Below are 54,898 nucleotides of genomic sequence, written 5' to 3' on the forward strand. Positions count from 1 at the left end.
AACGGGTCCAGCGGGTTGATGCCCACGGTTGGTGCGACCATCACCGCCAGCATCGCCGGGTACAGACCGGCACAGCCATTCTGGCCAATGGTCGCGCCAAACGACGCGGCGAAACTGGCGATGGACTGTGGAATACCCAAACGGCTGGTCTGGGCTTCAATGCTCAGCGGAATGGTCGCGGCGCTGGAGCGGCTGGTGAAAGCAAACGTCAGCACCGGCCAGATCTTGCGGAAAAAGCGCAGCGGATTGATCCCGGCGGCCGACACCAGCAGGCCATGGACCACAAACATCAGGCCCAGCCCGATGTAGGAAACCACCACGAAACTGCCGAGTTTGATGATGTCCTGCAGGTTGGAGCCGGCGACCACTTTGGTCATCAGCGCCAATACGCCGTACGGGGTCAGCTTCATCACCAGACGCACCAGGCGCATCACCCAGGCTTGCAGGGTGTCGATGGCGTTGATCACTTTCTGACCTTTGTCGACATCATCTTTCAGCAGTTGCAGCGCTGCGACTCCAAGGAATGCAGCAAAAATCACCACGCTGATGATCGAGGTCGGCTTGGCGCGAGCGAAGTCGGCGAACGGGTTTTGCGGAATGAACGACAGCAACAGCTGCGGCACATTCAGGTCGGCAACCTTGCCTGCGTAGTCGGTCTGGATGGTTTGCAGACGGGCCATTTCCTGAGTGCCGGCCACCAGGCCTTCGGCGGTCAGACCGAAGAGGTTGGTCAGGCCTATGCCAATCAGCGCCGCGATGGCGGTGGTGAACAACAGCGTGCCGATGGTCAGGAAGCTGATCTTGCCCAGCGACGAAGCGTTATGCAGACGGGCCACGGCGCTGAGGATCGAGGCGAACACCAGCGGGATCACGATCATTTGCAGCAACTGCACGTAACCGTTGCCCACCAGATCGAACCAGCCGATCGAGGCTTTCAGTACCGGGTTGCCGGCACCGTAAACGGTGTGCAGAGCCACACCGAACACCACACCCAGCACCAACGCGAGCAGGACTTTTTTCGCCAGGCTCCAGGTGGTGTGACGGGTTTGCGCCAGGCCAAAGAGCAGGGCGAGGAACACCAGCAGATTGAGGATCAGCGGCAGATTCATTGGAACTCCAAAATAGACTTGTGCCAGCTACCTTCCGGGGCAGCCGCGAACCGGCAAGCCTAACAGCTTGATATCTAATGAATTAATATCAAAAACATCTTGAAACTGTCGTTTTTGGAATAAGCGCGTGTCGCTGACAGAGATGCAGCTGGCGCAATAGGGACGCAAGCGGTCGCGGGCAGATGAGGGCTGTCACACTTATTTGTTAGCGTCGATGTCTTTAATTCAGGGAGAAATGCCGATGAAACTCGCACCGAAATTTCTGGCTGCCGCACTCTGCTTGGGCCTCGCCGGCCAAGCCTTCGCTACGGATTTGAAGCATTGGCCAGCCGATCAGGCCAAGGCACTGGACGCAATGATCGCCGCCAATGCCAACAAAGGTAACTACGCGGTGTTCGACATGGACAACACCAGTTACCGCTACGATCTCGAAGAGTCGTTGTTGCCGTTCATGGAAAACAAGGGCCTGATCACCCGCGAGAAGCTCGACCCCTCCCTGAAACTGATGCCGTTCAAAGATACCGCCGACCACAAGGAAAGCCTGTTCAGCTACTACTATCGCCTCTGCGAAGTCGACGACATGGTCTGCTATCCATGGGTCGCCCAAGTGTTTTCCGGCTTCACCCTCCAGGAACTCAAAGGCTACGTCGATGAGTTGATGGCTTCCGGTAAACCGGTGCCAGCGAATTATTACGAAGGCGACGTGGTCAAGAACCTCGACGTCAACCCGCCGAAAATCTTCACCGGCCAGAAAGAGCTCTACAACAAGCTGATGGAGAACGGCATCGAGGTCTACGTGATGACCGCCGCCTCCGAAGAACTGGTGCGGATGGTCGCGGCCGATCCGAAGTATGGCTACAACGTCAAACCGCAGAACGTAATCGGCGTGACCACGCTGCTCAAGGACCGCAAGACCGGCGAACTGACCACGGCGCGCAAGCAGATCACCGCCGGCAAGTATGACGAGAACGCTAACCTTGGCCTCGAACTGACCCCGTACCTGTGGACCCCGGCGACCTGGATGGCCGGCAAGCACGCGGCGATCCTGACCTACATCGACGAGTGGAAAAAACCGGTACTGGTGGGTGGCGATACGCCGACCAGCGACGGTTACATGCTGTTCCACGATGTCGACGTGGCCAAGGGCGGCATCCACTTGTGGGTCAACCGCAAAGACAAATACATGACCCAGATTAACGGCATGATGGCCAAGCACGCCGCAGCTCAGGCCAAGGAAGGGTTGCAGGTCACGGCGGACAAGAATTGGGTGGTTGTGACGCCGGCAGAAATCCAGTAAGCGAGATCAAGCTCACTCTCACTGGCAACACGGAGCAAATGTGGGAGCGGGCTTGCTCGCGAAGAGGTCGTCACATCCGACATTGATGTCGACTGATACACCGCTTTCGCGAGCAAGCCCGCTCCCACACTTGACCGAGTTGGCCGCAAAAAAAATGCCCCGCACTTGGCGGGGCATTTTTTTGTTCAACGGTTAAGCATCATAGTCCGTCGAGCATCGCCTTGTTACGCACGGCACCCTTGTCGGCGCTGGTCGCCAGCAGGGCGTAGGCCTTCAGTGCGGTGGTCACCTTGCGTGGACGTTTTTCCACAGGCTTCCAGCCTTTTTGATCCTGCTCGGCACGACGGCCGGCCATTTCTTCGTCGCTGATCAACAGGTTGATCGAGCGGTTCGGAATGTCGATCAGCACTTTGTCGCCATCCTGCACCAGACCAATCGCGCCACCCGCCGCCGCTTCTGGGGAAGCGTGGCCGATGGACAGGCCTGAGGTGCCGCCGGAGAAACGGCCATCGGTGAGCAGGGCACAAGCTTTGCCCAGGCCTTTGGATTTCAGGTAGGACGTCGGGTACAGCATTTCCTGCATGCCCGGGCCACCTTTCGGGCCTTCGTAACGAATGATCACGATGTCGCCGGCCTTCACTTCATCCGCGAGGATGCCGCGTACGGCGCTGTCCTGGCTTTCGAAGATCTTCGCGTTGCCTTCGAAGACATGAATCGACTCGTCGACGCCGGCGGTTTTCACCACGCAGCCGTCCAGCGCGATGTTGCCGTACAGAACGGCCAGGCCGCCTTCTTTCGAGTAGGCGTGTTCGACACTGCGGATGCAGCCGTTTTCACGGTCGTCGTCCAGGGTCTCCCAACGGGTCGACTGGCTGAACGCGGTTTGCGTCGGGATGCCCCCAGGGCCGGCCTTGAAGAAGTGATGCACCGCTTCGTCGCTGGTCTGGGTGATGTCCCACTTGGCGATGCCTTCGGCCAGGGTTTTGCTGTGCACGGTCGGCAGGTCGGTGTGCAGCAGACCGCCACGGGCCAGCGAGCCGAGGATGCTGAAGATCCCGCCGGCGCGGTGCACGTCTTCCATGTGGTACTTCTGGATGTTCGGCGCAACTTTGCACAGTTGCGGCACGTGACGGGAGAGACGGTCGATGTCGCGCAGGTCGAAATCGATCTCGGCTTCCTGGGCCGCGGCCAGCAAGTGCAGGATGGTGTTGGTGGAACCGCCCATGGCGATGTCCAGGGTCATGGCGTTTTCGAACGCCTTGAAGTTGGCGATGTTGCGCGGCAATACCGATTCGTCGTTGTCGCCGTAGTAACGCTTGCACAGCTCGACGATGGTACGGCCGGCCTGCAGGAACAGCTGTTCGCGGTCGCTGTGGGTCGCGAGGGTCGAACCGTTGCCCGGCAATGCCAGACCGAGGGCTTCGACCAGGCAGTTCATCGAGTTTGCGGTGAACATGCCGGAGCACGAACCGCACGTCGGGCAGGCGCTACGCTCGTACTCAGCGACTTTCTCGTCAGAAGCGCTGGAGTCGGCGGCGATCACCATGGCGTCGACGAGGTCCAGACCGTGGCTGGCCAGTTTGGTCTTGCCGGCTTCCATCGGGCCGCCGGAAACGAAGATCACCGGGATGTTCAGGCGCAGGGCAGCCATCAGCATGCCTGGGGTGATCTTGTCGCAGTTGGAGATGCAGACGATGGCGTCGGCGCAGTGGGCGTTGACCATGTATTCGACGGAGTCGGCGATGATCTCGCGGCTCGGCAGCGAATACAGCATGCCGTCGTGGCCCATGGCGATGCCGTCATCCACGGCAATGGTGTTGAATTCTTTGGCTACACCGCCGGCGCGTTCGATTTCGCGGGCGACCAGTTGGCCCAGGTCCTTGAGGTGGACGTGGCCCGGTACGAACTGGGTGAAGGAGTTGGAAATGGCGATGATCGGCTTTTTGAAGTCGTCATCTTTCATCCCCGTGGCGCGCCACAGTGCGCGGGCGCCGGCCATGTTGCGGCCATGGGTGGATGTTTTCGAGCGGTAATCAGGCATGAAGCACTCCGGGCGGCTAATCAGGTATCAAAAGGGAAGTGAGCTTCTATTGACGTCTGGAACACTCAGAAATGGCCGTGTGTCCGGAAGTTGCCGATAACTTTGCGGGATCGCCGCGCGCTTCAGCTTGAGCTCATAAACCCGCCGGGGGATGACTGGCGATGAATGTCGCGATTCTACACGGCTGGCGTCAGGAGGGAATGCCGGAAGAGGGTGATCCAGCGCTGACGGAACGTGTGGGATGACCATCGGCAGGAATCACCCGCTATTCAGCGCGAGCTGCCGACGTGCGATCAGTGCATTGAAGGAAACGCCGACGGTGCTCAAGGCGAGGAAACTCAGTGCGAGAGTCGTTTGCAGATGGGCTCCACTCAGATTGATCAGGGCGCTGATCAGCCCGCCAGAGATGAAGACCAGCGTGTTCCCGGCCGACGCCGATGTACCGGCATTGTCCGGGAACACTTCCATGGCTTTGGAAGTGGCGACAGGGCGGGCGATGGTCGTGCCGGCGGTGCAGATGATCATCGGGATCAGCACGGTCAGGGCTGAAAGGCCCAGCAGGTTTGAGAGCAAGAGCATCACCAGTCCAGAAATGAAGATCAGGCCCAGGCCGACGACTATCTGGGTATCGGCCGTGACCCGCCCGACGAGGACTCGAGCGACAATGCCGCCGATGATGTAGGCCACGCCATACAACAGCAGTGTCAGGGAAAACTCGTAGGCCGAAAGCTGCAACTGCTCCATGAAGATCAGGGGCGAGATGACAATGAAGGAAAAGTGGCAGGTGAAGGCGATCGCGGCGATCAACCAATAGCCGAGGAAACCAGCATCTCGACAGACACGCCGGTAGGACTGAAGAATCCTTCGGCGCGGGGTTGTGGCGGTGTGCCGGTTTTCAAGAAAGAAGCAGGCCTTAAGGAACACGGCGGCGGCAAGGGCAATAAAGACAATGAAACTTGCGGGCCAGTCCAGCGCCTGTTGCAACAGGGTGCCGGCTAGTGGCGAGACGGAAATGAAGATCCCGCTGGCGGTGACCATCAGAATCCGCAGTTGATCCCGCTCCTTGCCGTCGAACAGGTCCTGGACCAGGGCCTGCGAGAGTACGAAGCAACCGCAGCCGATGGCCTGCACCACCCGGAACGTCAGGAACCAGGCGTAGTCGGTGGACAGCACGCAACCAGTCGCACCGATCATCGAGACCGCCATTCCCGCCAGCAGCAGACTTTTGCGCCCGATGACATCCGAGAGCGGCCCGACCAGTAGTTGGGAAAGTGCGATCCCGATGGCAAACAGGCTGATGGAAAACGCGATGTCGCCTGGCGTGGTCCGGAAGTGTTCAGCCAGCGCCGGGAACGATGGCAGCAGAACATCGAGAGGGAAGACCCCGAGCATCACCATGGTCATTAATAGGGTGATCGCAGAGCGGCGGTGTTTGACACTGACCGCAGATTTTCCTTCATCCATCGACAAGTCCTGCCTGTGCGAAGAGCTGCTGGTTAAAAGGCAGGTAGAAAAAACCTGCCTTTTCCATTGCCTGTAGCGTCGCGCCTGCACCTGATCGGGCGCGCTGTAGGCAGGCTTGCGGGCCGGTCAGGGCACTGAGGATTTCTGCGACGCAATTCTCCCTGAGGCCCACGCTGTTCAGGCTTTCCTTCAGCCATCGCTCATCGACCTCAAAGAACATCAGGAGGATGTCCACCAGCAGCTTCGCGGCGAACGTGCGTTGGCTGCTGTTCAGGGTCAGCCACAGATAATGGAACACTTCGCAAAAGTAACGACTGTGTCGGGCCTCGTCGGTGAGGTGGTCCCTGAGCATTTCCTGGACGCTGGACACCAGCTCGTTGCGACAAACCTCGAGCAGTTCCCTGGCGATGATGGTCTCGGACACGAAGCCGACGAGAAACCAGGCCAGCGCCTTATGCCTCTCTGGGCTGTGGTCAATCAGGGCGTTCAGTCGGGTAATGCGGCGCGGCATCACCGGGCGTTGGGTCATGCCGTAGAGGTCGGCTATCTGCTCGGCGAGGCTATTGGAGAACAGGGCGTGATAACCCTCATCGGTGTACAGCTGGAGGGCGGCCGTTTTCATCCGTCGGGGGATGGACGCGCCGAGCTCATCGTGGACGATGGTTTCCACGGAGCGGTTGACGATTCGATGTTCGAGCCGGGTGGTGTAGTCGAGGAAATACACCAGATGGTTGGCCGATAAACGATGGGTGATCGCACTGCCGGCTGCTTCGATGGCCGGGTGATTCAGGTAGGGCAGGAAGGCGGGCGGGAACCAGTGTCGTGTTTCCAGTTGCCGTTCCAGATCTGATGGCAATTGATAGGTGTGCTCGCTGGTTCGTACCGAGGCTCGGGTGTTCCAGTCGCCGAGGGTGAAGCGCTGTGCCCAGGCGTCGGGCAGTGACAGGTCGTCTGTGCGGGGCCCGGTCATTGTTGTGAGCCTCGGTTGCGCAGCAGCGCTTTCAATTCCTTGCACATCACTTGACCGTCACTCCGCCCGCAGCCCACAAAAAACAACGGCTGTTCGGCGCTGTCCTCGATCCCCAGCAACGTTTCGACCTGATCGTCCGCCAACGCACCGGTCAGCCAGGTGCTTAACCCGAGTGCGGTGGCCACCAGTTGAAAGGTCTGGGAAATATGACCCGCCTCGACGTAAGCCATTCGGTAGGCCCGCGAGTGTTCATATTTCCACCACAGTTTGTCGAAGCGAGCGGTGATGAACAGGCCGACTGGCAGGTTGTTGATGAAATGCTGCCCACACAACAACTGGCCCAAGGGTGAGTCAGGCACCGGATTGACGAAGCTTAAAGCATGTTTGTCGGGGTGGTAGGCGTAGAGCCCGGGATTCAGGCCGCTGACGTTCTGAACATGAAGAAAACCTTCGCAGGCATTCAACCCGCCACCGGATGGACTGCTGCGCCGGGCGCCGAGACCTTCAGCGATGGTTTCGTCGATGTCGTTGTCGCGCTCGCGTAGATAGCCAAGGGACAAATACAAAAGAGCGCCCACATCGTCGAGAGAAACCCCTTCACCCGTGAAGGAGCGGCAGGTCTTTCGGTCGATCAAGGTCTTTGCAAGTGCGCTTTGCGGCAGACAGGAAGGTTGGGGCAGGGCAATCCGCTCGCTTGTCGGGCGTTCTGTGAGTCTGACCTCCGGGGCAGGAGTGGCCAGTACTTCGGCGCAATGGTCCAGATAGTGTCTCGACCATTCATTAATATCTTGGGGGACATATTCACAAGGAATGTTCTTGGTGCCGATATGAAATATCTTCGACAGTTCATCCCAGCCCCATTCAATGGGGTCTTGTATTGAAGATGTGAGTATTCCTGCGTTCAGGAGTTGCGTGTCTATTATGTTGTTGTCATCAAACTTTTCAAGGTTGTCGATAAGGTGTGCGAGACGGGTTGAGTATTCAAGGTTCAATTCGAACTGTTTGTGGTTCTTGTAATCCCAGACTATTTGGTCGGGCGTGCGAGGAAGTATGAATATATAGGGGTTTATCTGCATGATTGGCGACTCACTCTGGTCTTTGCCATAGAAAACGCTGGGTAGCCGGCACTCCCCAGCGTTTCATTTACTTAGCGGGCTTTTGGCGCAACCAGAAAAGCCAGGTTAGCGATTTTGTTGGTTTCCAGAGTAATTGCTTTCATGTTTTGAACTCCTTGTAATTGATAGTGAGTGTCACTCCTTTGTGACGACTTAATCATAGTTTGTAATGAGTTCTTATCAAGGGGAGATTGGGTAGGAATGTTCCAGTAATTTTGTCGGATTGATCTGAGGGTTGGATGAATCTTGTAAGTTCTGTCCGCTAAAATAAAAGACACAGCGAAACGTCCTGCAAGTCATTAAGACCGCTGGAGTAGGAAGTTGGAGAGTTCAATAACAGATAACAGACCGGGGAGCCGGCTGGCTCCCCGTCAAACCGGCGAAATCAGCTGTTTGGCAGCAGACGGCAGGTGATGCTTTTAATGTAGCGGGTTTCGGCGATGGCTGGGTGAACCGGGTGATCCGGGCCCTGACCGCCGCGCTCCAGCATCTGGATGTTGCGGTCCAGGTGACGGGCGCTGGTCAGCAGGATGTTCTGCAGATCGTCTTCCGGCAGGTGCATCGAGCACGAAGCGCTGACCAGGATGCCGTCTTTGCTGAGCAGGCGCATGGCTTGCTCGTTCAGGCGACGGTAGGCACCTTCACCGTTTTTCATGTCTTTCTTGCGTTTGATGAACGCCGGAGGATCGGCAACGATCACGTCGAAACGCTCTTCGCTGGCTTTCAGCTCTTTCAGGGCTTCAAACACGTCGCCTTCAATGCAGGTCATCTTGTCGGCGAAACCGTTCAGCGCGGCGTTGCGCTCGACGCCGTCGAGGGCGAAGGCCGATGCGTCGACGCAGAACACTTCACTGGCGCCGAACGCAGCCGCTTGCACGCCCCAACCACCGATGTAGCTGTACAGGTCCAGCACGCGTTTGCCTTTGGCGTAAGGTGCCAGACGCGCGCGGTTCATGCGGTGGTCGTAGAACCAACCGGTTTTTTGTCCCTGGATGACGGGCGCTTCGAATTTCACGCCGTTTTCTTCCAGGGCAACCCACTCCGGCACCAGGCCGAACACGGTTTCGACGTAGCGGTTGAGGCCTTCGGCATCACGGGCAGCGGAGTCGTTCTTGAACAGAATGCCGCTAGGCTTGATCACTTGGGTCAGCGCTGCGATCACGTCTTCTTTATGGGCTTCCATGGTTGCCGAAGCGATCTGTACCACCAGGATGTCGCCGAAACGGTCGACTACCAGACCTGGAAGCAGGTCGGAATCGCCGTAGACCAGGCGATAGAACGGCTTGTCGAACAGGCGATCGCGCAGGGACAGCGCGACGTTCAGGCGATGCACCAGCAGCGACTTGTCCAGCGGCAACTTGATGTCGCGCGACAAGAGGCGGGCGCAGATCAGGTTGTTCGGGCTCATGGCAACGATGCCCAGCGGCTTGCCGCTGGCTGCTTCGAGGATCGCCTGGTCGCCGGCCTTGAAACCGTGCAAAGGAGTAGCGGCTACATCGATTTCGTTGCTATAGACCCACAAATGGCCGTTTCGCAGGCGACGGTCGGCGTTGGCTTTGAGGCGCAGGCTAGGCAGGGACATGACGTCGCTCCGGAAAAAAGAGCGGGAGTATAGCGTGCTGCGCACGGCCACGGTTTGGCGGATGGACATGCGGTGAGGAAGGGCCGGCATTTGATGAAACTTCAGACGATGGGCCGGCCAAGGTGTCGGATCCAACTTTATAAGGGTTAGAATCGCCGCCTGTCCCAGAGTGTGTACTTATGTCCCCAGAGCTGACTACCGAACAGATTCAACAGTCCCTGCAAGGCATCAGCGTGCCGGCCCAGCCGCAAATCATGGTGGATTTGCAGATGGAACAGTACATGCCCGATCCGGATCTGGAGGTGATCGCGAAGCTGATCTCTCAGGACCCGGGCCTCTCTGGCGCCTTGTTGAAAATCGTCAACTCGCCGTATTACGGCTTGAGCAACAAGATCGCCTCGATTCAGCGTGCGGTGAATCTGCTGGGCAGCCGCTCGATCATCAACCTGATCAACGCGCAGTCGATCAAGGGCGAAATGAACGACGACACCATCGTCACCTTGAATCGTTTCTGGGATACCGCTCAGGACGTGGCGATGACCTGCCTGACCCTGGCCAAGCGTATCGGCGCCCAGGCCGGCGATGAAGCGTACGCCCTGGGTCTGTTCCATGACTGCGGCGTGCCGCTGATGCTCCAGCGTTTCCCCAACTACATGACCGTTCTGGAAGAGGCCTACGCCAGTGCCAGCGCCGAATGTCGGGTGGTGGACACTGAGAATCGGGTGTTCAATACCAATCATGCGGTGGTGGGTTATTACACCGCCAAATCCTGGCGTCTGCCGGAGCATGTGACCGCCGCCATCGCCAATCACCACAATGCGTTGGCGATCTTCAGCGATGAGTCGTCGCGCAACAGTCAGGTGAAAAACCTGCTGGCGATCCTGAAAATGGCCGAACACATTTGTGCGTCCTTCCGGGTGCTGGGCAACCAGCGTGATGACCACGAGTGGAACAGCATCGCACCGCTGGTTCTCGATTACGTCGGCCTCTCGGACTACGACTTCGAGACCCTCAAACAAACGATTCGTGACCTTGGCGCTCACCGCTGAGCGTTGCACAGCCTGATTCGAGAGCACCATGCCGGAACTGCCTGAAGTCGAAACCACCCGCCGCGGGATTGCGCCGCACCTGGAAGGCCAGCGCGTCAGCCGGGTAATCGTGCGTGAGCGGCGCTTGCGCTGGCCGATTCCCGAAGACCTGGATGTGCGGCTGTCTGGCCAGCGCATCGTGCTGGTGGAAAGACGCGCGAAGTACCTGCTGATCAATGCCGAAGTCGGCACGCTGATCAGCCATTTGGGGATGTCGGGAAATCTGCGTCTGGTGGAAATCGGCACGCCGGTGGCCAAGCATGAGCATGTGGACATCGAACTGGAATCCGGTCTGGCCCTGCGTTACACCGACCCGCGACGGTTCGGCGCGATGCTCTGGAGCCTTGACCCACTCAACCATGAGTTGTTGATTCGCCTGGGGCCGGAGCCGTTGACCGACCTGTTCGACGGCGAGCGCTTGTTCCAGCAGTCCCGTGGGCGATCCATGGCGGTCAAGCCGTTCATCATGGACAACGCGGTGGTGGTCGGCGTGGGCAATATCTACGCAACCGAAGCGTTGTTCGCCGCCGGTATCGATCCGCGTCGTGAGGCCAAAAGCATCTCTCGGGCGCGTTATCTGAAACTGGCGATCGAGATCAAACGCATCCTGGCGGCCGCTATCGAGCGCGGCGGCACCACGCTGCGAGATTTTATCGGCGGTGACGGTCAGCCGGGATATTTCCAGCAGGAACTATTCGTGTACGGCCGTCGCGGTGCGCCCTGCAAGGTATGTGGCACGGAGTTGCGGGAAGTGAAGCTCGGGCAGCGCGCCAGCGTCTTTTGCCCGCGTTGTCAGAGCTGATACGCCTACGGTCTATAGTCAGTGTTCTGACTGCCTAGCCCAAGGACCGTGCCATGAACCTGTTTCGAACCCTTGTCGTCGTTTTGCTGCTGAGCGTCGGTGCGCCAGCGCTGGCAGCAAACACGGGCAGCGGCGACCCGCGTTACACCATCCAGAATCCCCCGGCGTACGCCATGCTCGGCGATTTGCTGATTGCCCGACCTTTGTTGGTCGTGGCGACGGTGATCGGTGCCGGAGCGTTTGTGGTGTCGTTGCCGTTTACCGCGTTGGGTGGCGGCGTTGGCGATGCGGGGCAGGCGTTGGTGGTCGACCCGGCGAAAGCGGCGTTCGTGCGGTGCTTGGGGTGTATCGGAGAAGGGTTTGAGCAGCGGGAGTGAAGTCGGTTAATTCTTGGGTGTGGCTGATGGACTCATCGCGAGCAAGCTCGCTCCCACATTAGACCGCGATCAACTGTGGGAGCGAGCTTGCTCGCGATGAGGCCCTTACAAACGCTACAAAAATCTCTGACTCAAGCCTTGCCAGTAATCTTCCGGTACTTCTCCATCAACTGCTCTTCAGTCTCCGGATGCGCCTCGTCCAGCGGAATGCAATCCACCGGGCAAACTTGCTGGCACTGAGGTTCGTCGTAGTGGCCGACGCACTGGGTGCACAGGTTCGGGTCGATCACGTAGATCTCTTCGCCCTGGGAGATGGCGGCGTTCGGGCACTCGGGTTCGCAGACGTCGCAGTTGATGCAATCGTCGGTGATGATCAGGGACATGCTAACTCCAGCCAGGGCGGAAGGCCCGGGCGCAATAAACCAATGCGCACAATTGTGCCGCATTGGCGCCCGCAGTGCACGCGGGCGCGATCAAGGGAAAAGATCGCAGCCTGCGGCAGCTCCTACTTTTTGAAGCGTTCGTTCAGGGCGTCCGCCACCACAGGGTGGACGAACTTGGTGATATCACCGCCCAGGGCTGCAATTTCACGGACCAGCGTCGAGGAAATGTACGAATAACGCTCGGACGGGGTAAGAAACAAACTTTCCACATCCGGTGCCAGCTGACGGTTCATGTTGGCCAGCTGGAATTCGTATTCGAAGTCCGATACCGCTCGCAAACCACGCAGGAACACGTTGGCGTTCTTCTCTTTGGCGAAATGCGCCAGCAACGTCGAGAAGCCGACGACTTCAACGTTCGGCAGATGTTTAGTGACCTCGCGGGCCAGCGCCACACGCTGTTCCAGGGGAAACAACGGGTTTTTCTTCGGGCTGGCGGCGACGGCGATGATCACATGATCGAACAGGCGCGCGGCGCGTTCGACCAGATCGCCATGGCCCTTGGTAATAGGGTCGAAGGTACCTGGGTACAACACTCGGTTCATCGCGTCGTCCTGGCGGGAGTCCGTTGGGGAGTCGGATGGTATCGCAGCCTTCCCGGTCGGCCAAGTCGCCTTTTGGGTAAGAAAGCACTATAGACCAGTGGAATATTCTCCATTTTCATGGGTTTTTCAAACGTTCGGCCAAAGAAGTTGCCAGCTGCGCCGTCAGCCCGTAGACCGACAATTGTGGGTTTGCGCCAATGCTGGTGGGGAACAGCGAGCCGTCATGAATCGACAGGTTGCCTAACTGATGATGCCGGCCGAGGCTGTCGGTCACGGCGTTTTTCGGGTCTTCACCCATGGCACAACCGCCCATCACATGGGCGCTGCCCAGGCGTGTGCGATACAGCTCAAGGCTCAGGCCGTCGATCAGCGTGCGCGCTTCGGTCAGGGTTTTCACGTAGCGAGCATCGGCGTCCATTGGCATTACCGCATGGGCACCGCCCGCGAACTGGATCTCGGCCATGCTGTGGAACGCCCGACGCAATCCGTCCCAGGCATAGGGTGAAACCTGATAGTCGAGCACCGGCGTGCCGTCACTGCGCAACTCGACGCTGCCGCCGGGGCTGTCCGGGTGAAAGCCGTCCCGCAGCAACGCCAGCATGGCGTGGGTGTGGGGCAGGTTTTCCATGTGCTGGGCGTTTTCCTTGCCGAAACCGCCGAGCAACGTCGTGGCCAGTGCCGGGTGCAGCGGCGGCACTTCGAGTTTGTAAGACATTTTTCCGGAGGTGCCATCCTGCCATTGGAAATGGTCGGAATAGATCGACTGTGGCGCGCCATAAAACGGGTTGATCACTTCGTCGAACAACCCTGCCGACATGTTCACCAGGTGTAGAAAAGTCCGTTTACCCAGCCGTTTGTGCGGATCCGGTGCCTCGGAGCGCATGAGCAACGCCGGGCTGTTGATCCCGCCCCCGGCCAGCACGTAATGCCGCGCCTTGACCGTGATCGTCTGTCCGGTAGGCGCGACGCAGCGGTCGTCCATCGCTACGCAATGCAAGCCCGTGACCTTGTCGCCGCTGATCAAGAGCTTTTCGGCACGAGCCAGATAGAGCAACTCCCCACCTTTTTCCAAGGTCGCCGGGATGGTTGTGACCAGCATCGATTGCTTGGCGTTGGTCGGGCAACCCATGCCGCAGTACCCGAGGTTCCAGCAACCACGCACGTTGCGCGGGATCACATGCCAGGCGTAGCCGAGTTTTTCGCAGCCTTTGCGGATCACGTCGTTGTTGGCGTTGGGCGGGACCATCCAGGGTGCGACGCCCAGGCGTTGTTCCATTTTCTCGAACCACGGCGCCATCTCGGCCGGCGCGTGGCCTTTGACGTCGTGTTCCTTGGCCCAGTGGTCGAGGGTCGGATCCGGCGTGCGAAAACTGGAGGTCCAGTTGATCAGCGTGGTGCCGCCCACCGCCCGGCCCTGAAGGATGGTGATTGCGCCGTCCTTGCTCATGCGGCCGATACCTTCCTGATAGAGGCTGGTGTAGGCCTGGTCTTCGAGCATCTTGAAGTCGCTGCTGGTCTTGAGCGGGCCTTCCTCGATCAGCAATACCTTGTAGCCCGCGGCGCTGAGGATTTCGGCGGTGGTGCCACCGCCCGCGCCGCTGCCGATAATCGCCACGTCCGCTTCGAGGGTCAGGTCCTGGGTCAGTTGTGAACCGTTATAGGTTTTCCAGCCACGGGCCTGGCCTTCGCGGAACGGATCGGGTACGGGCATCTTCAGGGTCTCTTTTTATTATTTGGAAGAAGTAGTGAGGCGACTGACGCCATCGCGAGCAAGCTCGGCTCCAGGGTTTACGCGGTCAATGTGGGAGCCGGGCTTGCTCGCGAAGGGGGCTCCATGGTTTCAGACCGTGGGTGGTCCGGGATACCCGCAATGCGCCCACGACTCCGCCCGGCTGTACCAAGCCATCATCACCAGTTGCAGCAGCGAGCTATGGCCCATGCGCAGCAGACTTAACGAGCTGTTTTCCCAGCGATCGAGAAAATGCCGGATCTCGTCGGCACTGGCGTTTTCCCAGCTGCCCCAGATCCCGGTCAGTGGGCCGCGGGTGATGCTCATTCCCAGCACATCGAATAACTGTCGGGTCAGCTTGAGCATTTCCGGCGACAGATGATTCAGACCGTTGTCCAGGCAGTGTAAGGTTTCACCGACGGCCGTCGGCATTTTCTCGATGGCCACAGCGCCGTCGAGCATCACCGGAATCAGTGCCCGCAGAAACAGCAAGTCACCGCTGCGCAGAATCGCGAAACCGCTGGCCGGCAGGCTCGATGAGCAACCGCTGAGGCTCGCTCCCAAACCGGCGGTGGCGAGAAAAGCGCTGGCACCCAGGCTGAATTTAAGCAAGCCGCGCCGTGACAGCGCGGGTGTATCGGACAGACTTGGGCTCATTATTGTTATTACCCGAAGGGGATGATCGTTAGCGGATAAACAGCTTCTGAATCAGCTTCTGAATGGATTTTCCGTACGGCGGGTAGATCAATTTCGCCGCATTGAACCGCTGTTTGATCAGCACACCTTTGGCTTTGCTGAAGGTCAGGAAACCTTCGTGGCCGTGGTAATGGCCCATGCCCGAGGCGCCGATCCCGCCGAATGGCATATCGTCCTGAGCGACGTGCAGCAGGGTGTCGTTCAGGCACACGCCGCCGGAATGGGTTTCGTGAAGTACGCGGTGTTGCTCACGCTTGTCGTAGCCGAAGTAATACAGGGCCAGCGGACGAGGTCGTTCATTGATGTAGGCAAAGGCCTGATCCAGATCCTTGTAGGGAACGATCGGCAACAGCGGACCGAAGATTTCGTCCTGCATCACCATCATGTCGTTGCTGACGTTGAGCAGCAGGCTGTGGCTCATGCGGCGCCCCTGGCCCTTGTCGAACAGCGGAATCAGCAGCGCGCCCTTGCTGGTGGCGTCGCTGATGTAGCCGTTGAGGCGTGCCAATTGTCGGTCATTGATGATCGCGGTGTAGTCCGGGTTGTCGGTCAAGGTCGGATAAAACCCGCGAACCGCCTGACGATAGGCTTCGACGAAAGCGCCTACGCGATCCTCCGGCACCAGCACATAGTCCGGGGCCACGCAGGTCTGCCCGGCGTTGAGCGTCTTGCCGAAGGCGATGCGTTCGGCAGCGTCCTTGAGCGGCACGTCGCGGGACACAATGGCCGGGGATTTGCCGCCGAGTTCGAGGGTCACCGGGGTCAGGTTTTCGGCCGCCGCACGCATCACGTGTTTGCCGATACTGGTGGCGCCAGTGAACAGCAGGTGATCGAAACGCAATCTGGAGAACGCTACGCCGATATCGGCTTCGCCCAGTACCACGCAGACCAGGTCTTGCGGGAAGATTCGGCCCAGCAGTTCCTTGAGCAACAAACCGGTGGCGGGGGTCGATTCGCTGAGCTTGAGCATCACCCGATTGCCTGCCGACAACGCGCCTACCAACGGGCCGATGGCCAGATACAGCGGGTAGTTCCACGGCACGATCACCCCGACCACACCCAAAGGTTGATAAACGACTTTGGCCGCCGCGGGTTGAAAGGCAATCCCGACCTTGCGTTTCGACGCCTTCATCCAGCCTTTGAGGTGCTGACTGGCGTAGTGAATGCCGTGCAGGCTGGGCATCAGTTCGGCGAGCAGGGTTTCATCGGCGCTGCGGTGGCTGAAATCCTGGCTGATGGCATCGATCAGAGCCTGGCGCTCATTGCTCAACAGATCGCGCAGGGCTTTGAGCCATTGCTGGCGCTGGGCGGCGGGTGGCATTGGGTTGGCGGCATACGCCGCGCGTTGGGCGTCGAACAGGGTCTGGAGCTCTTCCAGGGGCTGCTGCAGGTTCTGCAAGTAGGCGATGTCAGCAGTCATGGTAGGCTCCGGATTTATTGTAATAAGGGACTTTTTAGAGTCTATGCTCTAGAAAGTCAAATGACATCCTGGCGCAGCTTTGTTTTATCCACCTGCGGATAGGTCGTAAGATGCCGGTCAACGCACTTTGAATTAAAGCCCAAGCCATGGCCCCTCGGATCAAAACCAGCGAGCGCATCGTGCAGAACAGCCTGGAGCTGTTCAATCAGCAGGGTGAGCGCAGCATCAGCACCAACCACATTGCTGCCCACATGGAAATTTCCCCGGGCAACCTGTACTACCACTTCCCCAACAAGCAGGCGATCATCGCCGTGCTGTTCAGTGAGTACGAAAGCCTGGTGGACAGCTTCCTGCGCCCGCCCCAGGGCCGTGCCGCCACGGTCGAAGACAAGCGCTTCTACCTCCAGGAATTGCTGGCCGCCATGTGGCGCTACCGGTTTTTGCACCGCGATCTGGAGCACTTGCTCGACAGTGATCCGGAGTTGGCCGCCCGCTATCGGCGCTTTTCCCAACGCTGTCTGATCCATGGCACGCACATCTACGCGGGCTTCGTCGAGGCCGGCATCCTGCAAATGGACAAGGTTCAGATCGAATCCCTGACGCTCAATGCCTGGATCATCCTGACGTCCTGGGTGCGTTTTCTCTGCACCACCCGTGAAAACTCCAATCACCTGAGCGAACAGGCCATTAAACGTGGGGTGTATCAGGTGCTGGTGCTTGAGGCCGGTTTTGTCACGGATCAGTCTCGCGATTCGGTGAATGCGCTGTTCGAGGAGTTTTACGTGCCGCTGGCCCAAGCACTGGAAGAAGTGGGATAGAAAGTGCAGTAGGATCAACCATCGCCAAAATCGCAGGAGCCCGTTATGCCCATTGCGCAACTGATCAGCCCGCAAGCGTTGGACCTGAAAAAGGAGCAGCCGGGGCTGGTGATTCTGGATTGTCGTTTTGCCCTCGAAGACCCGGATTACGGTCAGCGCAGCTATGCCGAAGGGCATATTGCCGGGTCGAGCTTTGCCGATCTTGAGCGTGATTTGAGCGGGACATTGATCAAGGGTGTGACCGGGCGTCATCCGCTGCCTGAACCTGAAGACTTGATCGAACGTCTGCAAGCCTGGGGCGTCAACGCCGACAGCGATGTGATTTTGTACGACGACGGTCCGGGTGCCTACGCGGCGCGGGCCTGGTGGTTGCTGGCCTGGCTGGGCAAACGTGACGGCGTGTTCATTCTGGATGGCGGACTCAAGGCCTGGCACGCGGCCGGTTTGCCCCTGAGTCTTGATGCGCCGCAGATTGAACGGGGCACCTTCACGGGGTCGCCGGACAACGCGCTGATCTTGAGCGCCGAACAGCTCCAACAACGTCTCGGCCAGCCTGCGCTGACCTTGCTCGATGCCCGCGGCTTGCCGCGTTTCAAGGGCGAAGTAGAGCCGATCGACCCGATTGCCGGGCACATCCCCGGCGCGCAATGTGCGGCGTTCACCGACAACCTGGGCAGCGACGGGCGTTTTCTGCCGGCCGATCAGCTCAAACAGCGTTTTGCCGAGAAGCTCGGTGATCGTTCGCCGACCGATCTGGTGGCGTACTGCGGTTCTGGCGTGACGGCCTGTCACAACCTGTTTGCGTTGTGTCTGGCGGGTTATCCGTTGGGATCGTTGTATGCCGGTTCATGGAGCGAGTGGATCAACGATCCTGCACACGGCATCGCCAAAGGCGATTAAACACAGATCCAATGTGGGAGCGAGCTTGCTCGCGATAGCGGACTGTCAGTCAACATCATTGTTGAATTTGATTGCCACATCGCGAGCAAGCTCGCTCCCACATGGGTATTAGGTGCTTTGAGATATCACCGTAGGCGGGCGTTGCGATACGCGCCCGGCCCCACGCCGTAAACCTGCTTGAACTGCCGACTCAGATGACTCTGGTCAGCAAACCCCAACTGCGTCGCCACTTCCAACGGTAAGCAACCATTCTGTAACAGCGCTCGCGCCCGGGCGATGCGCTGCTGCATCAGCCAGGTGTGTGGCGGCATGCCAGTGGCGCGGCGGAACACCCGGGCGAAGTGGAAGGGCGAAAGGTTGACCGCCGCTGCCAGTTCTTCCAGCGAAGGCGGCGTCGCCAATTGTGCTTGCAGCAGATCCTTGGCCAGCGTCACCGCCCGATGTTCCTTGCCCGGCTTGCCTGCAATCGGTACCGCTGCGTGCCGTTGCAGCAGCAACAGCATCATTTCCCGCCAGACCGTTTGTTGTTGCAAGGCCGTGGACGGACTCTCCAGCAGACGATGCAGTTGGCAGAAACCCTTCACCAGATCCGGATCGCGATACAGCGTCGCGGCGAACGCCGGCAAGTTGTTGGTCGGCAGTTCCAGCTCCGCCAACAGCGACAGAATCTGACCGCTGTCCGGATAGAACGCCCGATACAACCAGCCATCCTCCGTGCCTTTATGGCCGGTGTGCAGTTCATCCGGATTGATCAGCACCAGCGTGCCGCTGCCCGCCAGGTGTTCGGCGCCGCGATAGCGATAGCGTTGGGCACCCGCCATGATCATGCCAATCACATAACCGTCATGCACATGAGGCGCGAAACGGTGTTCGATGTAGCGCGCGGACAATAACTCGACGCCGGCCAACGGTGCTGTTTGCCAGAATCGGATCGACTCGCCCTGGTCGACGTCCATGGCCTTACTGGCGCCCCACGGCGGTCAGCCATTGCGGGATGCGGCGTTCCAGGTAGTAACCCGGTTGCTTGAACGAACCATCGACGAAGCCGACATGCCCACCCTTGGTATGTAACTCGAATTGAGTGCAGGCGGACAATTCGTCGGCTTGCGGCAGGCTATGAGGAAAGACAAATGGGTCATCGGCCGCTTGAATGATCAGGGTCGGCGTACGAATCTCGCCAAGGAAATAGCGACTCGAAGCGCGGCGATAGTAATCCTCGGCATCGGCAAAACCATTCAGCGGCGCGGTGACCCGCCCATCGAAATCCCAGAACGTGCGCATGTTCTCCAGTGAGCCCAACGCGGCCAGCGCCGCCAGACCATCCTCGCGCCCGTCATGCTGGAACTGGCGTTGTTTGTTCTTGATATAGGCCACCATCTCCCGCATGAAATGCGCCTGATAGACCTTGGAGAAACCCTGGCCGATACGGTCGGCGCATTGATCGAGACGAAACGGTACCGACACCGCCACCGCACCGGCCACGCCACTATTACTGCCGGATTCGCCCAAGTGCTTGAGCAACACATTGCCACCCAGGGAATAGCCGACCGCATACAACGGCGCGAGCGGTCGTTGGGCCTTCAGGTGTTTGATGGTTTCGGCCAGGTCTTCACTGGCACCGGAATGGTAGCTGCGTGCCAGCAGATTCGGCTCACCCGAACAGCCGCGCCAGTTCAATGCGACGCTGGCCCAGCCTTGGGCACCCAGTGCTTTCTGCACCCCGGCCACGTAAGGCGAATTTGAAGACCCGGTCAGGCCGTGCAACACCAGCACCAGTGGCGCATCGGCGCTGTGCGGGCCGTGCCAGTCGAGGTCGAGAAAGTCGCCATCCTCAAGCCATAAGCGTTCGCGCTGGCGTTCGATGTGCGTGGTTTTGCGCCACAGCGGTCCCCACAAGGTTTGCAAGTGCGGATTACCAAGGCCGGTGGCCGGGGTGAAGCGTTCGCTGGGCTGGAGCACGATGTTTCTCTAAAAGGTCAAACAGTCGGCGGCAGGGCTGAAAAGCGTGGCCCTGGCGCCTATGTCCAAAGAAACTAACTTGCCACAATCCCCGTTTCGGCGCGACACATGCTCTGCGGTACCTCGTTGGTCGGGAGAGGCAGAGGCTGTTGTTCTACGGTCGGGCCTATGGTCACCACCGACCATTGGTCCGCGTCAAAGTGCTTGTTCAGGGCTGTTTTGACTTGCGCAACGGTCAGTTTCTGAGCCTGTTCGATTGAAAAATCCAGATTGAGCGGCAAGTCGTATTGGTTGATATTGACCAGTCGGGCAAGAATCTGTGAATTGGTGGCGCTGTTCAACGCGCTGCTGCTGCGCAGTTGGCGCAGGGTGTCGTCGAGTTCCTGTTGTGTCGGACCCGTTTGCAAGTAGTCGCGATACATCGCCTGCACCAGCTTCACCGCACCTTCGCTGAACTGTGGGCTGGTATTCAGGCTGATGACGGCAGTACCGCCTTCCTCCCAGAGGGTGTTCTTCAGTTGCACGTCATAGGTCAAACCGCGTTTTTCTCTCAGCTCCGTCATCAGTCGCGAAGAGATTTTCTGCTCACCGAAAATCATATGGGCCACTCTCAGCGCCATGTAATCGGGGTGCTGCGGTGTCACGCCAGGTTGCCCCAGCATGATCTGCGTCTGGTTCAGGGGGCGCTCGATATGCCGTGACGTTGCATCGACCTGTCGGCGCGGGACCGGAATTACGGGGGGCATTTTGGAACCTGCTGGCAGCGCGTTGATAACCTGCAGGCTCATCGCCTGGGCTTGTTCCAGTGTCAGGTCGCCGACCAGGGTAATCAGCACATTCCCCGCGCTATAGGCTTGCCGATGGAACGTCTGGACCTGTTCACGAGAGAGTGCAGCCAGGCTTTTTTCTGTGCCAAAGACTGGTTGGGCGTAAGGGTGTCCAGCCATTAGCAGGTCAATCATGGCTTGGGTGATTTGTGATTCGGGATCCTGCTGCTGGGTCTTGAGGATATTGGTCAGTTCTTTTTTGACGTTGACCAGTGCTTCGTCGGTCAGCAGGGGTTGGCCAAGTATCTGGGTAAACAGCAACAGCGCCGGGTCGCGCTTATCGATGGCAGTCAGGCTGCGCAAGGACAATGAGGCCCGATCCTGCTCGATGCTCATTTTGGTTTTTGCGCCAAGGCCATCAAAGGTTTCGATAATCGCTGAGAGATCCTTGCCCGGTACGCCTTCGTTAAGCAGGCTGAACGTCGTTGCCGCCAGACCGGAATGCTGACCATCTCGCGTGCTGCCGGCAGGAAAACTGACATGCAGGTCGAACATCGGCAGTTCTGGAGTGCGAATAAACAGCACCTTGCCACCGGACGGCGATTTCCAACCGTGGATTTTCAGGGCGCGCGAGGCTGGTGTCTGCGCGTCCAGCTCTGCCAGCGATTGCAGCCGTGGAGACTGAACCACAGCAGGAAGCTGCGGTTCGGTGTCGGCCAAGGCCAGACAGCCTTGCAGGCCACCGATCACTAACAGCCACAGTGTCACGCAACTAACCTTATTCATTATTTTTCTCCACGAGGACATGGGCGGTGCTCAGGCGTTGTCGGGTCAGGTACGTCCGCGCGACGTGCTGAATGTCTGCGGGGGTCACCTGATTCAGTTCATCGACACCCTCTTCCATCAGTCGCCAGGAAAGGCCGATGCTCTCGAGTGCACCGAGGTGATCCGCCTGGTTTTCAATGTCGTCGCGGTTGTAGATCTGCCCGGCGATCAGCAGGGTGCGGGCGCGCTCCAGTTCGACGCTGTCGGGCGGTGCGGACTTGAGTTCGTTGAGCAGTTCCCAGATACGGGCCTGTGCTTGATCGAGGCTTTCATTGCGTTGGCTGTGGAGCTGGGCGGTGAGGGTAAGCAGACTGTCACCTCGATAAAGCGTGTTGTATTCGGACGAGGTGCTAGAAAACAGCCTGTCGGTAAATTGCAGGCTTTTACGCAGGCGTGCGCTGTTCGAACCGGCCAGCAAGGTGTTGAGTAGCCTTAATGCATGCACTGTTCGACGGTTTTCGGCGGTGGCAAGGCTCGGGACATTGAACGACATGATCAATCGAGGCGCCGGGATCGCCTGGTGCAGGATGATTTTCCGCTCTCCGGGCTCGGCCAACTCCATCGATGTCCTTGCCGCGACAAACGGTCTGGCCGCAAGTACGCCGAAGTAGCGCTCGACCAGGGGCTTCACCTTTTCCAGCGTAACGTCACCGACAATGACGAGCGTGGCATTACCGGGGGCGTAGCGGGTCTGGTACCAGTGACGCACGTCATCAGCGTTCAAGCGTTGCAAGTCGTGCATCCAGCCGATGATTGGCGCGCCATAGCTGCTGGCGGGAAAGGCGATGCTGGTGAGGCGGTGTTGCGCGATTGCGTCGGGATCATCGTCGACTCGTAGCCGTCGTTCTTCCTGAATGACGGAAAGTTCCGGAATGAAATCCTCGGCTCGCAAATGAGCGGTCGAGATCATGTCGGCCATCAACTCGAACGCGACACCCAACTGGTGAGGCTGCACGGTCTGGTAGTAGGCGGTGACGTCCTTATCGGTAAAGGCGTTATGTGACGCGCCCAGCTTGTCCAGAATGGCGGAAGCTTCACCTGCACAGGTCTTGCTGCTGCCTTTGTAGAGCATGTGCTCCAGCGCATGGGACAGGCCAGACTTCCCCGGCGGTTCATCGCTGGAGCCGACCTTGAGCCAGAGTTGTGAGGTCACTACCGGGGCGCGATGGTCCTCGCGCACCACCACTTTCAGGCCGTTGCTTAACGTGAACTCGTGGGTCGGTTGTGCGGGTTCGGCCAGTACCGTGAAGGGCAGTAACCAGGAAAAGAGCAGCATCCTGCTGCGGGAGATGTTCATCCGTGTTCATCCTCAGTGGTTTACGGAAATTGCGTAAACCACTGTGGAGACTTGGACGAGGCCGTTGGCGGTAATTATTTACCGCACTTGATGCCTTGTTTCACGCTACGTTGCGATGACAGTTTCAGTTTGCCAGCGGGCTGCGCTGCCACAACGCGTAATACACTCGCCCGGATTTCTGCTCCCGGTGCAGGCGCCAGTTGCCTGGCAAGCCAAGCGCCGACGGTGCGTTTTCGCTTTCGGTGTAGACCCAGGCGTCATCTGCCAGCCATTGGCGCTCTTCGAGCAAGGCGCAAACGCTCGGCAACAGGTTCTGGTTGAACGGCGGGTCGAGGAACACCACGTCGTAAGCGGTCGCTGTCTGGGTTTCCAGGTAGCGCAGGGCATCGGCAGTCTGCACCTGGCCGGTGGTGCAGCGCAGCGTGCCCAGATGTTCCTTGATGCTGGCGACCGCGATGTTACTGGCGTCCAGCGCCTGACCCATGGCCGCGCCACGGGACAAGGCTTCGAGGAACAACGCGCCGCTGCCGGCGAACGGGTCCAGAACCTTGGCGCCAGCGACATATGGCGCGAGCCAGTTGAACAGGGTTTCACGCACCCGGTCCGGCGTCGGACGCAGGCCCGGTGCGTCCGGGAAGCTCAGCTTCCGGCTGCCCCATTCGCCGCCGATAATGCGCAGTTGGTTCACGCCGTTGTGTACGTTGTGAACGGGTTTTTTAGGACGAGTGGCCATTAATGCTCCGGAACCCCGAGCGGTTGCTCGGCAGGTTTATCAGTTGGGGCCGGTAACGGCTTTTGCGGCACGGTCGGGCCAGCGCTGACGATGACCATTTTATCCGTGCTCAAGTGTTTGTTCAGTGCGGTTTTGACCTGTTCGACCGTCAGGCTCTGGGACTCGCGCATAAAGTCATCCAGATAACTCAACGGCAGGCTGTAGAAACCCATGGCGCCGAGTTGGCCGACGATATCGGCGTTGCTGGCGGTGGACAGCGGGAAGCTGCCGGCCAGTTCACGCTTGGCGTCGTCGAGTTCTTTCTGGGTCGGGCCGGTTTTAAGGTAGTCGGCGAGCACGTCCTGCACCAGTTTCAGCGTGCCTTCGCTCATCTCGGCGCGGGTTTGCAGGTTGATCATGAACGGGCCGCGTGCCTGCATCGGGGTGAAGCCCGAATACACGCCATACGTCAGGCCGCGCTTCTCGCGCACTTCGCTCATCAACCGCGTGCCGAAGCCACCGCCGCCAAGAATCTGGTTACCCATGGACAGTGCTGCGTAGTCCGGATCGTCACGGTCGATGCCCAATTGCGCGAGCATCAGGTTGGTCTGCTTGGACGGAAACTCGATGTGGCCGATGCTGGCTTTCGGTTCCTCCGGTTGCGGGATTTTCGCCAGCTCCGGGCCTTTTGGCAGCGCGCTGGAGACTTGCGAAGCAATCGCCTCCGCCTCGGCACGAGACAGGTCGCCCACCAGCGCAATCACCACGTTGCCAGCCGCGTAGGCCTTCTCATGGAACGCCTTCAGTTGAGCCAGTGTGATCGCTGGAACGGTTTTCGCCGTGCCGTCGCTGGAGTGCGCGTACGGGTGATCGCCGTACAGGCGGTTCATCAGCTCCAGGCTCGCGAGTTTGCCCGGGTTCTGCTTCTGGTACTCGAAACCGGCGAGCATCTGGTTCTTGATGCGCGCAAAGGAATCGGCAGGGAAGGTCGGTTTGCCGACAACTTCAGAGAACAAGTTCAGGGCCGGTTCGCGTTTGTCCGCGGCGCTGAGGCTGCGCAGGGACGCCAGGGCCATGTCCTTGAATGCGCCGTTGCCAAAGTCTGCGCCCAGGCCTTCGAAGCCCTGAGCGATGGCGCCGACATCTTTGCCGGCCACACCTTCGTTGAGCATGGCGTTGGTCAGCACGGAGAGGCCAGGTGCGTCGCCGTCCTGGCTGCTGCCGGCGGCGAAGATCAGGCGCATGTCGAACATCGGCAGCTCGCGGGCTTCAACGAACAGCACCTTGGCGCCCTCGGCGGTTTTCCAGGTCTGCACGTCCAGGGTGCGGTGGCTTGGCGCCTTGCCGTCGAGTTCAGCCAGCGATTGCAGCTTCTGGCTGGCCTTGGCCTTGTCGAGGGCTTCGCTGGCCTTGGATTCGTCGGTCTTTGAAAAGTAAAACGCGGCAGACCCGATCAATGCGACAGCGATCAGGCCCATCAGGGCCAGGCGCGGTTTTTTACGCTCACTCATGAGTCGTCTCCTCTGGCAGTACATGGGCGACACTGAGACGTTCGCGGGTGAAATACAGCTTGGCGGCTTTCTGGATGTCTTCCGGGGTCACGCTTTCCAGCTCGGCGAGTTCGGTGTCCATCAGCTTCCACGACAGGCCAACAGTTTCCAGTTGGCCAATGGCGGTGGCCTGGCTGGTGATCGAGTCCCGCTCGTAGACCAGGCCGGCGATGACCTGTGCGCGGACGCGTTCCAGTTCCTCAGTGGACGGCGCGGTGGTTTTCAGCTGTTCGAGCAGCTTCCACAGGCCTGCTTCAGCCTGAGCCATGGTTTTGTTTTTCTGGGTATTGGGCGTTGCCGACAACGTGAACAGACTGTCGCCACGGGTGTAGGCGTCGTAGCTCGACGAACCGCCGGACACCAGCTCTTCGCCGCGCTCCAGTTGCGTCGGGATGCGTCCGCTGTAGCCACCGTCGAGCAGGGCGGAGATCAGGCGCAAGGCGTTGACCGAGCGTTTGTCTTCAGCGGTTGCGATGCTTGGCACGTTGAAACCCAGCATCAGGCTTGGCAGTTGGGTCTTCACGTGCAGGGTGATCTGCCGTTCGCCGGGCTCGGCCAGTTCCAGCGGGATTTTCGCCGGTGGCACATCACGTTTGGCGATCGGACCGAAGTAGCGCTGGGCCAGGGTTTTGACCTCGTCCGGGGTCAAGTCGCCCACCACCACCAACGTGGCGTTGTTCGGCACGTACCAGGATTGGTACCAGTGGCGCAGCTCTTCGACTTTCATGCGGTCCAGGTCAGCCATCCAGCCGATGGTCGGCGTGTGGTAACCGCTGGCCGGGTAGGCCATGGCCTTGAAGCGTTCGTAGGCCTTGGACATCGGCTTGTCGTCAGTGCGCAGGCGACGTTCTTCTTTAATGACTTCGATCTCGCGGGCGAACTCGTCGGCCGGCAGACGCAGGCTGGCCATGCGATCGGCTTCCAGCTCGAAGGCCACGCCCAGACGGTCGCGGGCCAGCACCTGGTAATACGCCGTGAAGTCATCGCTGGTGAACGCGTTCTCTTCGGCGCCGAGGTCGCGCAGGATCAGCGACGCTTCGCCGGGGCCGACTTTCTCGCTGCCCTTGAACATCATGTGTTCCAGAGCGTGGGACAAACCGGTCTGACCCGGGGTCTCGTAGCTAGAGCCGACCTTGTACCAGACTTGGGAAACCACCACCGGCGCGCGATGGTCTTCGCGCACGACGACCTTCAGGCCGTTATCGAGGGTGAATTCGTGGGTGGGTTGTGGATCGGCAGCCAGGGCCGAAAGGGGCAGACAAACTGTGCTGAGCAGCAGGCCTGCAGCGCGGCGGGCTAGAGCATTCATTCGTTTTTAAACCTTTGGGGCTGCCCGCTTGGTCTTAGCGTCGGCGGGCGAGAGGGTGCTAGGATACTGATCCGTTTTACTGGCGGCCACGCCTATCAGGCCTTTGATCGGTCAGCAGGTTGTTTGGGTTTACGGCTAAAGCTTTGAGTTTGTCAGCTAAACTCTGCGTTTTCGCCGACGATGCCGTTCCAGTCCTTCGTATTAGTCGACCTTTTAGGTGCTGTTTGCACCTCGACAAAATGTTGCGCGTGAACAAGCTGGGTCAATCGCAGTCTGTTCTGCATCGAATATTTATTTGCCGAGGCGCCCTTTGGCGCGTCGCTACCGTGAGATAGCCGTCCTCCATGTTTGGTTCCAACGACGACAAGAAAGCCCCAGCTGCGGCTGGTGAGAAGAAAAGCCTGTTCGGATGGCTGCGCAAAAAGCCGCAGGAACCCGTCGTCGAACAGCCACAACCACTTCCTGAGCCAACGCCTGCGCCGGTAATAGAAGAAGAGCCCGCGCCGATTGTCTTGCCGATCGCCGAGCCGGTGCTGCAACCGGTCACCGAGCCTGAGCCTGATGTCGTCGCCGAAGTCGTGGCCCAGGTGCCGCTCACGCCCGTTGCCGAGCCATGGCTGACGTTGCCAGTGGCGGAAGAGCCGGTGGCATTGGTCATAGATGAGCTGGCACCGCACGTTACACCACCAATTCCAGCCCCGACTGCCTTTGCTCCTGAACCCGTTCAAGCGCCAGTGGTTGAGCCGGTTGTCGCGCCAGTGGTGGTGGCCGAGCCTGAACCGGTTGTTCCGGAACCTGTGCCCGCATTCGTTGCTCCGGTTGCTCCGGTTGTTCAAGCGCCTGCACCGGTCGTCGCTCCCGTTGCCGCCGCACCTGTCATTCCCGTCGAAGCGCCTGCCGAGCCCACGCGTACCGAAGAAACCAAAGCCGGTTTCTTCGCCCGCCTGAAACAAGGCTTGTCCAAGACCAGCGCCAGCATCGGCGAAGGCATGGCCAGCCTGTTCCTGGGCAAGAAGATCATCGATGACGATCTGTTCGAAGACATCGAAACCCGCCTACTGACTGCCGACGTGGGCGTCGAGGCAACCTCGGTGATCATTCAGCGCCTGACCCAGAAAGTCGCTCGCAAAGAGCTGGCCGATGCCGACGCGCTGTACAAGTCCCTGCAGGCGGAACTCGCGGCGATGCTCAAACCCGTCGAGCAACCGCTGAAAATCACTTCGCAGACCAAGCCGTTCGTGATTCTGGTCGTCGGCGTCAACGGTGCCGGCAAGACCACCACCATCGGCAAACTGGCGAAGAAGCTGCAGCTCGAAGGCAAGAAAGTCATGCTCGCGGCCGGCGATACCTTCCGCGCCGCCGCCGTCGAACAATTGCAGGTCTGGGGCGAGCGCAACAAGATCCCGGTCATCGCCCAGCACACCGGCGCTGACTCGGCTTCGGTTATCTTCGATGCCGTGCAAGCGGCCAAGGCCCGAGGCATTGACGTGCTGATCGCCGACACCGCCGGTCGTTTGCACACCAAAGACAATTTGATGGAAGAGCTGAAGAAGGTTCGCCGGGTTATCAGCAAACTCGACGCCGATGCGCCGCACGAAGTGCTGTTGGTGCTGGATGCCGGTACGGGGCAGAACGCGATCAGTCAGGCCAAACAATTCAACCAGACCGTCGAACTGACCGGCCTGGCGCTGACCAAGCTCGATGGCACCGCCAAAGGGGGGGTGATTTTCGCCCTCGCCAAGCAGTTTGGCCTGCCGATTCGCTACATCGGCGTCGGTGAAGGCATCGATGATTTGCGTACTTTTGAAGCAGAACCCTTTGTCCAGGCATTGTTTGCCGAGCGGGAGCGTTCATGATTCGTTTCGAACAGGTCGGTAAGCGCTACCCGAACGGTCACGTCGGCTTGCATGAGCTGAGCTTTCGAGTCCGTCGGGGCGAGTTTTTGTTTGTGACCGGCCACTCTGGCGCGGGTAAAAGCACCTTATTGCGCCTGCTGCTGGCGATGGAGCGCCCGACCACCGGCAAATTGCTGCTGGCCGGGCAAGACCTGAGCACCATCAGCAACGCGCAGATTCCTTACCTGCGGCGGCAGATCGGTGTGGTGTTCCAGAATCACCAACTGCTGTTCGATCGCACGGTGTTCAACAACATCGCGCTGCCCTTGCAGATCCTTGGGTTGTCCAAGGCCGAGATCGCCAAGCGCGTGGATTCGGCGCTCGAGCGCGTGGCGCTGTCGGACAAAACCGATTTGTACCCCGGCGACCTGTCCACCGGTCAGCAGCAGCGCGTCGGCATCGCCCGCGCCATCGTTCACCGCCCGGCCTTGCTGCTGGCGGACGAACCGACCGGTAACCTTGATCCGCGTCTGGCGGCAGAAATCATGGGCGTGTTCGAAGACATCAACCGTCTTGGCACCAGCGTGCTGATTGCCAGTCACGACCTGGCACTGATCGCCCGCATGCGCCACCGCATGCTGACCCTGCAACGCGGCCGATTGATCGGTGACGGGGAGGCCGGCGTATGAGTGCGACACGCAGCCCCAAGGTTTCCGAGCGCGTGGCCCCGAAGGCCGCCGACCAGCAGCCGCAGAAGAAAAAACGCGACGATGATGACGGCCCGGATTTTGCCACACTGTTCCGCGCCTGGGTCGAGAGTCATCGCGCGAGCCTGCTCGATAGCTTGCGTCGTTTGGGCAAGCAGCCAATCGGTAGCTTCTTCACCTGCATGGTGATGGCGGTTGCCCTGAGTTTGCCGATGGGCCTGTCACTTTTGCTAAGTAACGTCGAGCGTCTTGGCGGTTCCTGGCAGCGTGCGGCGCAGATTTCCCTGTACCTGCAAATCGACGCCAGCCCCGCTGAAGGCGAGTCGTTGCGCGAGCAGATTAAAGGCATGCCTGGCGTAGCTGATGCTGAATATGTCGGCCGCGATCAGGCGCTGGAAGAGTTTCAGCAGCAGTCGGGTTTGGGCGAGGCGCTCAAGGAACTGCCGGAAAACCCGCTGCCAGGCGTGGTTTTGGTGACGCCGAATGAGGTCGATAAGCCAGCCCTTGAAGCATTACGACAAAAACTTTCCGAGTTGCCCAAGGTACAACAGGCGCAACTTGATCTAGTCTGGGTCGAGCGTCTGGCAGCCATCCTCAAGCTGGGTGACCGTTTTGTCTTCGGTCTGACCGTGCTTCTGGTTTCTGCATTACTTTTGGTGATAGGCAATACCATTCGTCTTCATATTGAAAACCGCCGCACAGAGATAGAAGTGATTAAACTCGTCGGCGGCACTGACAGCTATGTGCGCAGGCCCTTTCTGTATATGGGTGCGCTTTATGGCTTCGGTGCGGGGATTCTTTCCTGGGGCGTATTGGCGTTCGGCCTTGATTGGTTGAACGACGCGGTGGTGGGGCTGGCCGGACTGTACGGCAGTGATTTCGCGCTGGCCGGAGTGCCAGTTGCCGACGGTCTGTCTCTCTTGCTTGGCGCGGTGCTGTTGGGGTATATCGGTGCATGGATTGCAGTCGCACGCCACCTGAGGGAGCTTGCGCCTAAGTAGTATCATTTTGCTCGTATTGACCTTTCAGCGTTTATGGGAACTTGTCTTTCGGTTTCCGGTCAATTTTCGCAGTGCTGAACTGCACGAGTTATGTAAGTGGGAGGTTTTTTCGTATGACCAATTCTTTGCAACCTGCATATGCTCTGGTCCCGGGTGCGAACCTGGAGGCTTATGTGCACACGGTGAACAGCATTCCATTGCTGACGCCGGAGCAGGAGCGTGAACTGGCCGAGAGTCTCTATTATGAGCAGGATTTGGGGGCGGCTCGGCAGATGGTGCTCGCCCACCTGCGTTTTGTTGTACATATCGCCCGTAGCTATTCCGGCTACGGTCTGGCTCAGGCTGACCTGATCCAGGAAGGCAACGTCGGCCTGATGAAGGCCGTGAAGCGCTTCAACCCGGAAATGGGTGTGCGTCTGGTTTCGTTCGCTGTGCACTGGATCAAGGCGGAAATCCACGAGTTCATCCTGCGCAACTGGCGCATTGTGAAAGTCGCGACCACCAAGGCCCAGCGCAAGCTGTTCTTCAACCTGCGCAGCCAGAAGAAGCGTCTGGCGTGGCTGAACAACGAGGAAGTCCAGCGTGTGGCGGAAAGCCTCGGTGTAGAGCCTCGGGAAGTGCGTGAGATGGAAAGTCGCCTGACCGGCCATGACATGGCCTTCGACCCGGCCGCGGAAGCGGACGACGACAGCGCATTCCAGTCGCCGGCCAACTACCTGGAAGACCACCGGTACGACCCGGCCCGTCAACTGGAAGATGCTGACTGGAGCGACAACTCGAACCACAACCTGCACGAAGCGCTTGAAGTGCTGGACGACCGCAGTCGTGACATCCTCTACCAGCGCTGGCTGGCAGAAGAAAAAGCCACGCTGCACGACCTGGCGCAGAAGTACAACGTGTCGGCCGAGCGTATTCGTCAGCTCGAGAAGAGCGCGATGAACAAGCTCAAGTTGTCGATTGCCGCCTAACCGCAGCTCCGGCATAAAAAAACGCCCCGATCATTGATCGGGGCGTTTTTGTTTGTACCCAACATATAACCCATGTGGGAGCGGGCTTGCTCGCGAAAGGGGTGTGTCATCCAGCAATGATGTTGACTGACACGACGCCTTCGCGAGCAAGCCCGCTCCCACAGGGGATTTGCGGCGTTACTGTGCCCAAGGCGCCCGCCGCGAATCATTGAGCCCTGCAAGGTAGCTGTCGCCACCGAGCTGACTCATCTGCTGTCGAATCCATCCCGCTCGCCGTGCGACGTAGTTAGTTGGATGACTGGCACTCCACACTCGCGGGTTAGGCAACACCGCCGCCAGCAAACTGGCCTGCTGACGGGACAGCGAACGAGCGCTGACGCCAAAGTGATGCCTGGCTGCTGCTTCCGCGCCAAACACCCCGTCATCCCACTCGACGCTGTTCAGATACACCTCAAGAATTCGCTGCTTGGGCCAGAACACTTCGATCAGCCCGGTAAACCAGGCTTCCAGGCCTTTGCGCAGCCAGCTGCGGCCGGACCACAGAAACAGATTCTTAGAGACCTGCTGACTCAAGGTGCTGGCGCCGCGAATCGATCCGCCGAGCTCGTTGTGGGCCAGTGCGGCCTGGATCGCGCCAAAGTCAAAACCCCAATGCTCCGGGAATTTCTGATCCTCGCCGGCAATCACTGCGACTTTCAGGTCATCGGAGATTTCATCCCAGGGTTTCCAGGTACGTTGCAGGTCGATGGGCTCGCCGTCGAACCAGGATTCGACCTTGCGCTCGACCATCAACGCGGTTCCCGGTGGCGGTACCACGCGAAAGATCAGCACCAGCAATACGCTGCCACCCGCGAACCAGAGCAGGGCCTTCGTGAATCGTCGCAAAAATAAACGCAGCATAGAGATGGCTTGGCCGAACCCGTTGAGCGGGCCATTATACAGACCCTGTGGATCGAGTCTGACTGGAGTTCTTCATGCTGCGTGGCTTTCTGATGCTGGTCGCTTTCTTCGGCTTCACCGGCGTTGCCCTTGGCGCGTTTGCCGCCCATGGCTTGAAAAGCCGCCTGACGCCCGAGTACCTGGCGATTTTCCACACCGGCGTGACCTACCAATTGGTGCACACGTTGGCCTTGCTGGGCGTTGCACTGCTGGCCACGCAGATTCCCGGTCGCCTGATCACGTGGGCGGGTGCATCATTTGTCATTGGCATACTGCTGTTTTCCGGCAGTCTGTACCTGTTGACCATAACCGGCGTCAGCAAGCTCGGGATCATCACCCCCTTCGGCGGCCTGGCGTTTCTGGTCGGCTGGTTCTGCCTGGGGCTTGCCGCCTGGCGGTTGAGCTGACCGAGCAGTCCATTTCATGACGAATGGCTTGGGTCGCCAAGACTGATCGGGCTAGAATGCCAGCCCCTAAAAATGATGGCGGCTTCCGGCATGCGCATTCAGTTGAACGGCGAATCCCTTGAACTGCCCGACGGTGAAACCGTTGCGGCCCTGCTGACCCGTCTGGAGCTGACCGGACGCCGGGTGGCGGTCGAACTCAATCTGGATATCGTCCCGCGCAGCCAGCACGCAGAAACCACGCTGAACGACGGCGATTCCGTCGAAGTGGTCCACGCCATCGGCGGCGGCTAGTCGTCCGGCCCTCAAGGGCACAGAATTCTGCAAGAACCTCACCACTACAGAGGATTTCCCATGAGCATCGTTCGTAGCGACAAGCCCTTCGTCCTGGCCGGTCGTACTTACCAGTCACGTTTGCTGGTAGGTACCGGCAAGTACCGCGACATGGAAGAAACCCGCCTGGCCATCGAAGCCTCGGGTGCCGAGATCGTCACCTTCGCCGTGCGCCGCACCAACCTCGGCCAGAACCCGGGCGAACCGAACCTGCTCGAAGTCCTGTCGCCGGATCGCTACACCTTCCTGCCTAACACCGCCGGTTGCTTCGACGCTACCGAGGCTGTGCGCACCTGCCGCCTGGCCCGTGAGCTGCTCGGTGGCCACAACCTGGTGAAGCTGGAAGTGCTGGCGGACCAGAAAACCCTGTTCCCCAACGTGATCGAAACCCTCAAGGCCGCCGAAGTGCTGGTCAAGGAAGGTTTCGACGTGATGGTCTACACCAGCGATGACCCGATCATCGCCCGTCAACTGGCGGAAATCGGCTGCATCGCGGTGATGCCGCTGGCCGGCCTGATCGGCACGGGCCTGGGGATCTGCAACCCGTACAACCTGCAGATCATCCTCGAAGAAGCCAAGATCCCGGTGTTGGTGGATGCCGGTGTCGGTACCGCCTCCGATGCAACCATCGCCATGGAACTGGGTTGCGAAGCGGTGCTGATGAACTCGGCTATCGCCCATGCCCAGCAGCCGATCATGATGGCTGAAGCCATGAAACACGCCATCGTGGCAGGTCGCTTGGCCTACCTCGCCGGCCGCATGCCGAAAAAACTCTATGCCAGCGCCTCCTCGCCGCTGGATGGTCTGATCAAGTAAGAGCCATTGATGACTGAATCAAACGAAACGCCTATCCAGCCGGAAGAAGGCGAAGAGCGCCAACACCGCCGCATCAAGAGTTTTGTGATGCGCGCCGGGCGCATGACCGAAGGCCAGCAAAAAGGTCTGGAACAGGGCTCGCCGCTGTTCGTGCTGCCTCTGGCCGATGCGCCGGTGGACTTCGATCAGGTGTTCGGTCGTTCGGCACCGCGCTCGCTGGAAATCGGTTTCGGCATGGGCCATTCGCTGCTGGAAATGGCCGCAGCCTCTCCAGAGCAGGATTTCATCGGCGTGGAAGTGCACCGTCCGGGTGTGGGAGCGCTGCTCAATGGCGTGCTGACTCAGGGCCTGACCAACCTGCGGGTCTACGATTGCGATGCGATTGAAGTGCTCAACCGCTGCGTGGCCGACAACAGCCTCGATCGCCTGATGCTGTTTTTCCCGGACCCATGGCACAAGAGCCGCCACCACAAGCGCCGTATCGTTCAGGCGTCGTTCGCTGAACTGGTGCGCAGCAAGTTGAAGGTCGGCGGTGTGCTGCACATGGCCACCGATTGGGAACCGTACGCCGAGTACATGCTGGAAGTGATGAACGTTGCGCCGGGTTATCGCAACCTGGCCGAAGACGGCAAATGCGTCCCGCGCCCGACCGAGCGCCCAATCACCAAGTTCGAACGCCGCGGCGAACGACTTGGGCATGGCGTGTGGGATCTGAAGTTCGAGAAACAGTCCTAAACCGTACGCAATACCCAATGTGGGAGCGGGCTTGCTCGCGAAGGCGTCGTGTCAGTCGACATTTAAGTTGAATGACACACCGCTTTCGCGAGCAAGTCGAATCGTCGCACCGCCGCTCCCACATTTGTTTTGTGTTGTGCCAGGGGGTTAGCGGCGGTCTGCGACGACGCCGATCAACACCAGCACCACCAACAACACCGGCGCCAGGCTGTAGTTGTTGAACTGGCTCAGGCCTTTGATGATCCACGGCGTGGCGTAGATCAGCGCGACGCCGCTGCCGATCATGCACAGCAGGGCCATCAGCGGGACGCGCAAGGCGCCGGCGATGCTGCCCAGGCGTTGGTCGACCCAGCCTTTGATATCGGCGCCAAACAACACCAGCAGGCAGCCCACCAGTGCCAGAGCGATTTCAGACAGGTTGCTACGGCTCCAGCGGGACGCGGTGGCGAGCAGGTCGAGTATCAAATCCATTCGTTTTCCCTTAAGGCTGAAATCAGCTCAAAAATGTCTGCAACAAGTCATTGAGGAAGAGTTGTCCGCGCTCGGTGGCCGCCAGACGTGACGGTTCGACCTGCAACAAGCCACTTTGTTCGGCCTCGCGGCGGCCTTCGGCGAGGCTTTCCAGGCTCAGCCCGGTGCGTTCCGGGTACAGTCGCGATTCCACGCCGGCGGTCAGGCGCAAGGCGTTCATCAGGAACTCGAACGGCAGTTCTTCATTGGTCAGAGCTTTCTCCCCAGCCTTGAAGCTTTTGGCCGGGTTGAGGTAGTCCTTCGGCAACCGGGTCTTCCAGGTGCGGACGATGCGCCCGTCGGGGTGACTGAGTTTGCCGTGAGCCCCGGCACCGATGCCGATGAAGTCGCCGAAACTCCAGTAATTGAGGTTGTGCCGCGCCGGACGGCCGGGCTGGGCATAGGCCGAAACTTCGTATTGCGCGTAACCGTGCTCGGCCAACAGCGCCTGACCGGCCTCCTGAATGTCCCACAACGTGTCGTCTTCCGGCAGCGTCGGCGGCTGGTTCCAGAACACCGTGTTCGGCTCCAGGGTCAGCTGATACCAGGACAAGTGGGTCGGCTTCAGGGCGATGGCCTGGCGCAGATCGCTCAGGGCGTCGTCCAGGGACTGATCGGGCAAACCGTGCATCAGGTCCAGATTGAAGTTATCGAACCCGGCCTGACGGGCCATGCCGGCGGCACGTACCGCTTCGTCACCGTTGTGAATCCGCCCCAGGGCCTTGAGTTTCTCTTCCTGAAAGCTCTGGATGCCGATCGACAGGCGATTGATGCCCAGCGCCCGGTAGGCGACGAACTTCTCTTGCTCGAACGTCCCGGGATTGGCTTCCAGGGTAATTTCGATGTCGCTGGCGAACGGAATGCGCTGCTCGACGCCTTTGAGCAAACGGCCCAACGCCTCGGCGCTGAACAGGCTCGGCGTGCCGCCGCCAAAGAAGATCGAACTCAGCTCACGGCCGTAGACGGCATGCAGGTCCTGATCGAGGTCGGCCAGCAACGCGTCGACATATTCTTCTTCCGGCAACACCGGGCTGGCGGTGTGGGAATTGAAGTCGCAATAAGGACATTTGCGCACACACCACGGGATGTGGATGTACAGCGCCAGGGGCGGCAGCACAGGCAGGGCGGCCCGAGGCGATTGGGCGTCGCCGCCGAAGATCAGCGGCGACGCGGATGAGTCATGGATCATTTCAGGCCCAGACGCTGGCGCAGCAGATCCATTGCACGGGCGCGGTGGCTGATGAGGTTCTTGTCGCTCGGGCTCAGTTCGGCGCTGGAGCAGTCGCGTTCCGGCACCCAGAACAGTGGATCGTAACCAAAACCGTGTTCGCCGCTGGCCGCTGGCAGGATTCGTCCGTGCCACAGGCCTTCGCAGAGAATCGGCAACGGATCGTCGGCATGACGCACCAGCGCCAGAACGCAGACAAACTGCGCACCGCGCTCGGCTTGCGGCACGTCCTTCAATACGTCGAGCAGTTTGGCGTTGTTCGCCGCATCGCCCTGACCGTCGGCGTAACGCGCCGAGTAGATACCCGGCGCACCGCCGAGGAAATCCACGGCCAACCCCGAATCGTCGGCCAGCGCTGGCAGGCCGGAGATGCGCGCGGCATTGCGGGCCTTGAGGATGGCGTTTTCGACGAACGACAGGCCGGTTTCTTCAGGCTCGACGCTGCTGAACTCGCCGATCGAGCGCAGTTGCACCGATTCGCCGAGCATGGCCTGAAGTTCCTTGAGTTTGCCGGCGTTATGGCTGGCCAGTACGAGTTGCGTGAAGTTGATCATTCGCCGGGGAAGAGCTCTTGGTTGAAATTGATGGTGTTGATTTTATCGCCGTTCTGCACCTTGATGTCGAAGGTGCGGACTTCCTGTTGATCGACCGGGAACTGGGCGATGTAGTAGATCGCGCCTTGTTCAGTGATCTGTTTGAACTTCAACGGTACGGTCTGGCTGGTCAGGTCTTTCACCGATCCGCTGACTTCAGCGGTCAGTGGTTTGCCATCCTTGAGCACGGAGACGTTTATCACGCCCTGGTTCTTGCTTCGCGTCAGCCCGGCAGCTTTGGCGATATCCGGTGTCAGGAAGGTGGAGTTGAAGGTGTTGTAGTGCACCGTTACATCGCCAAAGGTTTCTTTGCGCTCGCCTTTGATGACGTCGGCGGCCATGGCGGTGACGCTCAGGCAGGCAGTAAGTACAAACAGCGCTAGTCGACCCATGTTCATTCTCCTCGAAGTGTCGTGACTCAGACCGCGACCTTGTGGTCTTGCAGCCCGGGGCTGCTGACGCGGTAAATACCGATTTCACCTAATAGATTAGGCCATAGCTTACTGGCCCACCCGTGGCGGTGCTGTTGATCCACGGCAAGCCGATCAATGACCCTGGCTTCACGTTCGCGACACAACGCTTCAAAGTCTTCGAAAGTGCAAAAGTGGATGTTCGGCGTGTTGTACCAGGTGTACGGCAGAAAATCGGACACCGGCATCCGGCCCTTGCTCGCCAGGTACCAGCGGCAGCGCCAGTGACCGAAGTTGGGGAAGGTGATGATGCACTGGCGACCGACGCGCAGCATTTCGTCGAGGATCTTGTCCGGGTAGTGCACGGCCTGCAGCGCCTGGGTCATGACCACGACGTCGAAGCTGTTGCTGGCAAAGTTACCCAGGCCCTTGTCCAGGTCCTGCTCAATCACGTTGATGCCCTTGGCCACGCATTCGGCGATGTTGTCCGGGTCGTTTTCCAGGCCATAGCCGGTCACTTGCTTGTTATCGCGCAACCAGGTCAGCAGCTCACCGTCGCCGCAACCGAGGTCGAGCACGCGGCTGCCGGCGGGGATCCATTCCTGGATGATTTCCAGATCAGCTCTCATGGCTTTCTCACAACGTAATGCGGTTCATGTAATTGCTGAATGCCTGCAAGTAGCGCGGGATCGGAATCAGGAAGGCGTCGTGGCCTTGCGGAGCGTCGATCTCGAGGTAGCAGACGTCTTTCTTGGCCGCCATCAGCGCGTCCACCAGTTCCCGCGAGCGGGCAGGGGAGAAGCGCCAGTCGGTGGTGAAGGACATCACGCAGAACTTGGCCTGGGCGTTGGCGAAGGTTTTCGCCAGGTCGTCGTCGAAGTTCGCCGCCGGATCGAAGTAGTCCAGTGCCTTGGTCATCAGCAGGTAGGTGTTGGCGTCGAAACGTCCGGAGAACTCTTCGCCCTGATAACGCAGGTAGCTTTCAACCTGAAACTCGACGCTGTGGAAGTCGTAGTTGAGCTTTTCGCTCTTCAGGCCACGACCGAATTTTTCACCCATCGAGTCATCGGACAGGTACGTGATGTGCCCGACCATCCGCGCCAGCATCAAGCCACGCTTGGGGATCACGCCCGCTTCCTGGAACGAACCGCCGTGGAACTCGGGGTCGGTGAGGATCGCCTGGCGCGCCACTTCGTTGAACGCGATGTTCTGTGCCGACAGCTTGGGGGCCGAGGCGATGGCCAGGCAGTGGCGAATGCGATCCGGGTAAGTGATGCTCCACTGCATCGCCTGCATGCCACCGAGACTGCCGCCGATCACGGCGGCCCATTGGCCGATGCCGATGCGGTCTGCCAGGCGCGCCTGGCTGTGAACCCAGTCTTCCACGGTCAGCACTGGGAAGTCGGCGCCGAACGGCTTGCCGGTTTCCGGATTGACGCTGCTCGGGCCGGTGGAACCGTTGCAACCGCCGAGGTTGTTCAGGCTGACCACGAAGAATTTGTTGGTATCAATCGGCTTGCCGGGGCCGATGCAGCTGTCCCACCAACCGGGTTTGCGGTCGTCGGGGCTGTGGAAGCCGGCAGCGTGATGATGACCGGACAAGGCGTGGCAAATCAGCACGGCGTTGCTCGCCGCGGCGTTCAGCGTGCCGTAGGTTTCGTAGATCAGGTCATAAGCTGGGAGCGAACGGCCGCAGGCCAAGGCCAGGGGTTCGCTGAAGTGCGCCACTTGCGGCGTCACCAGACCAACAGAATCGGGGGGGAAGGCAGCTGGCATCGACCCTGCTCTCGTTGAAATGAGGCGTAAGTCTAAAGACCGCTGCCCCTAGCAGCAAGCAAAGGCCGGGGCTGATTTCATTCAGCTGGACCGAGGCGCGCCATTCGCGAGCAGGCCCGCTCCCACATTGGAATGCGTTCCCTTGTGGGAGCGGGCTTGCTCGCGAATGCAGCGCCTCGGTCTATCAGCTCTGTCGCACCAACCCCGGCAAATCCGGCAGCTTCTTCGGCGAACAAATCCGCACCCGCTTCTGCCGGTTCAACTGCCCGCTAATCAAACTCACCTGGCTCTTGGAAACCCCAAACGCCTTGGCCAGAAACGCCATCAAATACGCGTTGGCCTTGCCTTCAACCGGCGGCGCCGTCAGGCGAATCTTCAATCGATCCCCATGCAGCCCGCAGAAATCATCGCTGCGGGCCGCCGGTTGCAGGTGACATTCCAGAATCAGGTCGTCACCGTCCCAGCGAAAGTAGCTCACCGGGTCAGATCAGTAGACGCAGGATTTCCGGCATCATCGTCATGGCGGCGAGGTTGTTGATCACCAGCATGTCGATCAGCTTGAGCACCATGAACGCCAGGATCGGCGAAATATCCAGGCCGCCGAGGTTTGGCAGGATCTTGCGGAACGGCGCCAGGGCCGGCTCGCAGATCTGGTTCACCAGCTCGGCGCCAGGGTTATGGCTGCCCGGTGCGACCCAGGACAGGATCACGCTGATAATCAGGGCAAAGAAGAAAATCTTCAGGAACAGCGCGGTCACGCCGATCAGCGACCAGAGCAGCAATTGCAGCGGGTTACCGGTGGTGCCGTAAGTCAGCAGCAGAGTCAGGGCCATCAGCGCCAGCTGCACGAGGATCGCCAGCACCAGCGAGGACATGTCCAGGCCGAACATGCTCGGGATGATCCGGCGCAACGGCTTGAGCAGCGGCTGAGTGGCTTTCACGGCGAACTGGCAGAGCGGGTTGTAGAAGTTTGCGCGTACCAGTTGCAGCACAAAGCGCAGCAGCACGATCAGCAGGTACAGGCTGCCGAGGGTTTGCAGCACGTAGACCGCTGCAGTGTTCAATCCAATCATGTAAGGCTCCTTATTGACCCAATTGTTCGGCCATCTCGGCCGAGCGGTGCGCAGCGGCGCCAAGTGCTTTTTCTACCAGGGCTTCGAAGCCGCCGGCCTGGAACGACTTGATCGCCGCTTCCGTCGTGCCCGCAGGTGACGTCACGCGACGACGCAGTTCCGCAGCGTCGACGTCACTGGCCACGGCCATGTGAGCAGCGCCCAAGGCGGTTTGCAGGGTCAGTTGTGCAGCGATGTCTGCTGGCAGGCCGAGCTTCACGCCGGCGGCGGTCATGGCCTCAATGAGCAGGAAGAAGTACGCAGGGCCCGAGCCGGAAACGGCGGTGACCGCGTCCAGTTGCTGCTCTTCATCCAGCCACAGTGCGATGCCGACGGCGGACAGCAGTTCTTGCGCCTGTTGGCGTTGCTCGGTGTTCACTTCAGCCGTGGCGAACAAACCGCTCACGCCCTGACGCAGCAGCGCCGGGGTGTTGGGCATGCAACGCACGATCGGTTGGGCGCCGAGCCAGTTGTTCATGCTGGCGCAGGTGATGCCGGCCGCAATCGAGACCACCAGTTGATTCGGCTGGAGGCTTGGGCGAAGCGCTTCGCAGACGGCTTTCATCGCTTGAGGTTTGACCGCCAGTACGACGACTTCGGCGCCCTGGATGGCTTCGGCGTTGTCGGCGAACACGTCGATACCGTGTTCAGCGTTCACGCGAGCGCGGCTTTCAGCGCCCGGATCGCTGGCGCGGATCTGCGCGGCGTCCAGACCTTTGGCGCGCAGGCCGCCGATCAGGCTGGCGGCCATGTTGCCGGCACCGATAAAGGCAATACGAGTCTTGCTCATGTCAGGTCCTTATAAAGAGAGGAGTCAGCCATATTTCAAGGCTGACCGTAGTCGCGGGCACCAAACAGGGCCGTACCGATGCGGACCCAGGTGGCGCCCATGGCGATGGCCGACTCAAGGTCGTGGCTCATGCCCATGGAAAGTGTGTCGAGCGGCAGGTTCAGGCTGGCTTGCAGAAGCTGCACGGCAGCAAAAGCGGCATCCTGGGCGGCGCGATCTTCAGTCGGCTCGGGGATCGCCATCAACCCGCGCAGCTTGATGCGCGGCAGTTCGCTGATGGCATTGGCCAGGGCCGGAAGATCAGCCGGGGTGCAGCCGGACTTGCTGGCTTCACCACTGACGTTGACCTGGATGCAGATGTTCAGAGGCGGCAAATCGGCAGGACGTTGTTCGGACAGGCGTTGTGCGATTTTCAAACGATCCACGGAATGCACCCAGGCGAAGTGCTCGGCGATAGCGCGAGTCTTGTTCGATTGAATGGGGCCAATGAAGTGCCAGATCAAGGGCAGGTCGGCCAATTCGAGCTGTTTGCTCAGGGCTTCCTGCAGGTAGTTCTCGCCAAAATCGCGTAGCCCCGCGGCATACGCTTCGCGCAGGGCTTCGGCGGGCTTGGTCTTGCTCACGGCCAGCAGCTGGACGCTGTCTTCGTCGCGCTTTGCGGCGACGGCAGCGGCGTGGATGCGTGAACTAACCTGAGCAATGTTGTCTGCTATCGTGGACATCAAATCCTGCCTGAAAAGTGCCTGCACTCGATCATGCGGCGTTAAAAGTCGACTCAGAATGCTCATTGACTGACGTCAACTCCGCTTCTTCGCCGACTTTTGCCTTGCCTGATCATCGCTCGGCGACTTTATCAGGCGAGGATCAGGCGCCGGCGGTCTGAAGGTTCGCGGCATTCTACTGGAATTGAGGAACGCTATGGATATCACTGAGCTGCTGGCTTTCAGCGCGAAACAGGGCGCGTCCGACTTGCATCTGTCTGCCGGCCTGCCACCGATGATTCGGGTCGACGGCGATGTGCGGCGCATCAACCTGCCAGCCCTGGACCACAAGCAGGTGCAGGCGCTGATCTACGACATCATGAACGACACTCAGCGGGTGGACTTCGAGAAGCACCTGGAGACCGACTTCTCCTTCGACGTGCCCAGCGTGGCGCGTTTTCGGGTTAACGCGTTCAACCACAATCGTGGTGCTGGCGCGGTGTTCCGGACCATTCCGTCCAAAGTCCTGAGCATGGACGACCTCGGTATGGGGGAAGTGTTTCGCAAGATTACCGAAGCACCGCGGGGGCTGGTGCTGGTGACCGGGCCGACCGGTTCCGGCAAATCCACCACCCTGGCGGCGATGATCGATCACCTGAACACCCATCGTCACCACCACATCCTCACCATCGAAGACCCGATCGAGTTCGTCCACGAGTCGCGCAAATGTTTGATCAATCAGCGTGAAGTCCATCGCGATACACGCAGCTTCGCCACGGCTCTGCGCTCGGCCCTGCGGGAGGACCCGGACGTGATTCTGGTGGGGGAGATGCGGGATCTGGAGACCATTCGCCTGGCGTTGACCGCCGCCGAAACCGGTCACCTGGTGTTTGGCACGCTGCACACGACATCGGCGGCGAAAACCATCGATCGGGTGGTGGACGTGTTTCCGGGGGACGAGAAGTCGATGGTCCGTTCGATGCTGTCCGAGTCGTTACTGGCGGTGGTGTCGCAGACGTTGGTCAAGAAGATCGGCGGCGGGCGGATCGCGGCCCACGAAATCATGCTCGGCACGTCAGCGATCCGTAACCTGATCCGCGAAGACAAGGTGGCGCAGATGTACTCGTCGATTCAGACCGGGGGAAACCTGGGGATGCAGACGCTGGATATGTGCTTGAAGGAGCTGGTGACCAAGGGCTTGATCAGCCGCGAGCATGCGCGGGAGAAGGCGCGCACGCCGGATGGGTTTTGACGGGGATTTGTGTCGCTTTCAACGACGCCATCGCGAGCAAGCTCGCTCCCACAGGGGAGCGCATTTCAATGTGGGAGCGAGCTTGCTCGCGATGGCGGCATCATGTTCAAAGTAAAATCCCGGATCAGACCCGGGATTTCAAATCAGCGTTGAACAACCTGCAGGGTGTTCTTCTCTTTCGGCGTAACCCGCTTGGCAACCACATAGTGGCTTTCCCAGAAGGGTTTTTTCAGCGTGTCGATGGTCACCGACTTGCCACGACGTGGTGCGTGGATGAAGCGGTCGTTGCCCAGGTAGATGGCAACGTGATTGACCCGACGGCTCTTGATGTTGAAGAAAATCAGGTCGCCAGGCTTCAGATCCTTGCGATCGACTTTCTCCCCATGACCGCTGGCCATGGCGTTGGAAGTGCGTGGCAGGTCAAACGTGGCGTCGTTGAACGCGTATTTCACCAGGCCACTGCAGTCGAACCCTTTACTTGGGCTGCTGCCGCCCCAACGGTAGGGTGTACCGAGGACGTTGACTGCGCGGCTCAGCACGTTGCTGCTTTCCTTGGCCGCCATTGGCGGTATCAGGCTGCTTTTGTTGCTGCTCAACTGGGGAGCGCGTTTTACGCTCTGTTTGTTTTTGCTCGAAGGAGCAGAAACATGGGATTTTTGGGTGTAACCATTAACGTTAGGAAGACGTTGCTCACGATTGGTGGCGTGGGCGGCCAGTGGCATCAAAAGGCAAATGGTTAGCCATGTCTTGAAAAATGGACGCATTAGGCAAGGCTCATATAAGTTAGCGCGCAACTTTATAACAGCTTTTTTGGCCCTTCCGAGGCCGTTGGTCGATTCAACCTTGGGGTCAACGGAACCAAATAAGCGGAAAATGGACGCGATTGTCGGACAGACGTCAGGTGTTATAAGGCTTTGACGGGAGAGACAGTACCATTTGCCATACGTCGGCAACTCGTAAAAAAGTCACAAAGATTTAAAGAATATTTATCTATCGTGTGAATCGAGGTCCTTCATGAACACCTATCAACAGTCCGATCCGCAACAAGATACCCACAGCAAAGTCATCGGTTACCTGCTGTGGATTTTCGGTTTTACCGGCGCTCACCGCTTCTATTACGGCAAGCCAGTGACGGGGACGATTTGGTTCTTCACCTTCGGTTTGTTGGGTATCGGTTGGCTGATCGACGTGTTTCTGATCCCGGCCATGGATCGTGAAGCGGACCTGCGTTTTACCGCCGGACCCATTGAGTACAACGTGGCGTGGATTCTGCTGACGTTTCTTGGGGTGTTCGGCGTGCACCGGATGTATCAAGGGAAGTGGATCAGCGGATTGCTGTACCTGGTGACGGGCGGGTTGTTTTTTGTGGGGGTGCTGTATGACTTCTGGACGCTGAATGACCAGGTTTCCGTGCGTAACGCTCAGAATAGAGGCGCTTTCCAGTAAGCCATCGTCGGATCGCCGCCCGGACCAAGCTCGCTCCCACAGGGGATTTGTGAACGACACAGATCCAGTGTGGGAGCGAGCTTGCTCGCGATGGCAGCGACGCGGACTTAAGCCTGGTGGCTAATGCGCCCATCCACCAAGGTGTAACGCACCACGCCCGGCAGGCTGTGGCCAATGAACGGGCAGTTTTCGCCTTTGGACAGCCAGGTCTCACCGGCCACGGTCGAAGCCGACGGATCGAACAGCACGATGTCCGCAGGTCCACCTACCGCCAGTTTGCCCGCCGGCAGGCGCAATGCCTCGGCAGGTCCGGTACTCAAGCGCGCCAACAGCGTTGGCAGGTCCAGCAAACCGTCTTCCACCAGCGTCATCGCCAACGGCAGCAGCAGTTCAACGCTGCTGATGCCCGGCTCGGTGGCCCCGAACGGCGCCAGTTTGGCGTCCCGCTCGTGGGGTTGGTGATGACTGGAGATGGCCGAGACCACACCCGATTTCACCGCTTCACGCAGGCCATCGCGGTCGGCGCGGGTGCGCAGCGGCGGCTGGACGTGATAGAGGCTGCTGAAGTCGATCAGGGCTTCGTCGGTCAGGATCAGCTGGTACAGGGCGACATCAGCCGTCACCGGCAGGCCGCGAGCCTGGGCCTGAGCGATCAGGGCCACGCCGCGGGCGCTGGTGAGCTGGCTGAAGTGCGCGCGCACGCCACTTTGCTCGACCAGCAGTAGATCACGGGCCAGAGCCACGGTTTCGGCGGTTTCCGGAATGCCCGGCAAACCGAGGAAGCTGGCGGTCGGGCCTTCGTGAGCCAGGCCACCTTCTGCCAGGTCATGGTCCTGAGAGTTGAAAATCACCGTCAGGTCGAATGTTGCGGCGTATTCCAGCGCCCGGCACAGCGTGCGGGTGTTGCGGAAGCTGTCCAGGCCATTGCCGAAGGCCACGCAACCGGCATCGCGCAGGGCAACGAGCTCGGCCAGCTGTTCGCCGTCCAGGCCTTTGCTCAGGGCGCCGATTGGGAAGACTTTGGTGTTGCCGGCCTCGCGGGCGCGGTCGAGGATCAGTTCGGCCACGGCCGAGGTGTCCAGCACCGGTTTGGTTTTCGGCGGGCAGCACAGGCTGGTGACGCCACCGGCCGCGGCGGCGCGGGTTTCGCTGACGATTGAACCTTTGCGGCTGTAACCCGGCTCACGCAGGGCGACGTTCAGGTCGACCAGCCCGGGGGCGGCGACCAGGCCTTTGGCGTCGAGGGTGTCGACGGCGACAAAACCGGCCGGGGCGGCGCCAAGGGCAATGATCTTGCAGGCTTCAATATGGATATCGGTAACTTGATCCAGGCCGCTGGCTGGATCGATGACGCGGGCGCCGAGAATGCTGAGCTTCACTGGGCGTTCTCCTGCTCGAATTGGCGCTGGGCAGTCTGCCCGCTCATGGCCATGGACAGCACGGCCATACGAATCGCAATACCGTAGGTGACCTGGTTGAGGATCACCGAGTGCGGGCCGTCGGCCACCGCCGACTCAATCTCCACGCCGCGGTTGATCGGTCCCGGGTGCATGACGATGCAATCCGGTTTGGCTCCGGCCAGGCGCGCGGTGGTCAGACCGAACAGGCGGTAGAACTCACCTTCGCTCGGCAGCAGGCCGCCGGTCATGCGTTCACGCTGCAGGCGCAGCATGATCACCACGTCGACGTCTTTCAGGCCTTCGGTCATGTCGGTGTAAACCTTCACGCCGTATTGCTCGATGCCGATCGGCAGCAGGGTTTTCGGCGCGATGACGCGGATGTCCGGGCAGCCGAGGGTTTTCAGCGCGAGCATGTTCGAGCGCGCCACCCGCGAGTGCAGGATGTCGCCGACGATAGCCACCGAAAGGTTTTCGAAGCCACCCTTGTGCCGACGGATGGTGAGCATGTCGAGCATGCCCTGGGTCGGGTGAGCGTGACGGCCGTCGCCGCCGTTGATGATCGCCACTTGCGGGCAGACATGTTCGGCGATGAAGTGCGCCGCGCCGGAATCACCGTGGCGCACGACGAACATGTCGGCGGCCATGGCTTCCAGGTTGCGCAGGGTGTCGAGCAGGGTTTCGCCCTTGCTTGCCGACGACGTGGACACGTTCAGGGTGATCACGTCCGCCGACAGCCGCTGGGCGGCCAGTTCGAAGGTGGTGCGGGTGCGGGTGGAGTTCTCGAAGAACACGTTGCACACGGTCTTGCCGCGCAGCAACGGGACTTTCTTCACCGCCCGGGCGCCGACTTCGAGGAACGAGTCGGCGGTGTCGAGGATTTCCGTCAACAGCTCGCGGCGCAAACCGTCGAGCGAGAGGAAGTGGCGCAGCTGGCCCTGATCATTGAGCTGCAGCGGGCGCTTGGTTTCTAGAGGCGTCATCGCGAGGGGGACTCTCAATAGGGCGAATTAAAGGGCGAGGTCTTGCAGTTCGAGCTTGAGTTCCGGGCCGGACAGTTTCACCCGTTCGTGGGCGGCCAGCGACAGGGTCGCACCGACCACATTCGGGCGGATCGGCAGCTCGCCGGCGTCCAGGTCCAGCAGGCACACCAATGTCACACTGGCCGGGCGGCCGTAGTCGAACAGCTCATTGAGGGCGGCGCGGATGGTCCGGCCGCTCATCAGCACATCGTCGATCAGCACCAGGTGCTGGCCTTCGATCTCGAACGGCAGAGCCGAAGGGCGCACTTGCGGGTGCAGGCCGTTCTGGCTGAAGTCGTCGCGGTAGAAGGAGACGTCCAGGGTGCCGAGGGGCGAATCGCTGCCCAGTTCATCGAGCAACGCCTGGGCGACCCAGACGCCACCGGTACGAATGCCGATGTAGCGCGGTTCGCTGATGCCACGTTTGGCCAGATAGGCGTCAAGCCGGGTCGCCATCTGGCTGATCAGTTCAACGGGATTGGGCAGGCTCATGGTTGCTCCTTCTTGGGCCCGAGCCGGATTCTGCTGGAGAGGTGGCTCGGGTTGTCGCTAAGTAGAGACGCTTGTTGCGGCTCTTCAGGATTCGAACAGTGCGGTGTTTTCGTCGAGCCAGCCTTGCAGCAGCAGGGCGGCGGCGATGGCGTCCACCGGGTTGTCGCGGTAGCTGCCCTTTTGTCCGCCACGATCACGCCGTTCACCCTTGGCTTCGAACGTGGTCAGGCGCTCATCGTGGGTATAGAAGGGCAGGTTGTAGCGGCCATTGAGGCGGCGGGCGAATTTTTCGGCGCGCAGGCACATGTCGCTCGGCGTGCCGTCCATGTTCAAGGGTAGGCCAACCACCACGGCATCGGGTTTCCACTCTTTAATCAGGGCTTCGACCTGATTCCAGTCGGGAATACCGTTTTGTGCCTTCAAGGTGCACAGCTCGCGGGCCTGGCCGGTAATCACCTGGCCGACCGCAACGCCGATCTGTTTGGTGCCGTAGTCGAAACCCAAAATCAGGCGCAGGGCCATCAGGCGTGTCCCGCCTGGCTGGTCAGCAGGCTGAGATTGACGCCCAGGTGCTTGGCCGCTGCTTCCAGGCGCAGTTCGCTGCTGGTGTTGAACAAAATATCGGCATCGAACGGGCAGGTCAGCCAGGCGTTCTGGGCCAGTTCCGCTTCCAGCTGCCCGGCTTCCCAGCCAGCGTATCCGAGGGCGATCAGGCTTTTCGCCGGACCGACGCCGTCGGCGATGGCGAACAGCACGTCCTGGGAGGTCGACAGGGCCAGTTTCTCATCAAGCTCAACGGTGGCCTGATAACTCTGCCCCGAGGGGTGCAGGACAAAACCGCGATCGGTCTGCACCGGACCGCCGATAAAGATCGGCACATGCTGGCAGAGCACCGGCGGTTCGATGTCGGGGCGCAGTTGCTCGAGGATATCGGCCAGGTTGAGGTCTTGCGGACGATTGACCACCAGGCCCATGGCACCATTGGCCGTGTGCTCGACGATGTAAGTCAAGGTGTGCGCAAAGTTCGGGTCGACCATGTGAGGCATGGCGATCAGGAATTGATGCTTGAGGTAGCTGGGGCTGACGTTCTTCATGAGCGCTAGTGTGGCGTTGGAGGGGCGAACTGACAAGCTGAGGATGCGCAGGAATTGCCCCAATTCGGCAGTCGACGCAGATCAAATGTGGGAGCGGGCTTGCTCGCGAAGGCGTCGTGTCAGTCGACATTAATGTTGAATGATTGACCGCATTCGCGAGCAAGCCCGCTCCCACAGGGGATTTGTGGGGTGTCAGTTACTGGAGAGCCTGTCCCCGCGGGCAAACTTCCAGGTCCGGATGATTTCCAGACGATCGATATCCGACAAATCCCCGGTAAACGGTGAAAACGGCGCCGCCAGTCGCACAATGCGCTGCGCTGCCTGATCCAGCAGCGGTTGTCCGGATGACTCCAGCACCAGCACTTCAAAGAGCGAGCCGTCACGGTTGATCGAAACCATCAGGCGCAAATTGCCGTAGATCTGCTTGCGTCGCGCTTCGTCGGGGTAATTCAGGTTGCCGATGCGCTCGACCTTCTTGCGCCACTCGTCCTTATACCAAGCGCCCTTGTCGCGCATGGTCGACGCGGCGCTCAGGCGATGGATACGCGGGCGCTTGGCATACAACTGTTGTTCGTTGGCCAGTTCCGCTTCCAGGCTGGCAATGTCGGTGGACAGCTGTTCACTGTCGAACGTCGGCGCGGCGACTGCGGGTTTGGTGACGGGCTTGGGTTCTTCGGTTTTGGTGGCTGCCTTTTTCGGCTTGGGCGCGACGGTCGTCACGGCTGCCTTCGGTGCGGCTTCCCGCACTTCAGGCTTGGCCGCCGGCGGTGGCGTGACTTTCTGCACCTTGTTGTCCTGGAAAGGCGCGACCTCGGTGGTCTTGGGAATTGCCTTTTTATCCAGGGTGCCGCTGCCTTGCTGATTCTCTTGAGCGAGGAAATCGGCTTTCTCAGGCTTCTTTTCGCTTTTGAAGGTGGCGAGGGTGATTTCCAGGGTTTTGCTGATTTGCTTGGGTTCGACCATCGTAAAGCCGACGCCCAACAGCAAGGCCAGGTGAATCAGCGCCGCGAGAAACAGGGTAAAACCGAGGCGATCAGCCGGGCGCACGCCACGATGGGCGAGTTCAGCGGGCAGATCGGACGGGAGCGTCATGACAAAAAAACCAACATCGCGTTTTTCACAGGCCGCGGATGATAACGCAATGTTGGTCGTTTCTTGGCTGTTCTATATCAACGGGCCTTGAGCTTCTGATCGATGGCATCCATCAGAAGGCCGCCGATGTCGGTGCCAAACGCGTTATCAATCTCGCGAATGCAGGTCGGGCTGGTGACGTTGATTTCCGTCAGATGCTCGCCGATCACGTCCAGACCGACGAACAACAGGCCTTTTTCGCGCAGGGTCGGGCCGACTTGTGCGGCGATCCAGCGATCTTTCTCGGTCAGCGGTCGGGCTTCGCCACGGCCACCGGCGGCGAGGTTGCCACGGGTTTCACCGGCGGCAGGAATTCGCGCCAGGCAGTAATCCACCGGTTCGCCGTCGATCATCAGGATGCGCTTGTCGCCATCGACGATCGCCGGCAGGTAACCCTGAATCATGATCTGCTGTTTGCCATGCAGGGTCAGGGTTTCGAGGATCACCGACAGGTTCGGGTGGCCAGCGGTGTGACGGAAAATCGATGAACCGCCCATGCCGTCCAGCGGCTTGAGGATCACGTCGCCGTGGTGATCGGCGAATTCACGCAGTACGTCCGGGCGACGGCTGACGATGGTCGGCGGCGTGCACTGCGGGAACAGCGTGGCGAACAGCTTTTCATTGCAGTCACGCAGGCTTTGCGGCTTGTTGACCACCAGCACGCCAGCGCGTTCGGCTTGCTCCAGCAGGTAAGTGGAGTAGACGAATTCCATGTCGAACGGCGGATCCTTGCGCATCAGGATCACGTCCAGATCGCTCAGCAGCGCGTCGGTCTCGGCTTCGAGTTCGAACCATTTTTCCGGGTTGGCGAAGACTTTCAACGGACGCATCCGCGCCCGCGCTTCGCCTTCGGCCTGGTACAAATCGCCCTGTTCCATATAGAACAGTTCCCAGCCGCGCTTCTGTGCGGCCAGCAGCATGGCCAGCGAGCTATCCTTTTTATAGGAGATGCTGGCGATAGGATCCATGACAATCCCGACGCGAACGCTCATGGGTTTTTCCTCGAAATTGGGTGGGTCGCAGTGACCTGCAAAAGTGGCGTCAGAGTGGCGCTCAGTGTGTTCCCGGTCAAGGAAAAACCACCGCGCCGGTCCCCCGATAGATTGCATTTGGAGACTGTGCTAAAAAGGCTGCCATATCGTTCCGGCCCTTAAACATCAAGGGTTTCGAGCCTCCGGTTATCGGAAATGGACAATTTGATTCGCAAAGGCGACGGCAGAGCATTTATGGAACAGCATTCCAGCGCCTTGAAGGTCATGGTGATCGACGATTCGAAAACGATTCGCCGCACCGCCGAAACGCTGTTGAAGAACGTGGGTTGTGAAGTGATCACCGCCATCGATGGTTTCGATGCCCTGGCCAAGATTGCCGACAATCACCCCGGCATCATCTTTGTCGACATCATGATGCCGCGTCTGGATGGTTATCAGACTTGCGCTTTAATCAAGAACAACAGTGCGTTCAAGTCCACGCCAGTGATTATGCTGTCGTCCAAGGACGGGCTGTTCGACAAGGCCAAGGGGCGCATCGTCGGCTCCGACCAGTTTTTGACCAAGCCTTTCAGCAAGGAAGAACTGCTGAACGCGATCCAGGCCCATGTACCGGGCTTCGCCGCTGTTTTGCCGCAGTAGGACACGCACAGTGACGCTCGGCCAGCGGGCCCGGCGTCGACAAAAATGGGGAAGACCATGGCACGTATTCTGATCGTCGATGATTCGCCGACCGAAATGTACAAACTGACCGGCATGCTGGAAAAGCACGGTCATGAAGTGTTGAAAGCCGAAAACGGCGCCGACGGCGTGGCCCTGGCCCGTCAGGAAAAACCCGACGCCGTGCTGATGGACATCGTCATGCCTGGCCTCAATGGTTTCCAGGCAACCCGTCAGCTGACCAAAGACCCGGAAACCGGGCACATCCCGGTGATCATCATCACCACCAAGGATCAGGAAACCGACAAGGTCTGGGGCACGCGCCAGGGCGCCAAGGACTACCTGACCAAACCGGTCGACGAAGAGACGCTGATCAAGACCCTGAACAACGTGCTGGCCGGTTGATCGTCCGGCCATGACCGAGTCGCTGACGGCTTTCGAACTGCTGCTGCAGATCGACCAGCGTTGTCGTCTGCTGGCGGCGGACTTGCCGTCCCAGCCGACCCGACAAGACAGTTGGAGCGGCATCGGCTTCCGTCTGGGCGAGCACTGGTACGTCGCGCCCATGGGCGAAGTCAGCGAAGTGTTGCACGAGCCTCGGTTCACCCAGCTGCCGGGGGTCAGACCTTGGGTCAAGGGCGTGGCCAACCTGCGCGGGCGTCTGTTGCCGATCATCGACTTGTGCGGCTTCTTTTCTGGTAATGAGCCTGGGCATGAGCTGTCAGCCGTGCGCAAGCAGCGCCGGGTCTTGGTGGTCGAGCATAACGAGGTGTTTACCGGGTTGATGGTCGATGAGGTTTTCGGCTTGCAGCACTTTGCCCAGGACAGTCTGGAGCCGGTAGATAGCTTGAGCGGCGCGATTGCACCCTTCATCCAAGGCCAGTTTCAGCGCGAGCAGAACTGGCAGGTGTTCAGCCCGTTTGCATTGGTGCAGTCCCAAAGCTTTATGCACGTCGCGGTTTAATTGGCGCAACGCCGATCCAATGTGGGAGCGGGCTTGCTCGCGAAGGCGGTGGGTCAGTCAGAATCAATGTTGAATGAATGACCGCTTTCGCGAGCAAGCCCGCTCCCACAGGGTTCTCGGCAAGGTTCACAGGTGTGGTTAACAGGCGAGGACCGATGATAAAAGCAAAAACAGGCAAGCCAGAAGGGTCGCGCAGCCGGTCACAGATCATCGCGCTGTTCATTGCGCTGATCGTCTTCATCATGCTGCTGTTCGCCAACTTCGCGTACCTCAACACCCAGGCCACGTACGACAAACAGTACATCGGCCACGCCGGTGAGCTGCGCGTGTTGTCCCAGCGCATTGCCAAGAACGCCACCGAAGCGGCTGCCGGCAAGGCGGCGGCGTTCAAGCTGCTGAGCGATGCGCGCAATGACTTTGCCCAACGCTGGGGCTATCTGAAGAAAGGCGACCCAGCCACCGGCCTGCCGCCCGCGCCGTCCACCGTGCGCCCGGAAATGCGCGCCGTGCAACTGGACTGGGAACGCTTGCTGAAAAATACCGACGCGATCCTCTCCAGCGAACAGACTGTGCTGTCGCTGCATCAAGTTGCCGCGACCCTGGCTGAAACCGTGCCGCAGTTGCAGGTCGAGTACGAAAAAGTCGTCGAAACGCTCCTCCAGCGCGGTGCCCCGGCCGCGCAAGTGGCCATGGCCCAGCGCCAGTCGCTATTGGCTGAACGGATTCTCGGTGCGGTGAACACCGTGCTGTCCGGTGATGAAAACTCGCAGCAGGCCGCCGACGCCTTCGGTCGCGATGCGGCGCGATTCGGCCAGGTGCTCAATGGCATGCTCCAGGGCAATCCGTCACTGAAAGTCAGCCAGGTCGAAGACCGCGACGCTCGTGCACGGTTGATCGAGATTTCCGAGCTGTTTGAATTCGTCTCGGGTTCGGTGGATGAAATCCTCGAAACCTCGCCGGAGCTGCTCAAGGTCCGCGAATCGGCGACCAATATTTTTACCCTATCGCAGACCCTGCTCGAGGAAGCCTCGCACTTGGCCGGCGGTTTCGAAAACCTGGCCGGCGGGCGCAACACCGACGCCATTGGCGGCTATGTGCTGGGCCTGTTGGCACTGATGTCGATCATCCTCATTGGCCTGGTGATGGTCCGTGAAACCAATCGTCAGCTGCGTGAAACGGCCGAGAAGAACGAGCGTAATCAGAACGCAATCATGCGTCTGCTCGACGAGATCGAAGACCTGGCGGACGGCGACCTGACCGTGACCGCTTCGGTGACCGAAGACTTCACCGGGACCATCGCCGACTCGATCAACTATTCAGTGGACCAATTGCGCGATCTGGTGGCGACCATCAACCTCACCGCTGGCCAGGTCGCTGCCGCCGTGCAGGAAACCCAGGCCACCGCCATGCACCTGGCGCAGGCTTCGGAGCATCAGGCGCAGCAGATTGCCGAAGCCTCCACCGCGATCAATGACATGGCCCAGTCCATCGATCAGGTCTCGGCCAACGCCGCCGAATCGTCGGCGGTGGCCGAACGCTCGGTGGAAATCGCCAACAAGGGCAATGAGGTGGTGCACAACACCATCCACGGCATGGACAATATTCGCGAGCAAATTCAGGACACCGCCAAACGCATCAAGCGCCTCGGCGAGTCCTCTCAGGAAATCGGCGACATTGTCAGCCTGATCGATGACATTGCCGACCAGACCAACATCCTTGCGCTCAACGCGGCGATTCAGGCCTCCATGGCCGGTGATGCCGGGCGCGGTTTTGCGGTGGTCGCCGATGAAGTCCAGCGGCTGGCCGAGCGCTCGTCCGCCGCCACCCGGCAGATCGAAACCCTGGTGCGGGCGATTCAGACCGACACCAACGAAGCGGTGATTTCCATGGAGCAGACCACCACCGAAGTGGTGCGCGGCGCTCGTCTGGCGCAGGATGCCGGAGTGGCCCTGGAAGAAATCGAAGGCGTGTCGAAGACCCTCGCCGCGTTGATCCAGAGTATTTCCAACGCGGCGCAGCAACAGACGTCTTCGGCCGGTCAGATTTCCCTGACGATGAACGTGATCCAGCAGATCACCACGCTGACCTCGTCCGGCTCCACCGCCACCGCCGAGAGCATTGGCAACCTGGCGAAAATGGCCAGCCAGCTGCGGCGTTCGGTGTCCGGTTTCACCTTGCCGGCCGCCAAGGCGCAGGCTGCGGATAAAGTGTGATGCGCCTTGAGGCGCGCGAATTATGAGTGGAGTGGTTATGGGTGATCGGCACGACTATGTGGCCCTCGAGTGGGTCAAAGGCGAGATTGCCGAAACGCTGAAAGTGGCTCACCAGGCGATTGAAATGTTGCTTGATGACCCGCAGGCGACGCACGCCCTCAGTGAATGCCTGGCGTGCATCCATCAGGTTCACGGCAGTTTGCAGATGGTCGAGTTCTACGGCGCAGCGCTGCTCGCCGAAGAGATGGAACATCTGACCACGGCTTTGCAACAGAACCGCGTCAGTCATCGCGATGAGACGCTCCACCTGTTGCTGCAAGCCCTTGGGCAGCTGCCGATTTACCTCGACCGGGTGCAAGGTGCGCGCCGCGACCTGCCGCTGGTGGTGCTGCCGCTGATCAACGATCTGCGCAGCGCCCGTGGCGAAAGCCTGTTGTCGGAAACCAGCCTGTTCAGCCCGCAATTGCCGGACCTGCCGCCCCTGGACGAAGAGTCGCTGGCGCTGCTGGAGCCGGCAGATTTACCGAATGTGCTGCGCAAGTTGCGGCAGATGTTGCAGATGGCCCTG

At 59.9% G+C, this 54,898-nt stretch carries 58 protein-coding genes (2 of these 58 only partly in view); 21 read left to right on the plus strand and 37 right to left on the minus strand.

The features are described 5' to 3' along the window. Positions 1 to 1,109 carry the 5' portion of an L-cystine transporter gene (locus CUN63_RS14220; RefSeq protein WP_129440283.1) on the minus strand. It extends 283 nt beyond the left edge of the window, so the window shows 1,109 of its 1,392 coding nt (coding positions 1–1,109); its start codon is at positions 1,107 to 1,109; its stop codon lies off the left edge, out of view. 241 nt (positions 1,110 to 1,350) lie between these two features. Here CUN63_RS14220 and CUN63_RS14225 point away from each other — a divergent pair, with 241 nt between their 5' ends. Then, positions 1,351 to 2,406, plus strand: coding sequence for a haloacid dehalogenase-like hydrolase (locus CUN63_RS14225; protein ID WP_129440285.1), 1,056 nt, complete (start codon positions 1,351 to 1,353; stop codon positions 2,404 to 2,406). Positions 2,407 to 2,605: 199 nt separating this feature from the next. On the opposite strand, the gene ilvD is transcribed toward CUN63_RS14225, so the two are convergent. The 5 genes from ilvD to CUN63_RS14255 form a co-directional block, all read right to left on the minus strand. Next, positions 2,606 to 4,447, minus strand: coding sequence for a dihydroxy-acid dehydratase (gene ilvD, locus CUN63_RS14235; protein ID WP_129440287.1), 1,842 nt, complete (start codon positions 4,445 to 4,447; stop codon positions 2,606 to 2,608). 258 nt (positions 4,448 to 4,705) lie between these two features. After that, entirely contained in the window at positions 4,706 to 5,911 is a 1,206-nt protein-coding gene (locus CUN63_RS14240; protein ID WP_129440289.1) for a multidrug effflux MFS transporter, read from the minus strand. Then, positions 5,904 to 6,881, minus strand: a complete 978-nt coding sequence (locus CUN63_RS14245; protein WP_129440291.1) for a diiron oxygenase — start codon at positions 6,879 to 6,881, stop codon at positions 5,904 to 5,906. The genes CUN63_RS14240 and CUN63_RS14245 overlap by 8 nt, the downstream gene beginning before the upstream one ends. Then, a complete protein-coding gene (locus tag CUN63_RS14250) occupies positions 6,878 to 7,957 on the minus strand; it encodes a SagB family peptide dehydrogenase (RefSeq protein WP_129440293.1) in 1,080 nt (359 codons plus the stop codon). The genes CUN63_RS14245 and CUN63_RS14250 overlap by 4 nt, the downstream gene beginning before the upstream one ends. Positions 7,958 to 8,381: 424 nt before the next feature. Then, complete coding sequence (locus tag CUN63_RS14255) at positions 8,382 to 9,578, minus strand: class I SAM-dependent rRNA methyltransferase (protein ID WP_033060516.1); 1,197 nt, start codon at positions 9,576 to 9,578, stop codon at positions 8,382 to 8,384. 233 nt (positions 9,579 to 9,811) lie between these two features. On the opposite strand from CUN63_RS14255, the gene CUN63_RS14260 reads away from it, so the two are divergent. Genes CUN63_RS14260 through CUN63_RS14270 form a run of 3 tightly spaced genes read left to right on the plus strand, consistent with a single transcriptional unit; the run spans position 9,812 to position 11,845 of the window. Next, positions 9,812 to 10,627 (plus strand): HDOD domain-containing protein, encoded by an 816-nt coding sequence (locus tag CUN63_RS14260; RefSeq protein WP_165353319.1) that lies wholly within the window; start codon positions 9,812 to 9,814, stop codon positions 10,625 to 10,627. A 28-nt stretch (positions 10,628 to 10,655) separates the two neighbouring features. After that, a complete protein-coding gene (gene mutM, locus CUN63_RS14265) occupies positions 10,656 to 11,468 on the plus strand; it encodes a bifunctional DNA-formamidopyrimidine glycosylase/DNA-(apurinic or apyrimidinic site) lyase (RefSeq protein WP_129440297.1) in 813 nt (270 codons plus the stop codon). 53 nt (positions 11,469 to 11,521) lie between these two features. Then, on the plus strand, positions 11,522 to 11,845 hold the full coding sequence (locus tag CUN63_RS14270) for a multidrug transporter (RefSeq protein WP_129440299.1): 324 nt from the start codon (positions 11,522 to 11,524) through the stop codon (positions 11,843 to 11,845). Between the two features lie 131 nt (positions 11,846 to 11,976). Here the strand turns inward: CUN63_RS14270 and CUN63_RS14275 are convergent, their stop codons facing one another. The 5 genes from CUN63_RS14275 to CUN63_RS14295 all read right to left on the minus strand — a co-directional run bounded on the left by CUN63_RS14275 (position 11,977) and on the right by CUN63_RS14295 (position 16,675). Beyond that, positions 11,977 to 12,228, minus strand: a complete 252-nt coding sequence (locus tag CUN63_RS14275) for a YfhL family 4Fe-4S dicluster ferredoxin (protein WP_003195146.1) — start codon at positions 12,226 to 12,228, stop codon at positions 11,977 to 11,979. A gap of 122 nt (positions 12,229 to 12,350) precedes the next feature. Next, complete coding sequence (coaD, locus tag CUN63_RS14280) at positions 12,351 to 12,830, minus strand: pantetheine-phosphate adenylyltransferase (protein WP_123368514.1); 480 nt, start codon at positions 12,828 to 12,830, stop codon at positions 12,351 to 12,353. 115 nt (positions 12,831 to 12,945) lie between these two features. Then, positions 12,946 to 14,541 carry a GMC family oxidoreductase gene (locus CUN63_RS14285; protein ID WP_129440301.1) on the minus strand — a complete coding sequence of 532 codons (1,596 nt, stop codon included), beginning with the start codon at positions 14,539 to 14,541 and terminating at the stop codon, positions 12,946 to 12,948. A gap of 129 nt (positions 14,542 to 14,670) precedes the next feature. Beyond that, entirely contained in the window at positions 14,671 to 15,216 is a 546-nt protein-coding gene (locus CUN63_RS14290; RefSeq protein WP_129440303.1) for a twin-arginine translocation pathway signal protein, read from the minus strand. A 28-nt stretch (positions 15,217 to 15,244) separates the two neighbouring features. Then, entirely contained in the window at positions 15,245 to 16,675 is a 1,431-nt protein-coding gene (locus CUN63_RS14295) for a coniferyl aldehyde dehydrogenase (protein WP_129440305.1), read from the minus strand. 146 nt (positions 16,676 to 16,821) lie between these two features. Here CUN63_RS14295 and CUN63_RS14300 point away from each other — a divergent pair, with 146 nt between their 5' ends. Together CUN63_RS14300 and CUN63_RS14305 are read left to right on the plus strand one after the other, a co-directional pair. Continuing rightward, positions 16,822 to 17,493, plus strand: a complete 672-nt coding sequence (locus CUN63_RS14300; protein WP_129440307.1) for a TetR/AcrR family transcriptional regulator — start codon at positions 16,822 to 16,824, stop codon at positions 17,491 to 17,493. A 45-nt stretch (positions 17,494 to 17,538) separates the two neighbouring features. Then, positions 17,539 to 18,393, plus strand: a complete 855-nt coding sequence (locus CUN63_RS14305; protein WP_129440309.1) for a sulfurtransferase — start codon at positions 17,539 to 17,541, stop codon at positions 18,391 to 18,393. A gap of 125 nt (positions 18,394 to 18,518) precedes the next feature. On the opposite strand, the gene CUN63_RS14310 is transcribed toward CUN63_RS14305, so the two are convergent. From CUN63_RS14310 to CUN63_RS14340, 7 genes are all read right to left on the minus strand, one after another. Next, entirely contained in the window at positions 18,519 to 19,349 is an 831-nt protein-coding gene (locus tag CUN63_RS14310; protein WP_129440311.1) for an AraC family transcriptional regulator, read from the minus strand. Between the two features lie 4 nt (positions 19,350 to 19,353). Beyond that, complete coding sequence (locus CUN63_RS14315; RefSeq protein ID WP_129440313.1) at positions 19,354 to 20,352, minus strand: hydrolase; 999 nt, start codon at positions 20,350 to 20,352, stop codon at positions 19,354 to 19,356. Positions 20,353 to 20,426: 74 nt separating this feature from the next. Beyond that, a complete protein-coding gene (locus CUN63_RS14320) occupies positions 20,427 to 21,905 on the minus strand; it encodes a pitrilysin family protein (protein ID WP_129440314.1) in 1,479 nt (492 codons plus the stop codon). Further along, entirely contained in the window at positions 21,898 to 23,241 is a 1,344-nt protein-coding gene (locus tag CUN63_RS14325; RefSeq protein WP_129440316.1) for a pitrilysin family protein, read from the minus strand. Before CUN63_RS14325 ends, CUN63_RS14320 begins: the two co-directional genes overlap by 8 nt. A 124-nt stretch (positions 23,242 to 23,365) precedes the next feature. Beyond that, positions 23,366 to 23,974 (minus strand): 16S rRNA (guanine(966)-N(2))-methyltransferase RsmD, encoded by a 609-nt coding sequence (gene rsmD / locus CUN63_RS14330; protein WP_129440318.1) that lies wholly within the window; start codon positions 23,972 to 23,974, stop codon positions 23,366 to 23,368. Further along, on the minus strand, positions 23,974 to 25,464 hold the full coding sequence (locus CUN63_RS14335) for a pitrilysin family protein (RefSeq protein WP_129440320.1): 1,491 nt from the start codon (positions 25,462 to 25,464) through the stop codon (positions 23,974 to 23,976). Before CUN63_RS14335 ends, rsmD begins: the two co-directional genes overlap by 1 nt. Beyond that, positions 25,457 to 26,812, minus strand: coding sequence for a pitrilysin family protein (locus tag CUN63_RS14340; protein ID WP_129440322.1), 1,356 nt, complete (start codon positions 26,810 to 26,812; stop codon positions 25,457 to 25,459). The genes CUN63_RS14335 and CUN63_RS14340 overlap by 8 nt, the downstream gene beginning before the upstream one ends. A gap of 344 nt (positions 26,813 to 27,156) precedes the next feature. Here CUN63_RS14340 and ftsY point away from each other — a divergent pair, with 344 nt between their 5' ends. The 4 genes from ftsY (at position 27,157) to rpoH (ending at position 31,323) form a co-directional block, all read left to right on the plus strand. Next, positions 27,157 to 28,668: a signal recognition particle-docking protein FtsY gene (gene ftsY / locus CUN63_RS14350; protein ID WP_129440324.1), complete on the plus strand. Its 1,512-nt coding sequence runs from the start codon at positions 27,157 to 27,159 to the stop codon at positions 28,666 to 28,668. Continuing rightward, the gene (ftsE, locus tag CUN63_RS14355) at positions 28,665 to 29,336 is read left to right on the plus strand and encodes a cell division ATP-binding protein FtsE (RefSeq protein WP_008152655.1); all 672 of its coding nucleotides are present in this window, start codon (positions 28,665 to 28,667) and stop codon (positions 29,334 to 29,336) included. The genes ftsY and ftsE overlap by 4 nt, the downstream gene beginning before the upstream one ends. Next, a complete protein-coding gene (gene ftsX, locus CUN63_RS14360; protein WP_129440326.1) occupies positions 29,333 to 30,355 on the plus strand; it encodes a permease-like cell division protein FtsX in 1,023 nt (340 codons plus the stop codon). The genes ftsE and ftsX overlap by 4 nt, the downstream gene beginning before the upstream one ends. A 113-nt stretch (positions 30,356 to 30,468) precedes the next feature. After that, positions 30,469 to 31,323: an RNA polymerase sigma factor RpoH gene (rpoH, locus tag CUN63_RS14365; protein WP_129440328.1), complete on the plus strand. Its 855-nt coding sequence runs from the start codon at positions 30,469 to 30,471 to the stop codon at positions 31,321 to 31,323. A gap of 177 nt (positions 31,324 to 31,500) precedes the next feature. Here the strand turns inward: rpoH and mtgA are convergent, their stop codons facing one another. Beyond that, complete coding sequence (gene mtgA, locus CUN63_RS14375; RefSeq protein WP_129440330.1) at positions 31,501 to 32,223, minus strand: monofunctional biosynthetic peptidoglycan transglycosylase; 723 nt, start codon at positions 32,221 to 32,223, stop codon at positions 31,501 to 31,503. A gap of 74 nt (positions 32,224 to 32,297) precedes the next feature. Between mtgA and CUN63_RS14380 the strand changes: the two genes are divergently transcribed. From CUN63_RS14380 to trmB, 4 genes are all read left to right on the plus strand, one after another. After that, positions 32,298 to 32,669: a DUF423 domain-containing protein gene (locus CUN63_RS14380; RefSeq protein WP_129440332.1), complete on the plus strand. Its 372-nt coding sequence runs from the start codon at positions 32,298 to 32,300 to the stop codon at positions 32,667 to 32,669. Between the two features lie 90 nt (positions 32,670 to 32,759). Continuing rightward, a complete protein-coding gene (thiS, locus tag CUN63_RS14385) occupies positions 32,760 to 32,960 on the plus strand; it encodes a sulfur carrier protein ThiS (protein WP_007897898.1) in 201 nt (66 codons plus the stop codon). 60 nt (positions 32,961 to 33,020) lie between these two features. Continuing rightward, on the plus strand, positions 33,021 to 33,815 hold the full coding sequence (locus CUN63_RS14390; protein WP_007897902.1) for a thiazole synthase: 795 nt from the start codon (positions 33,021 to 33,023) through the stop codon (positions 33,813 to 33,815). A 9-nt stretch (positions 33,816 to 33,824) separates the two neighbouring features. After that, entirely contained in the window at positions 33,825 to 34,550 is a 726-nt protein-coding gene (gene trmB, locus CUN63_RS14395; RefSeq protein ID WP_129440334.1) for a tRNA (guanosine(46)-N7)-methyltransferase TrmB, read from the plus strand. A gap of 147 nt (positions 34,551 to 34,697) precedes the next feature. On the opposite strand, the gene CUN63_RS14405 is transcribed toward trmB, so the two are convergent. The 10 genes from CUN63_RS14405 to CUN63_RS14450 all read right to left on the minus strand — a co-directional run bounded on the left by CUN63_RS14405 (position 34,698) and on the right by CUN63_RS14450 (position 41,691). Continuing rightward, positions 34,698 to 35,021 (minus strand): DUF3392 domain-containing protein, encoded by a 324-nt coding sequence (locus CUN63_RS14405; RefSeq protein ID WP_046045220.1) that lies wholly within the window; start codon positions 35,019 to 35,021, stop codon positions 34,698 to 34,700. 22 nt (positions 35,022 to 35,043) lie between these two features. Beyond that, positions 35,044 to 36,249, minus strand: coding sequence for a radical SAM family heme chaperone HemW (hemW, locus tag CUN63_RS14410; protein ID WP_129440338.1), 1,206 nt, complete (start codon positions 36,247 to 36,249; stop codon positions 35,044 to 35,046). Next, positions 36,246 to 36,842 (minus strand): RdgB/HAM1 family non-canonical purine NTP pyrophosphatase, encoded by a 597-nt coding sequence (gene rdgB, locus CUN63_RS14415; protein ID WP_129440340.1) that lies wholly within the window; start codon positions 36,840 to 36,842, stop codon positions 36,246 to 36,248. Before rdgB ends, hemW begins: the two co-directional genes overlap by 4 nt. Beyond that, positions 36,839 to 37,273 (minus strand): DUF4426 domain-containing protein, encoded by a 435-nt coding sequence (locus CUN63_RS14420; RefSeq protein ID WP_008152635.1) that lies wholly within the window; start codon positions 37,271 to 37,273, stop codon positions 36,839 to 36,841. The genes rdgB and CUN63_RS14420 overlap by 4 nt, the downstream gene beginning before the upstream one ends. 26 nt (positions 37,274 to 37,299) lie before the next feature. After that, complete coding sequence (metW, locus tag CUN63_RS14425; RefSeq protein WP_008152632.1) at positions 37,300 to 37,920, minus strand: methionine biosynthesis protein MetW; 621 nt, start codon at positions 37,918 to 37,920, stop codon at positions 37,300 to 37,302. 7 nt (positions 37,921 to 37,927) lie between these two features. Then, positions 37,928 to 39,067 carry a homoserine O-acetyltransferase gene (locus tag CUN63_RS14430; RefSeq protein ID WP_129440342.1) on the minus strand — a complete coding sequence of 380 codons (1,140 nt, stop codon included), beginning with the start codon at positions 39,065 to 39,067 and terminating at the stop codon, positions 37,928 to 37,930. Between the two features lie 184 nt (positions 39,068 to 39,251). After that, positions 39,252 to 39,545: a DUF167 domain-containing protein gene (locus CUN63_RS14435; protein WP_129440344.1), complete on the minus strand. Its 294-nt coding sequence runs from the start codon at positions 39,543 to 39,545 to the stop codon at positions 39,252 to 39,254. Positions 39,546 to 39,549: 4 nt separating this feature from the next. After that, the gene (locus tag CUN63_RS14440; protein ID WP_129440346.1) at positions 39,550 to 40,140 is read right to left on the minus strand and encodes a YggT family protein; all 591 of its coding nucleotides are present in this window, start codon (positions 40,138 to 40,140) and stop codon (positions 39,550 to 39,552) included. Positions 40,141 to 40,150: 10 nt separating this feature from the next. Continuing rightward, positions 40,151 to 40,969 (minus strand): pyrroline-5-carboxylate reductase, encoded by an 819-nt coding sequence (gene proC, locus CUN63_RS14445; RefSeq protein ID WP_129440348.1) that lies wholly within the window; start codon positions 40,967 to 40,969, stop codon positions 40,151 to 40,153. A 35-nt stretch (positions 40,970 to 41,004) separates the two neighbouring features. Beyond that, complete coding sequence (locus tag CUN63_RS14450) at positions 41,005 to 41,691, minus strand: YggS family pyridoxal phosphate-dependent enzyme (protein ID WP_129440350.1); 687 nt, start codon at positions 41,689 to 41,691, stop codon at positions 41,005 to 41,007. Positions 41,692 to 41,887: 196 nt separating this feature from the next. Here CUN63_RS14450 and CUN63_RS14455 point away from each other — a divergent pair, with 196 nt between their 5' ends. Next, positions 41,888 to 42,922 (plus strand): type IV pilus twitching motility protein PilT, encoded by a 1,035-nt coding sequence (locus CUN63_RS14455; RefSeq protein WP_129440352.1) that lies wholly within the window; start codon positions 41,888 to 41,890, stop codon positions 42,920 to 42,922. A gap of 143 nt (positions 42,923 to 43,065) precedes the next feature. On the opposite strand, the gene CUN63_RS14460 is transcribed toward CUN63_RS14455, so the two are convergent. After that, positions 43,066 to 43,686 (minus strand): C40 family peptidase, encoded by a 621-nt coding sequence (locus tag CUN63_RS14460; RefSeq protein WP_129440354.1) that lies wholly within the window; start codon positions 43,684 to 43,686, stop codon positions 43,066 to 43,068. A gap of 250 nt (positions 43,687 to 43,936) precedes the next feature. Between CUN63_RS14460 and CUN63_RS14465 the strand changes: the two genes are divergently transcribed. Next, entirely contained in the window at positions 43,937 to 44,368 is a 432-nt protein-coding gene (locus tag CUN63_RS14465; RefSeq protein ID WP_129440356.1) for an NINE protein, read from the plus strand. 107 nt (positions 44,369 to 44,475) lie between these two features. On the opposite strand, the gene CUN63_RS14470 is transcribed toward CUN63_RS14465, so the two are convergent. From CUN63_RS14470 to gshB, 7 genes are all read right to left on the minus strand, one after another. Next, a complete protein-coding gene (locus tag CUN63_RS14470) occupies positions 44,476 to 45,747 on the minus strand; it encodes a dihydroorotase (protein ID WP_129440358.1) in 1,272 nt (423 codons plus the stop codon). Then, a complete protein-coding gene (locus CUN63_RS14475; RefSeq protein WP_007897943.1) occupies positions 45,744 to 46,748 on the minus strand; it encodes an aspartate carbamoyltransferase catalytic subunit in 1,005 nt (334 codons plus the stop codon). Before CUN63_RS14475 ends, CUN63_RS14470 begins: the two co-directional genes overlap by 4 nt. 27 nt (positions 46,749 to 46,775) lie before the next feature. Continuing rightward, entirely contained in the window at positions 46,776 to 47,279 is a 504-nt protein-coding gene (gene pyrR, locus CUN63_RS14480; RefSeq protein ID WP_033060467.1) for a bifunctional pyr operon transcriptional regulator/uracil phosphoribosyltransferase PyrR, read from the minus strand. An 84-nt stretch (positions 47,280 to 47,363) separates the two neighbouring features. Beyond that, on the minus strand, positions 47,364 to 47,801 hold the full coding sequence (ruvX, locus tag CUN63_RS14485) for a Holliday junction resolvase RuvX (RefSeq protein WP_005792259.1): 438 nt from the start codon (positions 47,799 to 47,801) through the stop codon (positions 47,364 to 47,366). Then, positions 47,801 to 48,373: a YqgE/AlgH family protein gene (locus tag CUN63_RS14490; RefSeq protein ID WP_046045231.1), complete on the minus strand. Its 573-nt coding sequence runs from the start codon at positions 48,371 to 48,373 to the stop codon at positions 47,801 to 47,803. Before CUN63_RS14490 ends, ruvX begins: the two co-directional genes overlap by 1 nt. A 192-nt stretch (positions 48,374 to 48,565) precedes the next feature. Beyond that, the gene (locus CUN63_RS14500) at positions 48,566 to 49,465 is read right to left on the minus strand and encodes an energy transducer TonB (protein ID WP_129440360.1); all 900 of its coding nucleotides are present in this window, start codon (positions 49,463 to 49,465) and stop codon (positions 48,566 to 48,568) included. A gap of 77 nt (positions 49,466 to 49,542) precedes the next feature. Next, positions 49,543 to 50,496 (minus strand): glutathione synthase, encoded by a 954-nt coding sequence (gene gshB / locus CUN63_RS14505; RefSeq protein ID WP_008152603.1) that lies wholly within the window; start codon positions 50,494 to 50,496, stop codon positions 49,543 to 49,545. Between the two features lie 234 nt (positions 50,497 to 50,730). Between gshB and pilG the strand changes: the two genes are divergently transcribed. From pilG to CUN63_RS14535, 5 genes are all read left to right on the plus strand, one after another. Further along, complete coding sequence (pilG, locus tag CUN63_RS14510; protein ID WP_008152601.1) at positions 50,731 to 51,135, plus strand: twitching motility response regulator PilG; 405 nt, start codon at positions 50,731 to 50,733, stop codon at positions 51,133 to 51,135. 57 nt (positions 51,136 to 51,192) lie between these two features. Continuing rightward, positions 51,193 to 51,558, plus strand: a complete 366-nt coding sequence (pilH, locus tag CUN63_RS14515; protein WP_008068134.1) for a twitching motility response regulator PilH — start codon at positions 51,193 to 51,195, stop codon at positions 51,556 to 51,558. A gap of 10 nt (positions 51,559 to 51,568) precedes the next feature. Further along, positions 51,569 to 52,117 carry a chemotaxis protein CheW gene (locus CUN63_RS14520; RefSeq protein WP_129440362.1) on the plus strand — a complete coding sequence of 183 codons (549 nt, stop codon included), beginning with the start codon at positions 51,569 to 51,571 and terminating at the stop codon, positions 52,115 to 52,117. A gap of 155 nt (positions 52,118 to 52,272) precedes the next feature. Next, on the plus strand, positions 52,273 to 54,330 hold the full coding sequence (locus CUN63_RS14530) for a methyl-accepting chemotaxis protein (RefSeq protein ID WP_129440364.1): 2,058 nt from the start codon (positions 52,273 to 52,275) through the stop codon (positions 54,328 to 54,330). 37 nt (positions 54,331 to 54,367) lie between these two features. Continuing rightward, positions 54,368 to 54,898 carry the 5' end (the start) of an Hpt domain-containing protein gene (locus CUN63_RS14535; RefSeq protein WP_129445103.1) on the plus strand. 5,376 nt of this gene lie beyond the right edge of the window, so the window shows 531 of its 5,907 coding nt (coding positions 1–531); it begins with the start codon at positions 54,368 to 54,370; its stop codon lies beyond the right edge, outside the window.

It is taken from the genome of Pseudomonas sp. ACM7 (assembly GCF_004136015.1).
GTDB lineage: Bacteria > Pseudomonadota > Gammaproteobacteria > Pseudomonadales > Pseudomonadaceae > Aquipseudomonas > Aquipseudomonas frigoris.

Bases quoted from the DNA above. Each gene is read 5' to 3' on its own strand.
- CUN63_RS14225 (WP_129440285.1), top strand. From the start codon at position 1,351: ATGAAACTCGCACCGAAATTTCTGGCTGCCGCACTCTGCTTGGGCCTC.
- ilvD (WP_129440287.1), bottom strand. From the start codon at position 4,447: ATGCCTGATTACCGCTCGAAAACATCCACCCATGGCCGCAACATGGCC.
- CUN63_RS14240 (WP_129440289.1), bottom strand. From the start codon at position 5,911: ATGGATGAAGGAAAATCTGCGGTCAGTGTCAAACACCGCCGCTCTGCG.
- CUN63_RS14245 (WP_129440291.1), bottom strand. From the start codon at position 6,881: ATGACCGGGCCCCGCACAGACGACCTGTCACTGCCCGACGCCTGGGCA.
- CUN63_RS14250 (WP_129440293.1), bottom strand. From the start codon at position 7,957: ATGCAGATAAACCCCTATATATTCATACTTCCTCGCACGCCCGACCAA.
- CUN63_RS14255 (WP_033060516.1), bottom strand. From the start codon at position 9,578: ATGTCCCTGCCTAGCCTGCGCCTCAAAGCCAACGCCGACCGTCGCCTG.
- mutM (WP_129440297.1), top strand. From the start codon at position 10,656: ATGCCGGAACTGCCTGAAGTCGAAACCACCCGCCGCGGGATTGCGCCG.
- CUN63_RS14270 (WP_129440299.1), top strand. From the start codon at position 11,522: ATGAACCTGTTTCGAACCCTTGTCGTCGTTTTGCTGCTGAGCGTCGGT.
- CUN63_RS14275 (WP_003195146.1), bottom strand. From the start codon at position 12,228: ATGTCCCTGATCATCACCGACGATTGCATCAACTGCGACGTCTGCGAA.
- coaD (WP_123368514.1), bottom strand. From the start codon at position 12,830: ATGAACCGAGTGTTGTACCCAGGTACCTTCGACCCTATTACCAAGGGC.
- CUN63_RS14285 (WP_129440301.1), bottom strand. From the start codon at position 14,541: ATGCCCGTACCCGATCCGTTCCGCGAAGGCCAGGCCCGTGGCTGGAAA.
- CUN63_RS14290 (WP_129440303.1), bottom strand. From the start codon at position 15,216: ATGAGCCCAAGTCTGTCCGATACACCCGCGCTGTCACGGCGCGGCTTG.
- CUN63_RS14295 (WP_129440305.1), bottom strand. From the start codon at position 16,675: ATGACTGCTGACATCGCCTACTTGCAGAACCTGCAGCAGCCCCTGGAA.
- CUN63_RS14300 (WP_129440307.1), top strand. From the start codon at position 16,822: ATGGCCCCTCGGATCAAAACCAGCGAGCGCATCGTGCAGAACAGCCTG.
- CUN63_RS14305 (WP_129440309.1), top strand. From the start codon at position 17,539: ATGCCCATTGCGCAACTGATCAGCCCGCAAGCGTTGGACCTGAAAAAG.
- CUN63_RS14310 (WP_129440311.1), bottom strand. From the start codon at position 19,349: ATGGACGTCGACCAGGGCGAGTCGATCCGATTCTGGCAAACAGCACCG.
- CUN63_RS14320 (WP_129440314.1), bottom strand. From the start codon at position 21,905: ATGAATAAGGTTAGTTGCGTGACACTGTGGCTGTTAGTGATCGGTGGC.
- CUN63_RS14325 (WP_129440316.1), bottom strand. From the start codon at position 23,241: ATGAACATCTCCCGCAGCAGGATGCTGCTCTTTTCCTGGTTACTGCCC.
- rsmD (WP_129440318.1), bottom strand. From the start codon at position 23,974: ATGGCCACTCGTCCTAAAAAACCCGTTCACAACGTACACAACGGCGTG.
- CUN63_RS14335 (WP_129440320.1), bottom strand. From the start codon at position 25,464: ATGAGTGAGCGTAAAAAACCGCGCCTGGCCCTGATGGGCCTGATCGCT.
- CUN63_RS14340 (WP_129440322.1), bottom strand. From the start codon at position 26,812: ATGAATGCTCTAGCCCGCCGCGCTGCAGGCCTGCTGCTCAGCACAGTT.
- ftsY (WP_129440324.1), top strand. From the start codon at position 27,157: ATGTTTGGTTCCAACGACGACAAGAAAGCCCCAGCTGCGGCTGGTGAG.
- ftsE (WP_008152655.1), top strand. From the start codon at position 28,665: ATGATTCGTTTCGAACAGGTCGGTAAGCGCTACCCGAACGGTCACGTC.
- ftsX (WP_129440326.1), top strand. From the start codon at position 29,333: ATGAGTGCGACACGCAGCCCCAAGGTTTCCGAGCGCGTGGCCCCGAAG.
- rpoH (WP_129440328.1), top strand. From the start codon at position 30,469: ATGACCAATTCTTTGCAACCTGCATATGCTCTGGTCCCGGGTGCGAAC.
- mtgA (WP_129440330.1), bottom strand. From the start codon at position 32,223: ATGCTGCGTTTATTTTTGCGACGATTCACGAAGGCCCTGCTCTGGTTC.
- CUN63_RS14380 (WP_129440332.1), top strand. From the start codon at position 32,298: ATGCTGCGTGGCTTTCTGATGCTGGTCGCTTTCTTCGGCTTCACCGGC.
- thiS (WP_007897898.1), top strand. From the start codon at position 32,760: ATGCGCATTCAGTTGAACGGCGAATCCCTTGAACTGCCCGACGGTGAA.
- CUN63_RS14390 (WP_007897902.1), top strand. From the start codon at position 33,021: ATGAGCATCGTTCGTAGCGACAAGCCCTTCGTCCTGGCCGGTCGTACT.
- trmB (WP_129440334.1), top strand. From the start codon at position 33,825: ATGACTGAATCAAACGAAACGCCTATCCAGCCGGAAGAAGGCGAAGAG.
- CUN63_RS14405 (WP_046045220.1), bottom strand. From the start codon at position 35,021: ATGGATTTGATACTCGACCTGCTCGCCACCGCGTCCCGCTGGAGCCGT.
- hemW (WP_129440338.1), bottom strand. From the start codon at position 36,249: ATGATCCATGACTCATCCGCGTCGCCGCTGATCTTCGGCGGCGACGCC.
- rdgB (WP_129440340.1), bottom strand. From the start codon at position 36,842: ATGATCAACTTCACGCAACTCGTACTGGCCAGCCATAACGCCGGCAAA.
- CUN63_RS14420 (WP_008152635.1), bottom strand. From the start codon at position 37,273: ATGGGTCGACTAGCGCTGTTTGTACTTACTGCCTGCCTGAGCGTCACC.
- metW (WP_008152632.1), bottom strand. From the start codon at position 37,920: ATGAGAGCTGATCTGGAAATCATCCAGGAATGGATCCCCGCCGGCAGC.
- CUN63_RS14430 (WP_129440342.1), bottom strand. From the start codon at position 39,067: ATGCCAGCTGCCTTCCCCCCCGATTCTGTTGGTCTGGTGACGCCGCAA.
- CUN63_RS14440 (WP_129440346.1), bottom strand. From the start codon at position 40,140: ATGATTGGATTGAACACTGCAGCGGTCTACGTGCTGCAAACCCTCGGC.
- proC (WP_129440348.1), bottom strand. From the start codon at position 40,969: ATGAGCAAGACTCGTATTGCCTTTATCGGTGCCGGCAACATGGCCGCC.
- CUN63_RS14450 (WP_129440350.1), bottom strand. From the start codon at position 41,691: ATGTCCACGATAGCAGACAACATTGCTCAGGTTAGTTCACGCATCCAC.
- CUN63_RS14455 (WP_129440352.1), top strand. From the start codon at position 41,888: ATGGATATCACTGAGCTGCTGGCTTTCAGCGCGAAACAGGGCGCGTCC.
- CUN63_RS14460 (WP_129440354.1), bottom strand. From the start codon at position 43,686: ATGCGTCCATTTTTCAAGACATGGCTAACCATTTGCCTTTTGATGCCA.
- CUN63_RS14465 (WP_129440356.1), top strand. From the start codon at position 43,937: ATGAACACCTATCAACAGTCCGATCCGCAACAAGATACCCACAGCAAA.
- CUN63_RS14475 (WP_007897943.1), bottom strand. From the start codon at position 46,748: ATGACGCCTCTAGAAACCAAGCGCCCGCTGCAGCTCAATGATCAGGGC.
- pyrR (WP_033060467.1), bottom strand. From the start codon at position 47,279: ATGAGCCTGCCCAATCCCGTTGAACTGATCAGCCAGATGGCGACCCGG.
- ruvX (WP_005792259.1), bottom strand. From the start codon at position 47,801: ATGGCCCTGCGCCTGATTTTGGGTTTCGACTACGGCACCAAACAGATC.
- CUN63_RS14490 (WP_046045231.1), bottom strand. From the start codon at position 48,373: ATGAAGAACGTCAGCCCCAGCTACCTCAAGCATCAATTCCTGATCGCC.
- CUN63_RS14500 (WP_129440360.1), bottom strand. From the start codon at position 49,465: ATGACGCTCCCGTCCGATCTGCCCGCTGAACTCGCCCATCGTGGCGTG.
- gshB (WP_008152603.1), bottom strand. From the start codon at position 50,496: ATGAGCGTTCGCGTCGGGATTGTCATGGATCCTATCGCCAGCATCTCC.
- pilG (WP_008152601.1), top strand. From the start codon at position 50,731: ATGGAACAGCATTCCAGCGCCTTGAAGGTCATGGTGATCGACGATTCG.
- pilH (WP_008068134.1), top strand. From the start codon at position 51,193: ATGGCACGTATTCTGATCGTCGATGATTCGCCGACCGAAATGTACAAA.
- CUN63_RS14520 (WP_129440362.1), top strand. From the start codon at position 51,569: ATGACCGAGTCGCTGACGGCTTTCGAACTGCTGCTGCAGATCGACCAG.
- CUN63_RS14530 (WP_129440364.1), top strand. From the start codon at position 52,273: ATGATAAAAGCAAAAACAGGCAAGCCAGAAGGGTCGCGCAGCCGGTCA.